This is a genomic window from Burkholderia plantarii, assembly GCF_001411805.1.
Lineage (GTDB): Bacteria > Pseudomonadota > Gammaproteobacteria > Burkholderiales > Burkholderiaceae > Burkholderia > Burkholderia plantarii.
This window is the reverse complement of record NZ_CP007212.1, coordinates 1,655,825-1,713,495: the sequence shown is the minus strand read 5'-3', so window position 1 is coordinate 1,713,495 and position 57,671 is coordinate 1,655,825. Positions and strand designations below refer to the sequence as shown.

The 57,671-nt window shown below is 66.0% G+C and carries 47 protein-coding genes and 4 pseudogenes (2 of these 51 running past the window's edge); 15 read left to right on the top strand and 36 right to left on the bottom strand.

The window, feature by feature from the left end; all coding sequences use genetic code 11:
- The 3 genes in view from bpln_RS07360 to bpln_RS07350 are tightly spaced (at most 30 nt apart) and all read right to left on the bottom strand, a layout consistent with a single transcriptional unit that may run on beyond the window.
- Positions 1–1,035, bottom strand: partial view of a serine hydrolase domain-containing protein gene (locus bpln_RS07360; RefSeq protein ID WP_052498283.1) — the 5' portion only. 465 nt of this gene lie to the left of the window's left edge; only the first 1,035 of its 1,500 coding nucleotides appear in the window; the start codon lies at positions 1,033–1,035; its stop codon lies beyond the left edge, outside the window.
- The gene (locus tag bpln_RS07355; RefSeq protein WP_055138470.1) at positions 1,032–2,135 is read right to left on the bottom strand and encodes an ornithine cyclodeaminase; all 1,104 of its coding nucleotides are present in this window, start codon (positions 2,133–2,135) and stop codon (positions 1,032–1,034) included. The genes bpln_RS07360 and bpln_RS07355 overlap by 4 nt, the downstream gene beginning before the upstream one ends.
- 30 nt (positions 2,136–2,165) lie before the next feature.
- Entirely contained in the window at positions 2,166–3,287 is a 1,122-nt protein-coding gene (locus bpln_RS07350; protein WP_055138469.1) for a succinylglutamate desuccinylase/aspartoacylase family protein, read from the bottom strand.
- A 458-nt stretch (positions 3,288–3,745) separates the two neighbouring features.
- Here bpln_RS07350 and bpln_RS35180 point away from each other — a divergent pair, with 458 nt between their 5' ends.
- Entirely contained in the window at positions 3,746–4,372 is a 627-nt protein-coding gene (locus bpln_RS35180) for an NUDIX hydrolase (RefSeq protein ID WP_148653959.1), read from the top strand.
- A gap of 99 nt (positions 4,373–4,471) precedes the next feature.
- Here the strand turns inward: bpln_RS35180 and bpln_RS07340 are convergent, their stop codons facing one another.
- Complete coding sequence (locus tag bpln_RS07340) at positions 4,472–5,461, bottom strand: LysR substrate-binding domain-containing protein (protein WP_063891205.1); 990 nt, start codon at positions 5,459–5,461, stop codon at positions 4,472–4,474.
- 247 nt (positions 5,462–5,708) lie between these two features.
- On the opposite strand from bpln_RS07340, the gene bpln_RS07335 reads away from it, so the two are divergent.
- A complete protein-coding gene (locus bpln_RS07335) occupies positions 5,709–6,908 on the top strand; it encodes a porin (RefSeq protein ID WP_055138467.1) in 1,200 nt (399 codons plus the stop codon).
- 129 nt (positions 6,909–7,037) lie between these two features.
- Here the strand turns inward: bpln_RS07335 and bpln_RS07330 are convergent, their stop codons facing one another.
- The 5 genes from bpln_RS07330 to bpln_RS07310 form a co-directional block, all read right to left on the bottom strand.
- The gene (locus bpln_RS07330) at positions 7,038–8,903 is read right to left on the bottom strand and encodes a dipeptide ABC transporter ATP-binding protein (protein WP_244131893.1); all 1,866 of its coding nucleotides are present in this window, start codon (positions 8,901–8,903) and stop codon (positions 7,038–7,040) included.
- Positions 8,900–9,730 carry an ABC transporter permease gene (locus bpln_RS07325; protein WP_055138466.1) on the bottom strand — a complete coding sequence of 277 codons (831 nt, stop codon included), beginning with the start codon at positions 9,728–9,730 and terminating at the stop codon, positions 8,900–8,902. Before bpln_RS07325 ends, bpln_RS07330 begins: the two co-directional genes overlap by 4 nt.
- Positions 9,731–10,669 carry an ABC transporter permease gene (locus bpln_RS07320; protein WP_055138465.1) on the bottom strand — a complete coding sequence of 313 codons (939 nt, stop codon included), beginning with the start codon at positions 10,667–10,669 and terminating at the stop codon, positions 9,731–9,733.
- A 19-nt stretch (positions 10,670–10,688) separates the two neighbouring features.
- Complete coding sequence (locus bpln_RS07315; RefSeq protein WP_148653958.1) at positions 10,689–12,389, bottom strand: ABC transporter substrate-binding protein; 1,701 nt, start codon at positions 12,387–12,389, stop codon at positions 10,689–10,691.
- Between the two features lie 368 nt (positions 12,390–12,757).
- Positions 12,758–13,453, bottom strand: a complete 696-nt coding sequence (locus bpln_RS07310; protein WP_055138464.1) for a class I SAM-dependent methyltransferase — start codon at positions 13,451–13,453, stop codon at positions 12,758–12,760.
- 138 nt (positions 13,454–13,591) lie between these two features.
- On the opposite strand from bpln_RS07310, the gene bpln_RS35175 reads away from it, so the two are divergent.
- Together bpln_RS35175 and bpln_RS07305 are read left to right on the top strand one after the other, a co-directional pair.
- Positions 13,592–13,942 (top strand): hypothetical protein, encoded by a 351-nt coding sequence (locus bpln_RS35175; protein WP_148653957.1) that lies wholly within the window; start codon positions 13,592–13,594, stop codon positions 13,940–13,942.
- A 301-nt stretch (positions 13,943–14,243) separates the two neighbouring features.
- Positions 14,244–14,771: pseudogene (locus bpln_RS07305) on the top strand (transposase); the annotation flags it as partial.
- 40 nt (positions 14,772–14,811) lie between these two features.
- Here the strand turns inward: bpln_RS07305 and bpln_RS07300 are convergent.
- From bpln_RS07300 to bpln_RS07255, 10 genes and pseudogenes are all read right to left on the bottom strand, one after another.
- Positions 14,812–15,822: a helix-turn-helix domain-containing protein gene (locus bpln_RS07300; RefSeq protein WP_244486970.1), complete on the bottom strand. Its 1,011-nt coding sequence runs from the start codon at positions 15,820–15,822 to the stop codon at positions 14,812–14,814.
- A 253-nt stretch (positions 15,823–16,075) separates the two neighbouring features.
- On the bottom strand, positions 16,076–16,507 hold the full coding sequence (locus bpln_RS07295) for a hypothetical protein (protein ID WP_055138462.1): 432 nt from the start codon (positions 16,505–16,507) through the stop codon (positions 16,076–16,078).
- Positions 16,508–16,642: 135 nt separating this feature from the next.
- Positions 16,643–18,160, bottom strand: coding sequence for a hypothetical protein (locus bpln_RS07290; protein ID WP_055138461.1), 1,518 nt, complete (start codon positions 18,158–18,160; stop codon positions 16,643–16,645).
- Positions 18,161–18,485: 325 nt separating this feature from the next.
- Positions 18,486–19,631, bottom strand: coding sequence for a helix-turn-helix transcriptional regulator (locus bpln_RS07285; RefSeq protein ID WP_055138460.1), 1,146 nt, complete (start codon positions 19,629–19,631; stop codon positions 18,486–18,488).
- Between the two features lie 811 nt (positions 19,632–20,442).
- Positions 20,443–21,755: pseudogene (gene dctA, locus bpln_RS07280) on the bottom strand (C4-dicarboxylate transporter DctA).
- An 88-nt stretch (positions 21,756–21,843) separates the two neighbouring features.
- Positions 21,844–24,123 (bottom strand): xanthine dehydrogenase family protein molybdopterin-binding subunit, encoded by a 2,280-nt coding sequence (locus tag bpln_RS07275; protein WP_244131895.1) that lies wholly within the window; start codon positions 24,121–24,123, stop codon positions 21,844–21,846.
- A gap of 20 nt (positions 24,124–24,143) precedes the next feature.
- Positions 24,144–24,611: a (2Fe-2S)-binding protein gene (locus bpln_RS07270; protein WP_055138457.1), complete on the bottom strand. Its 468-nt coding sequence runs from the start codon at positions 24,609–24,611 to the stop codon at positions 24,144–24,146.
- Positions 24,608–25,972 carry a c-type cytochrome gene (locus bpln_RS07265; RefSeq protein ID WP_244131896.1) on the bottom strand — a complete coding sequence of 455 codons (1,365 nt, stop codon included), beginning with the start codon at positions 25,970–25,972 and terminating at the stop codon, positions 24,608–24,610. The genes bpln_RS07270 and bpln_RS07265 overlap by 4 nt, the downstream gene beginning before the upstream one ends.
- A gap of 223 nt (positions 25,973–26,195) precedes the next feature.
- Positions 26,196–27,065, bottom strand: coding sequence for a type 1 glutamine amidotransferase domain-containing protein (locus bpln_RS07260; protein ID WP_244131898.1), 870 nt, complete (start codon positions 27,063–27,065; stop codon positions 26,196–26,198).
- Between the two features lie 31 nt (positions 27,066–27,096).
- Entirely contained in the window at positions 27,097–27,906 is an 810-nt protein-coding gene (locus tag bpln_RS07255; RefSeq protein WP_055138455.1) for an SDR family NAD(P)-dependent oxidoreductase, read from the bottom strand.
- 255 nt (positions 27,907–28,161) lie between these two features.
- Here bpln_RS07255 and bpln_RS07250 point away from each other — a divergent pair.
- Positions 28,162–29,229 (top strand): annotated as a pseudogene (locus bpln_RS07250) (NAD(P) transhydrogenase subunit alpha); the annotation flags it as partial.
- 362 nt (positions 29,230–29,591) lie between these two features.
- A complete protein-coding gene (locus bpln_RS07245; RefSeq protein WP_055138454.1) occupies positions 29,592–30,539 on the top strand; it encodes a GlxA family transcriptional regulator in 948 nt (315 codons plus the stop codon).
- Here the strand turns inward: bpln_RS07245 and bpln_RS07240 are convergent.
- From bpln_RS07240 to bpln_RS07230, 3 genes are all read right to left on the bottom strand, one after another.
- Complete coding sequence (locus bpln_RS07240; RefSeq protein WP_063891201.1) at positions 30,536–31,405, bottom strand: NAD(P)-dependent oxidoreductase; 870 nt, start codon at positions 31,403–31,405, stop codon at positions 30,536–30,538. The two genes, bpln_RS07245 and bpln_RS07240, sit on opposite strands and share 4 nt — an antisense overlap.
- A gap of 59 nt (positions 31,406–31,464) precedes the next feature.
- Entirely contained in the window at positions 31,465–31,860 is a 396-nt protein-coding gene (locus tag bpln_RS07235) for a hypothetical protein (protein WP_055138452.1), read from the bottom strand.
- A 150-nt stretch (positions 31,861–32,010) separates the two neighbouring features.
- Entirely contained in the window at positions 32,011–32,544 is a 534-nt protein-coding gene (locus tag bpln_RS07230; protein WP_055138451.1) for a MarR family winged helix-turn-helix transcriptional regulator, read from the bottom strand.
- Between the two features lie 156 nt (positions 32,545–32,700).
- On the opposite strand from bpln_RS07230, the gene bpln_RS07225 reads away from it, so the two are divergent.
- Positions 32,701–33,447 (top strand): SDR family NAD(P)-dependent oxidoreductase, encoded by a 747-nt coding sequence (locus bpln_RS07225; RefSeq protein ID WP_055138450.1) that lies wholly within the window; start codon positions 32,701–32,703, stop codon positions 33,445–33,447.
- 64 nt (positions 33,448–33,511) lie between these two features.
- Positions 33,512–33,952, top strand: coding sequence for a nuclear transport factor 2 family protein (locus bpln_RS07220; protein ID WP_055138449.1), 441 nt, complete (start codon positions 33,512–33,514; stop codon positions 33,950–33,952).
- A gap of 15 nt (positions 33,953–33,967) precedes the next feature.
- Here the strand turns inward: bpln_RS07220 and bpln_RS07215 are convergent, their stop codons facing one another.
- Positions 33,968–34,894, bottom strand: coding sequence for a LysR family transcriptional regulator (locus bpln_RS07215; protein WP_063891198.1), 927 nt, complete (start codon positions 34,892–34,894; stop codon positions 33,968–33,970).
- 98 nt (positions 34,895–34,992) lie between these two features.
- On the opposite strand from bpln_RS07215, the gene bpln_RS07210 reads away from it, so the two are divergent.
- The 3 genes and pseudogenes from bpln_RS07210 to istA form a co-directional block, all read left to right on the top strand.
- Positions 34,993–35,385 (top strand): tautomerase family protein, encoded by a 393-nt coding sequence (locus tag bpln_RS07210; RefSeq protein ID WP_055138448.1) that lies wholly within the window; start codon positions 34,993–34,995, stop codon positions 35,383–35,385.
- A 47-nt stretch (positions 35,386–35,432) separates the two neighbouring features.
- Complete coding sequence (locus tag bpln_RS07205) at positions 35,433–36,317, top strand: fumarylacetoacetate hydrolase family protein (protein ID WP_055138447.1); 885 nt, start codon at positions 35,433–35,435, stop codon at positions 36,315–36,317.
- Positions 36,318–36,435: 118 nt separating this feature from the next.
- Positions 36,436–37,056: pseudogene (gene istA / locus bpln_RS33730) on the top strand (IS21 family transposase); the annotation flags it as partial.
- Between the two features lie 46 nt (positions 37,057–37,102).
- Here the strand turns inward: istA and bpln_RS37300 are convergent.
- Positions 37,103–37,423 (bottom strand): hypothetical protein, encoded by a 321-nt coding sequence (locus bpln_RS37300; RefSeq protein ID WP_055138445.1) that lies wholly within the window; start codon positions 37,421–37,423, stop codon positions 37,103–37,105.
- 74 nt (positions 37,424–37,497) lie between these two features.
- Positions 37,498–39,066, bottom strand: a complete 1,569-nt coding sequence (locus bpln_RS07190) for a hypothetical protein (protein WP_055138444.1) — start codon at positions 39,064–39,066, stop codon at positions 37,498–37,500.
- A 416-nt stretch (positions 39,067–39,482) separates the two neighbouring features.
- Here bpln_RS07190 and bpln_RS36635 point away from each other — a divergent pair, with 416 nt between their 5' ends.
- Positions 39,483–39,647 (top strand): hypothetical protein, encoded by a 165-nt coding sequence (locus bpln_RS36635; protein ID WP_158336045.1) that lies wholly within the window; start codon positions 39,483–39,485, stop codon positions 39,645–39,647.
- A gap of 112 nt (positions 39,648–39,759) precedes the next feature.
- On the opposite strand, the gene bpln_RS07185 is transcribed toward bpln_RS36635, so the two are convergent.
- The 7 genes from bpln_RS07185 to bpln_RS07155 form a co-directional block, all read right to left on the bottom strand.
- Positions 39,760–40,371: an ankyrin repeat domain-containing protein gene (locus bpln_RS07185; RefSeq protein WP_055139471.1), complete on the bottom strand. Its 612-nt coding sequence runs from the start codon at positions 40,369–40,371 to the stop codon at positions 39,760–39,762.
- 159 nt (positions 40,372–40,530) lie between these two features.
- Positions 40,531–42,012, bottom strand: coding sequence for a catalase (locus tag bpln_RS07180; protein WP_171907344.1), 1,482 nt, complete (start codon positions 42,010–42,012; stop codon positions 40,531–40,533).
- Between the two features lie 543 nt (positions 42,013–42,555).
- Entirely contained in the window at positions 42,556–43,779 is a 1,224-nt protein-coding gene (locus tag bpln_RS07175) for a heme-binding protein (protein WP_055138443.1), read from the bottom strand.
- 568 nt (positions 43,780–44,347) lie between these two features.
- The gene (locus bpln_RS35170; RefSeq protein WP_148653955.1) at positions 44,348–45,541 is read right to left on the bottom strand and encodes a hypothetical protein; all 1,194 of its coding nucleotides are present in this window, start codon (positions 45,539–45,541) and stop codon (positions 44,348–44,350) included.
- 953 nt (positions 45,542–46,494) lie between these two features.
- On the bottom strand, positions 46,495–47,091 hold the full coding sequence (locus bpln_RS07165) for an anthranilate synthase component II (protein WP_055138442.1): 597 nt from the start codon (positions 47,089–47,091) through the stop codon (positions 46,495–46,497).
- Positions 47,092–47,151: 60 nt separating this feature from the next.
- Positions 47,152–48,432 carry an aminotransferase-like domain-containing protein gene (locus bpln_RS07160; protein WP_055138441.1) on the bottom strand — a complete coding sequence of 427 codons (1,281 nt, stop codon included), beginning with the start codon at positions 48,430–48,432 and terminating at the stop codon, positions 47,152–47,154.
- Between the two features lie 63 nt (positions 48,433–48,495).
- Positions 48,496–49,068 (bottom strand): VOC family protein, encoded by a 573-nt coding sequence (locus bpln_RS07155; protein ID WP_042624592.1) that lies wholly within the window; start codon positions 49,066–49,068, stop codon positions 48,496–48,498.
- A 431-nt stretch (positions 49,069–49,499) separates the two neighbouring features.
- Between bpln_RS07155 and bpln_RS07150 the strand changes: the two genes are divergently transcribed.
- Positions 49,500–50,654 carry an alpha-hydroxy-acid oxidizing protein gene (locus bpln_RS07150; protein ID WP_055138440.1) on the top strand — a complete coding sequence of 385 codons (1,155 nt, stop codon included), beginning with the start codon at positions 49,500–49,502 and terminating at the stop codon, positions 50,652–50,654.
- Positions 50,655–50,715: 61 nt separating this feature from the next.
- On the opposite strand, the gene bpln_RS07145 is transcribed toward bpln_RS07150, so the two are convergent.
- The 3 genes from bpln_RS07145 to bpln_RS07135 form a co-directional block, all read right to left on the bottom strand.
- On the bottom strand, positions 50,716–51,486 hold the full coding sequence (locus bpln_RS07145) for a response regulator transcription factor (RefSeq protein ID WP_055138439.1): 771 nt from the start codon (positions 51,484–51,486) through the stop codon (positions 50,716–50,718).
- An 86-nt stretch (positions 51,487–51,572) separates the two neighbouring features.
- Positions 51,573–51,884 carry a DUF4148 domain-containing protein gene (locus bpln_RS07140; protein ID WP_055138438.1) on the bottom strand — a complete coding sequence of 104 codons (312 nt, stop codon included), beginning with the start codon at positions 51,882–51,884 and terminating at the stop codon, positions 51,573–51,575.
- Positions 51,885–52,385: 501 nt separating this feature from the next.
- Positions 52,386–53,276 carry a LysR family transcriptional regulator gene (locus bpln_RS07135; RefSeq protein ID WP_055138437.1) on the bottom strand — a complete coding sequence of 297 codons (891 nt, stop codon included), beginning with the start codon at positions 53,274–53,276 and terminating at the stop codon, positions 52,386–52,388.
- 233 nt (positions 53,277–53,509) lie between these two features.
- Between bpln_RS07135 and bpln_RS07130 the strand changes: the two genes are divergently transcribed.
- On the top strand, positions 53,510–54,649 hold the full coding sequence (locus bpln_RS07130) for a TDT family transporter (protein ID WP_055138436.1): 1,140 nt from the start codon (positions 53,510–53,512) through the stop codon (positions 54,647–54,649).
- Between the two features lie 139 nt (positions 54,650–54,788).
- Here bpln_RS07130 and bpln_RS07125 read toward each other — a convergent pair whose 3' ends face one another.
- Positions 54,789–57,176 carry a penicillin acylase family protein gene (locus bpln_RS07125; RefSeq protein WP_055138435.1) on the bottom strand — a complete coding sequence of 796 codons (2,388 nt, stop codon included), beginning with the start codon at positions 57,174–57,176 and terminating at the stop codon, positions 54,789–54,791.
- 339 nt (positions 57,177–57,515) lie between these two features.
- On the opposite strand from bpln_RS07125, the gene bpln_RS07120 reads away from it, so the two are divergent.
- A protein-coding gene (locus bpln_RS07120) for a BufA1 family periplasmic bufferin-type metallophore (RefSeq protein ID WP_042624587.1) crosses the window boundary here: on the top strand, positions 57,516–57,671 show its start. It continues 156 nt past the right edge of the window; 156 of the gene's 312 nt are visible here — the first part of the coding sequence; its start codon is at positions 57,516–57,518; its stop codon lies beyond the right edge, outside the window.

Below are 57,671 nucleotides of genomic sequence, written 5' to 3'. Positions count from 1 at the left end.
GTCCGCGTTGGGCGACCGCCAGCGCGCGAGCGCCGCGTCGAGGCGTGCGTCGGCCTCGGCGCCGTCGAACGGCGCGGCGCGAAACGCCGACGGGAAATGCCATTCGATCAGCGGCATCAGCCGCTTGCTGCCCTTGATCGCGCCCGTCACGGCCAGCGTCGCGCCGGCCTCGGGGAACACGCGCGCGAGCTGCGTGAACACGCCGATCGCGCTGTAGCTGCCGCCGTCGTGGACCCACCAGTGATAACCGTAGCGGTTCGACGCCTCCTGCGCCCGCGTGGCCGCCTCGATCCACGCCCGCGGCAACACTTGCCGGCCCGCCCAGACACCACGCTGCGCATGCAGGATACCGAGCTTGAGCAGGTCGGCCGTGCGCGCCCACAGGCCGTTGCCGCCCGGGTTGATGCCGTCGGTGCCGAGGTCCCAGGTCTCGCCGTGGATGCCGAGCGGCGCGAACAGGCGCGGCTTCAGGTAAGCGTGCAGCGTCTGCCCGCTCACGCGGCTGATGATGGCCGACAGCATGTAGCTGGCCGCGCTCGTGTAGACAAAACTGGACCCCGGCGGCGTGGCGACCGGAATCGCGAAGAACGCGTCGATCCAGCTCGTCGTCAGCTGCCGCCACAGCGCGCCCGAGGTCTCGCCGGCGTGGCCGGTGCGCATCGTCAGCAGGTCGGCCACCGTCATCGCCGCGCCCGGATGCGGGGCGGCCGGCGCGTTGGGGAAGAAATCGGCCACGCGGTCGTCCAGCCGCAGCCGCCCTTCCTCGATCGCGAAGCCGATCGCGCAGGCCGTGAAGCTCTTCGCCACCGAATGCAGGTTGCGCCGGCGCCCGGCGTGGTACGGCCAGCGCCAGCCCTCGGCCACCACCTTGCCGTGCCGGTGCAGCATGAACGCGTGGACGTCCAGCCCGGCGCGCTCGACGTCGTCGAGCCAGGCGACGATCGCGCCGGCATCGACGCCCACCGCCGACGGCCGCGCGCGAGCGAGCCCGTCGTCGAATCGCGCGACCACGCCGTCGCTTGTTGCGGCGCTCATCTGCCGCCTCCGGCGAACAGCGCGGCCGCGTTCATCGCGGCCTGCGCGCGCGACGCGCTGGCGTCGAACAGCGCCGGCACCGACGGCGAGGCCACGTACTGGTAGAGATCCTTCGGGTCTCCCGGCATCGGGATCAGGTCGATGTCCTCGCCCACCTCGAGCCGCGTCGCGACGTCGTGCAGGTAGCGCAGCGCCGAGAAATCCTCGAGCGCGAAGCCGACCGAATCGAACACCGTCACCTGTGCCGCGCTCTCGCGGCCCGGCACGCGGCCGGCCAGCACTTCCCACAGATGCACCACCGGAAACCCGGCCGGCAGCTGCTGGATGTCGCCCTCGATGCGCGTCTGCGGCTCGAACTCCACCACCACGCGCGCGCCCGCGAGCACGTCCGCGTGCAGCTCGGTCTTGCCCGGGCAATCGCCGCCCACCGCGTTCAGGTGCATGCCCGGCTCGATCATGGCCGGCGTGACGATGGTGGCGTTGGTCTTGTCGGCCGTGATGGTGGTGACGATGTCGGCGCCGCGCACCGCCTCGGCCGCGCTCGCCGCGCGGACCAGCGTGAGCCCCGGCGTGCCGCCGAGGTTGCGGACCAGCTTGTCGGTGGCCGCCTCGTCCACGTCGAACAGGCGTACCTCGTGGATGCCGAGCATCGCGCGGAACGCGAGGATCTGGAATTCGCTCTGCGCGCCGTTGCCGATCAGCGCCATCGTGCGCGCATCGGCGCGCGCCATGGCACGCGCGGCGAGCGCCGAGGTGGCCGCGGTGCGCAGCGCCGTCATGATCGTGAACTCGCTGAACAGCAGCGGGTAGCCGGTATCGACGCGGGCCAGCACGCCGAACGCCATCACCGTCAGCAGGTTGATGCGCGTGTTCTTCGGGTGGCCGTTCACGTACTTGAAGCCGTACAGGTCGGCGTCGGAGGTCGGCATCAGCTCGATCACGCCGCCGGGCACGTGGTTGGCCACGCGCGCGGACTTGTCGAATTCGTTCCAGCGCAGGTAGTCGTCGCGGATGTAGCCGGCGAGCGTGGCGATGAAGCGCTCCGCGCCGGTCGCGGCGACCAGCTTGCGAATGTCGCCGACGTCGAGGTATCTCGTCATGATGATCAGGTTCCTTGGTGAAAGTTCGGCTCAGGCCCCGAGCAGGTAGCCGGTGCGCACGGAGCGCTCCCCCGTCACGCGCCCGAGCGGGTCGCCGGCGCGCACGTAGCGCACGTCGCGGCGCATGTAGAACATGCCGGCCGTGCGGCTGTGCAGCCTGGTGCGCGTCCCCTCGACCGGGTCGACGATCTCGAACATCTCGGTGCCGGCCTCGACGCGCGTGCCCTCCGGCACGCGGTGCAGCAGGATGCCCGACACCGGCGCGTAGAACTGCTCGCTGCCGGCCAGCGGCGTGGCCGGGAACGGCAGCGGCGGCGGCGGCTCGACGGGGGCGTCGATCATGCCGGCGAGCGAGAGGTAGGCGACGATCGCGTCGGCGTCGCGGCCGGCCAGCGCGTCGCTGACGTCGCGCTGGCCGCGATGCTCGACCGTCACCGAGATCGCGCCGCGCGGGATCGGGAAGCGCTCGCCGAAGCGCTGCTGCAGCTGCCACCAGGTCAGGCTGTGCGCCTCGTCGAACGACTGGCCGCCCGAGTCCACCGCGAGCAGCGAGGCCTGCGCGCCGAGATAGCGCGCGAGCGGCTCGACCTCGTCCCAGATCGCGGCGCCCGTGTAGACGTGCATGGCCGCCTCGCGCGAGCAGTGCAGGTCGAGCACGATGTCGGCATCGACCGACAGCTGCATCAGGCGGCGCTGCAGATCGTCGAAGGTCTGGCGCGGCGTCATCGCGTCGAGCAGCGCCTTCCATGCCTCGCGGATCACCGTGCGGTTATGGTCGATGTCGTCGGTCAGGCGCGCCTCGACCGCCTCGGCGATGCGCTCGCCCAGCACCGGGAAGCCGCGATTGAAGTTGCGCCCGCTCGCCAGATCGAAACGGCCGACCGGCGTGCCGAGCACGAACTGCGCGAGGCCGACCGGGTTCGCGGCCGTCAGCAGCACCACCTCGCAGCGCAGCCGGTCCGCCGCCTCGAGCGCCTGCAGGCGCTCCCTCAGGCACACGGCCACCAGCATCGCCGGCACTTCGTCCGCGTGCAGGCCCGCCTGCACGTAGACCTTGCGGCGCGCCACCGGCGCGCCGAAACGCTCGGCGCAAAGCTGGTGGGCGGTGCCGTCGGCGACGGGCAGCAGGGAGTGGATCTCGCGGACGGACATGACGTGGCGTTCCTCGGTTGCGTTGGACCGTCGATGGACGGGGTTCATGGACACCGATGCTAACCACACACGGCCGGCCGAGGAAGCCGGTTCCGGCCTATCGTGATCGCAATTTTCGATCACGGCGCGCGTGCGAGCGGCCCGCGCGGACTCGCGGGGACCTGGATCCGCCAGCTCAACCTGAACCCGAGATGGGAATGCCGTATCGTCGGCGGCAAATAGCGAAGAAGATCGTTTCGATCGGTGAAATTACAGAAACACTGCACGCGAATTCGAAACAGCCTTCCTGGACAAAAATTACATAGCAACTTGTTCAATCGACTCAGAATTGTAAATTTACCCCCATGAAATTCACCTTTACAACCGCTTCACACGAATCGCAAAATCGCGTAGCGTAGGAGCCGGCGGCCTTTCTCGTTCATAAAATCGCCGCCAGCCAATCAACCACGGAGACTATCATGGCCTCAGCTTATGCCGTTTTATACAACCAGGATGGCTGGTTTCTCATCGCCAAAAAACGCAAAAAAGGGTATTACTTTGGCGACGGCAAGACGGGAGACGTCTACTCCGCGGGTCAGGATATCAAGAATGGCCCGGGGCTATACGCACTACCGGGGGGCGGAACGGAAGGCCAAGCTGTTGACGTGGCCGCCGCGCGCGAGTTTTCTGAAGAGACAGGGCTCGCCTTACCCTCTTACTCGAAAAAAGAAATTAAAAATTTCAACATCCCAAAAGTCGGCGCCTGGGGAGCCGCATACTTTTGCGCAGCAAACGGTGAAGACGTCATCTCTACCAGCTCAAAAATACATTCCACCTCCATGCCGAACTCGGTGAAAATCATAAACGAGATCATAAAAAACAAATGGAAAATCAACGAATACAATAAAGTCATTGAATTTACGGAAAAGAATAAAATATCTCCGTGGCCACACGACAACGAACTTGAAAGCGTAGGCTGCTGGAACGTCAAAAAACCCGAGAACTGGAAAACCATCACGTCCTGGAAAACCGCAGGAAATGGCACCGACTGGTACTACTACACGCTCGAACATTTGCGCAATAATATTTTGCAAGTTCCTCAATAGCCGCAAATTAGCGTCCGCATCAATTTTCATCTTGATGCGGACAGGATTCGAACCGCTGACGCAAGCCATCAACGAATCGGGAGCCGATGACGGCGGTTCCTAGAGCGTGGCGCTGCCGCCGTCGTCATCCTCGCCCTCATCCTCGTCATCGCTCTCGCCGTGCGGGCTGCCGGCGCCCGTCACGCCGCGCCGCAGCCGCGCGTACGAGGCCAGCATGCTGGCCAGCGCCTGCGCGACCGCGGTGGGCGGTGAGGTGCTGCGCCGCACCAGGCAGATGTCGCGCGAGCTGAAGGTCTCGCGCACGGGAATCCGGATCAGCGCGCCCGAGAACAGCTTCAGGTCGGCCAGCACGCCGGGGTCCACCGTCAGGTAGTCGGTCTCGCTGACGAAGTAGAGCGATTCGAGCAGCGTGTCGGCCGTCAGCACGATCTTCGGCATGCCGAGGCCGCGCTCGCCGAACATCTTGACGAGCCGGTTCGCCGCGAAGCCGGCGATGCCCTCGCGGCGAAAGCCCACCCACTCGCAGTCCACCAGCTCGTCGATGCTGGTCGCGCCCGCCTTCGGGTGACCCGCGCGCGCGAGCACGGCGGCCGTCGAGCGGTACAGCCGGTCGATCTCGAGATCCGCGTCGGCGAGGTTCGGCGCGAGCGGGCACAGCGCGAAATCGAGCCGCCCGTCGCGGATCCGCTCGGTCAGCATCTTCGACGAGCCGCTCGACACATGCACGAGCACGTTCGGATAGTCGGCCATGAAGCGCTTGAGCACCGGCATCAGCAGCTCGGCGAGCGGCTCGGACGTGACGCCGAGCGCGATCCGTCCGCTCGGCTGGCCCTGCAGCTCGCGCATGTCCTGGTCGATCCGCTCGCAGTCGCGCAGGATCGCGCCGGCGCGGACCAGCAGCCGCTCGCCGAACGGCGTCAGGCTGATGCCGAGGTGCGAGCGCGTGAGCAGCGGCGCCGCGAGTTCCGCCTCCAGGCTCTGGATCGCGTGGGTCAGCGCGCTCTGCGCGATGTTCAGCGTGCGCGAGGCGGCGCGGAAGCTGCCCTGCTCCACCACCACGCAGAAGGCCCGCAACTGGCTCAGGGTCATCGCGTCCTCCCGGCTTGGCCCGGACCGAAAAACGCGGCGCCGTCGCGCCGCCCGCACGCGCGAAAACCGCGCTCCGCCCCGCGCTTTGCGGGTGATCGCCCAATCAGATCACGATGCATACGATCGGTCTTCCTGACAAAAAATTGCCTGCTTAGCATTCCTCTCGACCAATCAGGTCGGGGGCGGGGACACGTTCGGCAACACCCGCATCACACCACACCCATCGGCTCGGCCGAGGACCACGAAGATGAAAAAAAGCCTTCCCGCCATCGCGGCGCTGCTCGCCCTCTCGGGCGCCGCGCACGCGCAAAGCACCGTCACGCTGTACGGCTTGATCGATACCGGCTTCGCGTTCAACTCCAACGCGAAGGGCGGCCGCCAGTACTCGGCCTCCTCCGGCAACCTGCAGGGCGACCGCTGGGGCGTGCGCGGCGTCGAGGATCTCGGCGGCGGCTACGCGGCGATCTTCCGCCTCGAGGGCGGCTACAGCGTCAACACCGGCGCGCTCGGCCAGGGCGGCGACCTGTTCGGCCGCAAGGCCTACGTCGGCCTGCAAACGCCCTACGGCACCGTCACGCTCGGCCGCCAGTACGATTCGCTCGGCGATTACGTCGGCGATTTCGAATCGGCCAACTTCGAGAAGTTCGTCCCCGGCACCGAGTGGGGCAGCATCTACGGCGCGCATCCCGGCGACATCGACAACCTCGACAACAGCTACCGCATCAACAACACCATCAAGTACGCGAGCCGCAGCTACAACGGCCTGAAGTTCGGTGGCATGTACAGCCTGGGCGGCCAGGCCGGCGACGTCACGCGCAACCAGCTCTACAGCCTCGGCGCCGGCTACGACAACGGCCCCGTGGCGCTCGGCGTCGCGTTCGAACGCGCCAAGAACCCGAACTACTCGGTGTTCGGCACCAACCCGAACGCCAACTCGGCCACCGCCGCGAACGCCGCCAACGTCACCAACCCGGTGTTCAGCGGCTTCGCCTCGGCCGGCGCGTGGCAGGTGATCTCGGCCGGCGCCGCGTACCACCTCGGCCGCGCCACCATCGGCGGCGTCTACAGCAACGTCGAATTCCAGCACCTCGGCGCCACCAGCGGCGCGGGCCTGAACCCGCTGCACCTCGCCGGCACCGCGAAGTTCAACATCGGCGAACTGAGCGCGTCGTACCTCGTCACGCCGGCGCTGCAACTGGGCGCCGCGTACACCTACACGGCCGGCAGCTCGGTGGGCTCGGTCTCGGGCGCCACCTACAACCAGGTCAACCTCGGCGCCGACTACTTCCTGTCGCGCCGCACCGACCTCTACCTGGTCGGCCTCTACCAGCACGCGAGCGGCGTCGATTCGACGGGCAAGAAGGCCGTGGCCGCGATCGCGAACCTGTCCAGCTCGTCGAGCGACCGGCAGGCCGCCGTGGTGTTCGGCATCCGCCACAAGTTCTGATCGCGCGACGATGCATGAAACGGGCGCTCGCCGATGGCGGGCGCCCGTTTTTCATCGTCCGTCGGCGGCGGAGGGGTTCGCGGGATGCCCGCTTGCCCTCCTCCCTTCAACTCGCGGCGGCGCCTCCCGTCAATAACGCGCAACCCAATGCCCGTCGCGACCCTCCACGCGATGCAGCGTCGGCAGCCGGCCCGCCGCGCCGTCCGGGTCGAAATAGTCGGCCGCCTCGCCGCGCGCCGGCGGCACCTCGCGCACCATCACGCGAAAGCCGTTGGCGCCGTCGCCATGCAATTCGGGCACCGCGCGCAGCAGCCGGCGCGTGTACGGATGGCACGGATCGTCGAACACGGCCGCGCGCGTGCCGAGTTCGACCAGATGGCCGCGCAGCATCACCAGCACGCGCGAGGCGATCTGCTCCACCACGCCCAGGTCGTGCGAGATCAGCAGGCAGGCGAAACCGTAGCGCGCCTGCAGCGACGTGAACAAATCGAGCACCTGCTTCTGCACCGTCACGTCGAGCGCCGACACCGGCTCGTCGGCGATGATCACGGCCGGCCGGCTCACCAGCGCACGCGCGATCGCCACGCGCTGGCGCTGGCCGCCCGACAACTCGTGAACGAAGCGCCGCGCGTGCTCGCCGAGGCCGACGTCGGCCAGCACCGTGGCCACGCGCGCGGCACGCCCGGCCGCGTCGAGATCGCGGTTCAGCCGCAGCCCCTCGGCCACCAGCTCGCCCACCCGCATGCGCGGATCGAGCGCCGAGTACGGATCCTGGAACACGATCTGCACCGCGCGGCGCGCGGCCTGCAGGCGCTTCGCGCCGCCGTCCAGATAGGTCGCGCCGTCGAGCAGCACCTGCCCCTCGGCCGCCGCGACGAGGCCCAGCGCGACCTTGGCGAGCGTGGTCTTGCCGCTGCCCGATTCGCCGACGATCGCGAGCGTCTCGCCCGCATGCAGCCGGAACGAGGTCGGAAACACGGTGCGCACCATGCCGCGCCGGGCGCTGGCCGTGCTTGCGCCTCCGCTTGAACCCGACGCCCTGCGCTTGAACCAATCGGCGAGCCGCCCGCCGCGCGGCTGCGCGTAGTCCACCGCCACCTCGCGCATCTCCAGCACCGCGCGGCGCTCGTCGATCGCGGCCGGTGGCGTGTCGGGCCGCTTCGGCAGCGCCTCCAGCAGCGCGCGCGTATACGGATGCGCGGGCCGCGACAGCACGCGCTCGGCCGTGCCCGCCTCCACCGCCGTGCCCGCGCGCATCACCAGCACGCGCTCGGTATAGGCGGCCACCAGCGCGAGGTTGTGGCTGATGAAAATCAGCGCCGTGCCTTCGTCGCGCGTGAGCTCCATCATCACGTCGAGCACCTCCTTCTGCACCACGCAGTCGAGCGCGGTGGTGGGCTCGTCGGCGATCAGCAGCTTCGGGCGCAGCAGCATCGCCGAGGCCAGCACGATGCGCTGGCGCATGCCGCCCGAGAACTCGTGCGGATACCGCTTCATGCAGTCGCGCGGATTGCGCACGTAGACGCGTTCGAGCATCGCCAGCGCACGCTGCGTGGCTTCCTCGCGCGCGAGGCCACGGCGGCGCATCAGCGCCTCGGTCAGCTGCACGCCGATCCGGAACGCCGGGTTCAGCGACACCATCGGCTCCTGGAACACCATGCCGATGCCGGTGCCGCGCGTGGCGCGCCATTGCGCGGCGCCTTGCGCGAGCAGCGGCGCGCCGCCGAAGCTCACGCCGCCGCCGAGCACGCGCGCCGAATCGGGCAGCAGGCCCAGCAGCGTCTTGCCGATCAGCGTCTTGCCGCTGCCCGACTCGCCCACCACCGCCAGCGACTGGCCGGCCGCCAGCTCGAAGCTCACGCCGTCCACCACGCGCTTGACGTCGCCGCCCGGCACGTTGAAGCCGAGCGCGAGCGAATCGACGCGCAGCAGCGGCGCGTCCGGCGTCGCTGCGTTTGCCGCCGCCGACGCGGTGCCTTTCATCTGCGAGGTCATCGCATCACTCCTTTCATGCGCGGATCGAGCAGGTCGCGCAGCGCGTCGCCGAGCAGGTTGATGCCGAGCAGCGCCAGCGAAATCGAAACACCGGGGAACACCGCCAGCCAGATCGCGCGATCGATCGCGTCGCGGCTGTCGGCCAGCATCCCGCCCCAGGTGGGCGCTGGCGGCGGCACGCCGAGGCCGAGGAAACTCAGCGCGCTTTCGGCCAGCAGCGCCGAGCCGAACAGCGAGGTGGCGAACACCAGGAGCGGCGTGACGATGTTCGGCAGCACATGGCGCCACAAGGTCCAGGCGCCGCCGTTGCCCATCGCCTGCGAGGCCACCACGAAGTCGCGCGCGCGCAGCGTGAGCGTGCCGCCGTGCGCGAGCCGCGTGACCGACGGCGTGTAGGCCAGCCCCAGCGCCAGCACCACCGCGCCCCTCGAGCCGCCCACCACGGTCATGATGCCGAGCGCGAGCAGCAGGCCCGGGAACGCCATCAACGAATCGGTGATCACCAGCACCACGCGGTCGATCACGCCGCCCGCGTAGGCCGACACCGTGCCCAGCGCGGTGCCCGCCAGCAGCGCGAACAGCACCGAGCCGAGGCTGACCGTGAGGCTGACCGAGGCGCCCGCCATGATGCGCGAGAGCACGTCGCGGCCGAACTCGTCGGTGCCGAGCCAGTGCTGCGCGCCCGGCGCCGCGAAGCGCGCCACCAGGTCCACCGCGCTCGGATCGTAGGGCGTCCAGACCAGGCCGACCGCGGCCGTCAGCACCAGCCACGCCACCAGCAGCGAGCCGGCCGCGAGATTGAAGCGTTTGAACAGGGAGCGTTTCATTCAGATTTTCATGCGTGGATCGAAGACCGGCCGCAGCAGGTCCACGACGAGATTGACGAGCACGTAGAGCAGCGCGATCACGAGCAGGCAGCCCTGCACCACCGGATAGTCGCGCGCGTAGATGCTGTCCACCAGCAGGCGCCCCATGCCGGGCAGCGTGAACACCGTCTCGATCACCGCGCCGCCCGCCAGCAGGTGGCCCAGCACGAGGCCCACCACCGTCAGCGTCGGGCCGAACGCGTTGGGCAGCGCGTGCAGCATCACGCGCGGCTCCGACAGCCCCTTGGCGCGCGCATGCGCGATGTATTCGAGGCGCAGCACCTCGATGCTGCTCGCGCGCATCACGCGCATCAGCACCGCGATCTCGCCGAGCGCGACCGCCACCACCGGCAGCAGCAGGTAGCGCAGCGAGCCCCAGCCGGCCTCGGCGAAGCTCTGGTAGCCGAAGGTGGGCAGCCATTGCAGCTTCACGCCGAACACCCACATCAACAGGATGCCGATCCAGAAGCTCGGCAGCGAGACGAACAGGATGCCCGTGAAGACGATCGCCGAATCGGTCCGGCGGTTCTGCAGCCAGGCCGCCACCAGCCCTGCCGGGATCGCCACCAGCGCCGCGATGCAGGTGGCGGCCAGCACGATCTGCGCCGTGACCGGAAACGTGGTGCGGATCAGCTCGCCCACCGGCTGGTGGCGCACGATCGACATGCCGAGGTCGCCGTGCAGCAGGTGCGCGAGCCAGAGCAGGAACTGCTCGGGCAGCGGGCGGTCGAGGCCGAAGCCGTGGCGCATCTGTGCCAGCAGCGCCGGGTCGTTAATGTCGCCGAGCATCAGCAGCGCCGGGTCGCCGGGGATCGCGCGGATCATCGCGAACACCAGCACCGTGACGATCGCCACCGACGGCACCGCCATCACGATCCGTTTCAATACGTAGTTCAACATGCGGAAGTCTCGCTGCGGGTCAGTGCTTGGTCACGTTGAACACGCGCGTGCGCCGCATCGGCCACGACGCGACGCCGTCCAGCCGGCTGCTCGCGATCTGCAGGTCCGGCACGTAGTACATCATCAGCATCGGCACGTCGGCGAGCATCAGGTCGTGCAACTGGTCGAACACGCGGCGCCGTTCGGCCTCGTCGGTCACGCCCTGCAGGCCGCGCAGCAGTGCCCGCGCCCGCGGGTTCTCCCACTGCGCCATCGGCCGCCTGTCCTTGTCGCCGAGCACGTCGCCGTACATCAGTTCCGGATCGATGCGCGCCGAGTAGGCGAACGACATCAACTGGAAGCGGCCCGAGCGGAAATCGGCCAGCTGCTTGCCCCACTCCACGATGTCCAGCCGCGTGGCGATGCCCGCCTGCGCCAGCAGCGACTGCAGGTAGATCGCCATCGTATACATGTGCGGGAAGCGCCGGCTCGTCTCCAGGCTCAGCGTCTGGCCGTGGTAGCCGGCTTCGGTGAGCAGGCGGCGCATTTCGGGCAGGTTGCGGGTGTAGCCCTTGGCGTCGTCCGGGGTGAACTGGCGCGTGGCGTTCGGAACCAGCGACGGATCGTAGGGGGCGCGGCCGTCCGTGACCGCGTTGACGATGCCCGGCAGGTCCACCGCGAGCGAGATCGCGCGGCGCAGGCGCAGGTCCGACAGCAGCGGATCGCGCGTCTGCATCAGCAGCATCGCCGAGTCGGTGCTGGGGCCGGAAATGACGTGCCAGCGCGGGTCGGGCGGAAGTACGCCGTTCTCGCCCACCGACATCAGGTCGATCTGGCCGGCGACCAACGCGGATTTCTGCGCGGCTTCGTCGGGGATCACGACGAAGCGCACGTCGCCGTAGGCGTGCTTCGCGCCGGCCAGGCCGCTCGGCGGTTCGGGGCGCGGGCGGTAGCCGGGAAACGGGCGCAGCAGCACGTACTGGCCGCGCTTCCATTCGGCGAACTCGAACGGGCCGGTGGCGACCGGCTTCAGCCATTGGCCGGCCGCGTCCACGCTGGACGGGCTCAGCACCGCGAGCGGGCAACGCGGGTCGACCATGCGCGTGAGGAACAGCGCGTTCGGGCGATCGAGATCGAAGATCACCGTCATCGGGTCGGGCGTGCGCACGTCCAGCACGCGCGCGCCGCGACTGCCGTCGTAGACGTTGCGGCACTCGAAGCCCGAACTGCGCTTCATCAGGTAGGCGTAGCTCCAGCGCACCTCGCGCGAGGTCATCGGGGTGCCGTCGTGGAAACGCACGCCGGGGCGCAGGTGGAAGGTGTAGGTCTTGCCGTCCGGGGAGATGTCCCAGCTGTCGGCCAGCATCGGGCCGACGCTCAGGTCGGCGCGCAGGGCGACCAATGATTCGACGACGTTGCCGAGGATGTTGTCGGTGGCCGTGTTGCGCGCGATGTTGCCGGGCATCGAGGTGGGCGTGTCGGCGCCTTCGGCGACGCGGATTTCGGGTTGCCGTGGTGGTGGAGGCGCGGGTTGTGCCGCGGTGGCCGAAGGCGGCATGGGTGCCGCTTCTGCCGCCACCAGGCGTGGCAGCAGCATCGCGCTGGCGGCGAGCAGCAGCGCGGACAGACCGGCGCGAAGCGCGGCACGCCCGGCCGCGTTGCCGGGTTGCGCCGCGCGGCGCGCCGTCGTGGCGGTTGGCTTGCGCCCCGGGGGCTCGGCGCAGGCAATGAGGGGATGCATCCAGTCTCCAGATCGGTATCAGCCAGTGTGCTTCGACCGGATGCTCGCTCCGGCCGCGCGGCGCTCGATGCGTGCCACCGTAGCGTGACGACGATGCTAGGCATCGCCCGATGCGGGAGGAAGCCTCGCCAAATTATCATGATCTGAATTTTAGATCAGGGGGATGGGATGGCGCGTCGGGGGGCTGACCTCCACCGCCTGCAACCTCCCGCCCCAACTCCGCGAGACACCAGTTTTGACTTCAACTCAAGGTGCGGCACGGTGAGACCATGAACGGCCGTGGCGCAACGTTCCGGAAATCACGATTTCGACAGATTTATTTTTCAATATTCGAAACCGGCCTTGCCCCACTCGCAATGAGCGGCGGGTCATGACTTCATCGCCGAGAAAAAAATAAATCGCGGCTTCGTACTCAGGCTTTCGTATGCGTGCGGGAAATGAGTGCGGGCGCGGGGATCGGGCTGTGGCTCTCTCAGCGTCTGGATATGAAACCCGGCCACCGCCAATGAGTCGACCATGGCATGGAGTGGCCGATGCCAGAACCGCATCGCGATGTCCTTTCCGCCACGCTGCCATGTGTCCGTAAAGCTATATGTTTCGAAGTAATTTTCGCGACCTGCCAGTTCATGATCCATGAACGGATGGTGGGTGGAAAAGATCAGTCGACCTCCTCTTGATAACACTCGATTGAACTCCGAAAGCGGCAGCGACCAGTCCGGTAGATAATGCATGACGAGCGACGCCAGAATCAGATCGAAAGCCTCCCCGGCAAACGGTAGCGGCTCGTTCAGGTTCGCCAGGATCAGCGACGCGCGCCCTTTCAGGCGGCTCCGAGCGATGTTCAACAACCCCGCGCTCGAGTCGATGCCGGTGAGGTTCGCGCCTTTTTCAACGAGTGCCGCTGCATGCGCTCCACCGCCGCACCCCGCATCGAGCACGCGAAGATTGGCGACTTCTCCGGCCATCGAAAGGATCGCGGGTCGTTCGTAGAAAGCGTTCCAGGCATTCGCTTCGTTGTCAGCGCCATACGCCGCAGCAAACGAATCATAATCATTTTCAGGCAATGCAACTCCTTATCCGTTGTAATTGAAAATTGCAAACCACGGCCAACCGTCGGCGCAATCGTCACTGTCGATATTTATGTATTAGATGGAAGGCAAACGCGATAACCCAGTAGGTGGGCGCGTATATCGTGATGAACGTTGCGAATTGTCTATCCGGCGTATGAAAAAAGAGGTGAACGGCCACCGCAGCGAGAATCGAAGCTTGAAATCCCAATAAAATGCCGAACAATCGGCGTTGCGTCAGATGGGTATTTTCTGATTTCACAAGGGCTCCCTTCTCAATTCTTCAAAAAACCAGCCAATGCGGGCTTGATCTCGTGCAATTATCGCCTGAATGATCTGAAATTTTTTTCCAAAGAAATTCTGTTTTTGAAAATTATTCCCATTCGGCATCGAAGCGATTTAGACGAAATCTCAATGACGCAAGCGATACTTCTGAAGATGCCCCAGCCGAACCCGCCTGGGCTTACCGGAGAATCGCATTCTTGAGAACATTGAGAGCAGTCTCCCAAAAGGACGCCGGGCACCGTAGGCCGGTTGTGTGTCACTGCGGCGGCCCCGACGTGACGGGGCTACTCGACGCCGACGTGACGGTTTTGCTTCCACCCGGTGCGCGATAAAAACCTCATCTCGCCTTGGTCCGCATCGAATCTGCCATTTAACGTCGGGGCCGGGCCGGTCGGGTTTTCAGCCACCTGATCAGCGCGAATGTAGTGGTCTAACAGATCGTTGAAATACGTCGGTCCGTCCTGCACGATGTAGGCTCCCGGGATCAAGGAAGAGCAGGCGGATGCGAGGCGCGGACGGTTACAACGAATCGTTGTTCAGCACGGTGAGGCTGGAGGAATTTGTTCCGCAGGCGCATCCGCTGCGCCAGATCCGGACTCGGCTGAACAAAGCACGGTCGAAGATGGATGCGAAGTTCTCGGCGATGTGCGAAGTCGACGTGAAGGGGGGCCGACCGAGCATCGCGCCTGAGAAACTGATGCGGGCGATGCGGTTGCAGGTGCTGTACAACAGCGAGCGGCCACTGGTCGAGCAGATCTCGTACAACCTGCTGTTTCGGTGGTTCGTAGGCCTGTCGATCGAGGATGCGGTTTGAAACCACTCGGTGTTCAGCAAGAACCGGGATCGGCTACTGAAATTCGACGCGGTGACGGAGCTGTTCAACGCGACGGTGGAAACGGCGCGGAAACGGGGCCTGCTGTCGGGCGAACATTTCAGCGTCGATGGCACACTGATTCAGGTCGGGGCCAGCCACAAGAGCATCCGTCGCAAAGAGGGTAGCGACGACGACCGGCCACCAGGCAGTTCGGGACCTCACCGCCGCCCCTTCCATTCGATAATCATCGTCAAATTCAAAAACAATGCGACATAGCTTCGTCTGCTTTGAGCCATTGAACAAACGACGGACCCAATATTCGCGACGTCGATTCGCGCGGCTGAAGTCGCGCTGCGCGTCGACGTTCCATGGCTTCCCGTGGCGTGCAGCCAAACGTCGCCCGGAAAATCCGACTGAAGTATTTTTCATCCATGAAACCGTGACAACGGGCTACCTGAGCAATGCGCTGTTTCGGTACATCCGGGTCCGTCAGGGCATCATAGGCACGAGCCAAACGTCTCCTTTGAACCTGGCGCATGACGCCCCCACAACCCTGAAAAAGTCGGTATAGCTTGGCACGCGAGATGCCGATAGCATCGCTGATCTTTTCAGGCGTCAAATCTGCCCGTTGCAGATTTACTTCCATGAATTGTCGGGCACGGCGAATCAGCGCGAGATCGGCCCCGGAAAGGTCGTCCGGCAGCGCCTCGCTGGAACGCATCAACGCCGCATGCAGAAGGGCGTTGGTGGCCCGCGCGATGTACGGGACATCGCCGACACTGAGTTTGTACATGTTGTCCCGGAGGATGAATAGATACTCGGCAAGGATGACGCCCATCGTCGGATCGATAATGTCGTCGCCTTGATGCAGATCCAGCGCCTGGAGTACATCGCGGCGAATCAGCAAACCGATGACATCCCCGGCGGTCACGACGTAGTCGAACGGCAGACTCATATCCAACACGCACAGTGGACCTACTTGGGCCCGAACTTGCCGAGAGCCACACTCCCCCACCACGCTGCCCGTCACTTGAAACATCAGGTGAAAATAGTCCAGTCCGTCGGCCAGGATTTTTCGTGTGCTTCGACTCGCTCGATAAGACACAGGAGGCTCTGGCCGAACCCAACGTTGCGACGTCAGCACGAATGGCCCAAAGCGCATTGCGTAGAATTCGGCATCGAACGGCACCGTGGCGTCGGTCGGCAGATCGTAATCGCACAGCGAGAGCGCCGCGGCCCATGCGTCGAGACGTTCACTTTCTGGCACGCTCAACGTAGTGAATCGATAGGAATACAAGGGAGTGTGCAAGACCATCGCGCTTCACCGCTACTCGATACCGGTCTCGACGCCACGATCATAAAAGCCTGCACAACAAGCACGCCGGATGCGTGCTGTCGATACCTGCCTTGCCGATACTCTCAGCCTGATCATGTCCTGACCGCCTCCCGAAGTTTCATGTCGCCGTACACGCCACAATACTCAACACGTCGCGGCGACCTGTTCGTCCCGAAGGTTCGTTTTACTGTACGTCGCCGAACCAGCTCCTGACCGTGTGGTTGCTGTTGTTGAATTCGAACTGCATCGTCTTGGTTTTTGTCGGCCCCGACGTGGCATCCACCATCTGTCCGGCGTTGGTCGCCTGGGCAAGCATCCCGGCGCCGGGAATCAAGCCAGCGGCCATGCCCGCCATCGACAAAAACCGGCTCCGCTGACCCGACGTATGGAGGTTGGAGTACACCCACATGTCTTTACCCAGTTGCGGGAAGCTCTGCTTCTGGAAGGGTTCGCCGAACATTTGGGCGATGTCGCTTTCAGTGGTCTTGCCTGGAATGACGTGGGACTTGAGATAGGCGCTGTCGAAGGGGGAAGGATGATTGGCATCGTTATCACCCATACCGGCACAGGCGGCCATCCCAACACAGAGGCTGATACATACGGCTTTGCGAAACATGATGTTTTCCTTGAATCGACATACCTTGCGACGCGGCATTCGCGCGCTCGGACGAACACGCGCTAGTCCAGCAGCAACGTACAAACACACCCGCCGCCGTCGCTCCCGCGGACAGCAGCAGGTTCGCGTGGTCGGTTAGTGTCCCGGGGTGTAAAAACTGGTTTGCAGTTGGGGACCGACGTTCAGATTGTCGTTTTGCCAGACGAGCGCCATCGAGCCGGCGGCGTTGACGGCAAGCGCAGGCCACGATGACGACTGTGGGTCCTGACCGAACGTCGTCGCAGTCCACGCCCCATTGCGATAGCTACTCGCGATGACGTCCGATGAATTCGACGTCCCCATGTCCTGCCAGGCGGCGGTAACGTTACCCGCGCCATCGATCACGATCGGCGGAAGCTGTCCCGCCGACGAATTCAGATGCTCCGTGAGCGTCTGCAGCGGGCCCCAATTTCCATCGGTGTCCGCCACGCTCGCTTTCAGAACGGCTCCCCCCTCCGCCCACATGACGCCGGCCGCGCCGTTCTCGCTGACAGCCAACATCGGTTTGGCGATGAAGCCCGACGCTTCCGTGATCTCCGGCGCAACTTGCTTCGCGGTCTGCCATCCCGTGCCCGCCATGTAACGCTGGGACATGGTGGTGGTCATGATCTTCCCGTTGGCGACGTCTATCTGCCCCCACACGAGCGTGAGGTTGCCCTTCGCATCCATGCCGGCTGTTGGTGCATCGATGTCCGTGAACAGGCTCGTGTTCGTCACGGCCGGGTTGACGTTCGTCCAACCGTTGGTTGCGTCATAGGTCGCCGTCCAGATGGCCGATTGTGTGCCGTTGGTTTGTCCCCACGCGAGTACGGCGCGACCAGAGGAGAGGACCGAGATCATGGGCCGCAAGTTGGTGGTATCCCCCGTCACGGCTCCCGGTCCGGTTTGCACTGGCATCTGAATCTGCGTGGTAGGCGACCACGTTCCATCCGGCGTATATCGCACCCACGCGATACGGGAATCGAGAAGGCTGATCGACTGCGGGAACGCGACAAGGGCATTGCCCTGTCCGTCGATACCGGCCGTGTAGGTCGAACTCGTGACGTCCGGCGCCACTTCGTACGGCGTTCCCCATCCGCTACCTGGGCTGAACGGGCGTGCCCACAGCGCGTACATGTTCGGACCGGGCATCCATTCGGTCCAGAACGCGACCGCTTGGCCTGCGGCATTGCCGACCAATTGCGGTTGAATGGTGCCCGGTCCGGTCATCGGGTGCGTTCCATCACCGGTATCGAGCCGCGTTGCGGTGCTCCAGCCTGCGCCGGGTACATACCGCGCGCCCCACATCTCGTTGCCACCCGCGCCCGAGGGACCGTTGGTCATCCACGTCACAAGGGTATCGCCGCTCCCATCGATCGTCGTGCTAGGCTCGAAAGCGAGCGTCTTGCCGTCGAGTGCGACGGCTTGGCTCCAACCCGCCTGTGTCTGAGACGTACTGCCGCCCGTATTTCCACCACCCGTATTCCCACCCGTATTGCCGCCTCCGGCATTTCCACCACCTCCAGGAGATGAGGGGCCGGACGACGAGGCACTGCCTATCGTCGAAGCATCATCGCCGCCACACGCGGTAAGCGAGAGGCAGGCGGCCATCAGCATCCATGTAATTGGTTTCATAAGTATTCCTATTTATTCAATCGTCAATCTGCATTTCCTTGCTCTCTAACACTGGAAACACAATATCCAGCGTCCGGCACCCTTCCCCCTTCACGTCTTTCCGACGGTGTGCCTCACCTCACAAGACACATCAGGTACGCCACGTGTGTGAACGCCGGGTCATTCGATAAGGAATCCTTTTCATATGACTTGAAAATCGGACCGACGTATCGCTTACCAGTGAGTTCATGGACGTTGGAAGCCTTGCACCTGTCGACGGGACACGACGGAAAAGGCTCTTCGTACCGGGCAAAAGATTACCGACGATAAAGACACCTGTCGCCTCTCATTTGGGAGAGACTTTCTCCTCCGGCGACCGGAGCAACGCCACGCTTCGCGCGACGAGCACCGCCACCTCGGCCTGCCGGTTTGTGCCTGTCTTGGCAAGGATTCGCTTCAGATGGGACCGCACCGTGCCCATACCGATACCCTTGCGCTGCGCGATCCCATCGAGCGAAAGCCCCATCCCGAGGTCGGCGGCGATGGCCGATTCGGTCGGAGTTAAGCCGAACAACGCTTGCAGACAGCGTACGTTCGCTGTCGGATATTCCGGATCGCGCAGCATCACGAGGGCAAGCGGTGTAACCGTCTGGATCAGGCCACTCGGTTTTAATGGACTGACGCTCAATGTCAACGGCAACCGACCGGCACATGGAACCTTCAACGTGCGCCCTAGCGGAACAGCCCAGCCCGACGCGGTTGATATCGACGACTGGATCAACTGCACCAGCCGCTCATGCAATGCGTCGTCATCAAGGCAGATGCGTCCTGCGCGAACACGAATCGCTTGCCTCGAACGAAACAGATGCTCCGCCATCGCATTCGCGTACAGCACTTGGCACGATTGATTCGCGACCAGGATGCCCATATCGACGCGATTCAGTGCCTCCTGCGCGACATCGTGCTGGATCGAAGACAGGCGCTGACTTAACTGAAAGGCGCGCCGAAGATGTGGAAGAAGGAATGCGGCGCGCGCGCGGTCTCCGGTACTGAAATGCCGCGCCGCTTTGGGCCGGTGAACACCAAGCACGCCGAGCGCGCCGCCACCGACAGGAAACAGCGTGCCAACGACATGATGGATGTCGAGTTCGCGCAGCCACTCCCGATAGAAACCGCTTTCACGCTGCTCGCGAGGCGTGACGAGATCGCGGTCCGTGAAAATCGTCTCAACGCTGCGGGCCGCCGCGCGATGGACCCAAAGGTCATTCTGGTGCCAGTGGGTTGCCCAGTCCAGGCGCGCCTGTGGTAGATGAAGGTTGTCGGTCATCTCCAGCAGTTGCACGTTCGTGCCGTCATGGAGCTTCAGGACGGCACTATTCCCGTTGAACGCCTTGGCGATCGTGGAGGCCATCCCAGCCCACTGACTGCTATCGAGAGCGGCGTCGTATAGCCGGCCGACCAGATTGGACAGGCCGTTATCGAGGTACGTCATGTCCCTTGCTCATCCCATTGGCTTGCGATCCGTTGCGTCGGGCACTGCGCAGTCCTCGACGAAAGCGAGTGCTGCCATGCCCGCTACGTCCCGGACGGTTCCTTGTCAAATAACCCGTGACGGACTCGTGCGTGTCACGCTTGCCAACCCCTCTAGTAGGGACTACCTTCAATAATTCGTTATATCGGATCCCTCTGTTTTCCATACTTAAAGGCCAACCGGCGGAATTCCGCTCTTCCATAGCCTTTTGCCATGCCATGACGCACGGCACGGCCGCGCTCTCCACCCATGGGCACCGGAGACGGCATGCCGAGATCAACGACAGGGCGGAGATGACAGCCAAGCATCTTAAGCCATACCGCTTTAATGGAGGGCGGAATAGCGTCCATACTAGGTGGACCTGCGTTTTAAGAAAGACAAATTACACGTCATGCGGCACACATTTTGTGTGCCAGCCAACGATTAAAGCCGAGGCGGGAACGAGTTTTACAACGCCGAAAGGTAAACCCTTTCCACGAGGAGTGGCGCCGTTTCTCCTGCCGCACGGCCCAGCGGCACCTGAAAGGCGGTGGCAACACCATTTTCGCGGATATGCGTATTGAAGAATCGTCTCGCTTGACGACGCGGCGCTTCACGACTGGGGGCGCGGCGACGACGCCCCGCAGGTCGAATAGGCCCTGACGCGGTTCAGATACGCCCTCGCCGCGACCGTCGTCTCAGGTGCATTCGATGGGTTCGCCAGGCGACAATATGCGCAACGGCGTCCCGCGGACCGGCAACTTCCATCGTCGGTCCTCCACAGATCCTCCCTTTATTCGGCTTCGTCGGCCCGCACGAACGTCACGTCTTCGTCAGTCACGACGACACTGCGCTCGCCGTGCAGAACGGCGTTCATCTTCGAGCAGTCGAGTTCCCCTTCCCACGCCGATACGACGACAACTGCCACGGCGTTGCCAATGAAGTTGACCAGCGAGCGGCACTCGGCCATGAAGCGGTCGATGCCGAGGATCAGCACCATCGCCGCGACCGGCACCGTCGGGACCACGGCGAGGCTCGCCGCCAGCGCGACGAAGCCCGCGCCGACGACGGCGCTCGAACCCTTGGACGTGAGCATCCTCACGGCGAGCAAGGTCGCCTCCTGCCCTGTCGTCAGATGGATATTCGTCGCCTGCGCAAGGAACAGCACCGCCAGCGTCATGTAAATATTGGCGCCGTCGAGGTTGAACGAGTAGCCCGTCGGGACCACCAGTCCGACCACCGCTTTCGAGCAGCCAAGCCGCTCCAGCTTCTCCATCAGTTGCGGCAGCGCCGCCTCCGACGTGCTCGTACCGAGCACGATGAACAGCTCCTCCTTCAAATACGCGAGGAGGCGAAACACGCTGAAGCCGGACAATCTCGCGACGGCCGCCAGCACGATCGCAACGAACGCAAGCGCGGTCACGTAAAACGTCAGGATCAGCTTGAACAACGGTATCAGCGACGCAATGCCGTATTTCCCGACGGTAAACGAGATCGCCCCGAACGCGCCAGCCGGCGCGGCTTGGGTGATGATCTTGACCAGCGAAAAGAACACCGCGGAAAACTTCTCGATCGTCGCGGTCACCCCTTTGGCGTGATCGCCGGCCGCGGAAACCGCGATGCCGAACATCAACGATACGAACAGGATCGGCAGCGTGTCGCCCTTGGCGAACGCATCGAAAGACGACGTCGGGATGATGCCGAGCACGAACCCGCCGAGTCCATCGAGATGTTCCGACTGGTTGACGAAGCCCGCGACCGCCCGCGAATCGAGCGACGATATCGCGACGTTGAATCCGTCTCCCGGATGAAGCAGCTGGCCGAACAGCAGCCCGATCGCCAGCGCCACGGACGAGACGACCTCGAAATAGATCAGTGCCTTCCCGCCGACCCGCCCGACCTTCTTGAGGTCGCCCATGCTGCTGATGCCGGTCACCACGGTGCAGAAAATGACCGGCCCGATGATCATGCGTATCAGCTTGATGAAGGCATCGCCCAGCGGCTTCATCGCCAACGCGTGATGCGGATACAGATGACCGAGCAGGATGCCCGCGGCAATCGCCGCCAGCACCTGCACATAAGAATCTTGTAGAAGGGTTGTTTCATCGTGTTGTGCTCCTCCACCTCGCGGTCGCAAGCGGGTCGCAAGCAGGTCGCGAAAGGCCGCGACAGGCGCCGCGAGGCAGACGTCACGTCAATGCCGCTCCAGCGCTGCCTTGAGCGCCGCAGCCCGGATCGGCAGGTGGCGCATCCGCACGCCGACCGCCGCGAAAATCGCATTGCCGATCGCGGGCGCCACCACGGTCGTCGGCGGCTCGCCCAGTCCGACGGGCGCTTGCGCGCTGTCGACGAACGCGATGTCGATCTCCGGCACGTCGATCATGCGCAGCGGTGTGTAGGTGTCCAGATTCAGGTCTTTCACATTCCCTTTCTCGAATTCGGTGCCTTCGTAAAGGGCCATGCTCAATCCCCACAGCGTGCCGCCCTGAGCCTGGGCCAGTGCGCCGTCAGGGTCGACGATCGAGCCCGCGTCGATTTCCATCCATAGCTTCTGAACCGTCACGCGGCCCGTGCGCCGGTCCACCTTGACCTCCGCGACGCATGCGCACCATGTCGGCATCGCGCGCTCCTGGCCGAATGAACTGGCAATGCCGAGGCCCGTGTCGGCCGGCATCGCGCGTCCCCAGCCGGCGCGCGCCGCCACCCGCCGGATCACGTTGGCCTGCCGCAGCGCGCCGCCCACCGAACTCGGCGCGACGCCCGCGTTGCGGCCGGCGCCCGTGAGATGCGCGACGCGCAGCGCGACAGGATCGACCCTCCGGGCGTGCGCCACCTCGTCCATGAACGATTCGAGCGCCCAGTTCGTCCAGCCAGGCGCGACCGCGCGCAACCACCCCGGCCGAAAGCTCTTTTGCGCGAGATCGTTGTTCACGGCGCGCACCCGCAGCGCGTCGACGTCGTACCAGTGGTCCGCGCCCGAGATCGAGAACGGGTCATAGGACGCGCCGTTGGTGCCCTTCCGCATGTTTCCCGGAAACACCGTCAGGCTCGGCCAGCCCGCGACGGCCACGTGTTCCATCGCGACGAGCTTGCCGGCATCGTTCCATCCGAGCCGCAACCGCTGCAAGGTCGGCGAGCGCAGCGAATCGAGCCGCGTGTCGTCTTCCCGCGTCAACACCATCTTGAACGGACGGCCGAGCAGCTTTGTCGTCAACGCGGCCGGCACGGCGTAGTCGCCGTTCAGCCGGCGGCCGAAACCACCGCCGATCAGATAGGTCCGCATGACGATGCGCTCGACCGGCACCTGAAGCGCCTTCGCGAGGACCGGCAGAATGAAGCCCTGCGCCTGATTGCCGGTGTGAATTTCGAACACGCCGTTCTTCTCGAACGCAACGGCATTGACTGGTTCAAGCTGAAAATGCAGCACGCCGGCCGTGGTGTAGGTGCCTTCGAGCGTCTTGTGCGCGCTCGCGAGGCCGCCGTCCACGTCGCCGCCGCCGGTGTCGAGCAGCGCACCCTGGTTGCGATCGGCAACGAGCGCGGCCGCGTGATCGAGCAGGTCCTGCTCCGACACCGTCGACGTGTCGCCGCTCTGCCACTGCACCTTGACGAGGTCGGTTGCGCGCAGCGCCGCGTAGTAGCTTTCCGCGACCACCATTACCCAGCCGGGCACCGTGTCCGATGGATCGTTCAGCGCAATGCTGCGCAGATAGCCCTTGACGGCGCGCGCCGCGTTGTCGTCGATGGCGACCACCTTCGAGCCGTAACGCGTGGGCGGCAACTTCGGACGCCCATAGACCATCCCCGGCAAATCGACGTCGATCCCATAGACCGCAGCGCCCGTGGTCTTGTGCGGAACGTCGAGGGCTTTGACCGGTTTGCCGATCAAGGTCCGACTGGCCGCCGGTTTGATCGCCAGCGCGTTCAGTTCGTCGGCCGAGAAGCGGCGAGCGGGATTACCGCGGCGCACGATCTCGCCGTAGCCGATCGACCGGCCGGCGGCGTGAACCGCTCCGCCGCGGGCCACGCAGGCTGCCGCCGGGACGCCCATCAGCTTCGCCCCCGCGTCGATCAACGCGATACGGCCAGCGGCCCCGGCGCGGCTGAACACCGGGAACGTCGCCCATACCGACGTACTGCCGCCCGTCACCATGAAGCCCCACTTCGGGTCCGTATCGACGCCCACGATCCTGACCATGGTCCAGTCGGCTTCGAGCTCGTCGGCCAGGATGCGCGCGATCGCCGTGCCGATGTGCTGGCCCATCTCCGCCTTCGGAACGTTCACGGACACGATCCCCTGATGATCGATGCCGAACCACACGGCAGGCTCGAACAGTGGTCCAGCCGATGCGGCCGGGTCCGCATGCGCGGGGGTGGACGCGTCCAGCGCGAACGCCGTGCGTGCAAAGCCGAACATCGCTCCTGTCGCGGCCGTCGCGACGAGAAAGGAACGCCGGGAAAGATTGACGGTCATGCCGCCTCGTTCGGCCCGGCTCATGCGTCGTTCCCCGCCATGTCCCGCGCCGCCTGTTTGATCGCCTCGCGAATGCGCGTGTACGTCATGCAACGGCAAAGGTTGCCGGACATCACCGCATCGATGTCCGCATCGGTCGGCGCGGGGAAGTCCTTGAGCAGCGCGGCTGCCTGCATGATCTGACCGGACTGGCAGTACCCGCACTGCGGCACCTGGAGGTCTCGCCAGACACGCTGGACCGGATGCTGCCCCTGCGGATCCAGTCCTTCGATCGTGGTGATCTCGGCCCCGTCGACCGCGCCGAGTTGCGTCACGCACGAGCGCGTCGGGCGGCCGCCCACATGGACCGTGCATGCGCCGCACATGCCGATGCCGCAGCCGAACTTGGTCCCCTTGAGCCCGACCTCGTCGCGGATCACCCACAACAGCGGCGTTTGCTCGTCCGTCTCGACGGTCATCGGACGGCCGTTGATATGAAAACGTGTCATCGGGTCTCTCCTGGTCCTGCATGACGGATCGCGGCGACCTGCTTCGCCAGATTCGGCCACGGCGCCTTGTCGGTGCGCGTGCTGCGCAAATAGGCGGCGATCTGCGCCACGTCCTGGTCCGACATGCCGCGCGCGAAGCCCGGCATCACGATGCCGCCGGCCCCGTCCTTCGCATTGATGCCGTACAGAATCACGCGAATCAGATTCGAAGGGTCGTCCAGGTACACCGCACTGTTGAGGCCGAGTTCCGGCCGGTTGGCCTGGACGTCGGGGGCGCGGTTGTAGTGGCATGACGCGCACGCCGAGACGAACAGACGGCCGCCCGCGTCGCCGATCCGCTCGCGGTCGTGGGCATCGGCATCCAGTGCCGCGCCCACCGCCGAAGCAACGTGGCCGGCCATCGCGCCGCCGTTGCCCAGCGACTCGACGTAGGTCACCAGCGCCTGCCGGTCGTCCGGATCGAGCGCGGCCAGTTCCTGCGTCACCGATGCCATCGGCCCAGCCGCCGTGCCGTGATAAAGGCTCGCGCCAGTCGTCAGGTAGTCGAGCAACTCCGCGGACGTCCACGGCACCGGCGCAGGATTCGCCGCAGTCAAGGCCGGCGCGAACCATCCGTCGACCGCCGCGCCCTGATACAAGCGGTTCGTCAATTCCTCGCCGAGCGGCCCTCGCGGCGTATGACACGCCGAACAATGGCTCAGGCTCTCCGCCAGGTAAGCGCCGCGATTCCAGCGCGCGGATTGATCGGCTTGCGGCTCGAACCGCCCCGGATGGAAGAACAACAATTTCCAGCCGGCCTGGAGGGAGCGGATCCCGAACGGAAAAGGCATCTCGTTCGGATGGTTCTCCGCATGCACCGGCTCGCGCGTCATCACGAACGCATAGAGTGCATGCACGTCGGCATCCGACAGTTTGGTGAAGTGGTCATACGGGAAAGCCGGAAACAGATGGGAGCCGTCGCGCGCCACGCCTTCACGCATGGCGCGGCGAAACGCTTCTTCGGACCAGCTGCCGATGCCGGTTTCGCGGTCTGGCGAGATGTTGGTCGAGTAGATGGTGCCGAAACCGGTATTCATCGCGTAGCCTCCGGCAAACGGCTTTGCGCGCGCCACGGAGTGACAGCTCGCACAGAACCCGGCGGCGGCCAGTTTGGCGCCCTGCTGGATCAGCACGGGCGAAAAGCTCGACGGGTCAGGCGTGACCACTTCGCGAATGGCCGGTCGCCATGCGAACGCGGCGAATCCGACGACGCCGACGACGAGGAGCGCAATGCACCCCGCGACGACGCGTCTGAAGCGACCCGCCATGCGGCGCGACGACACCGGCCCCGCTTGCGGCAGCGTATTTTTGTCTCTGGACATGGGCTCTCTTTCCAGCCGTGAATAGGTCCGCCGAGGGACGCGCCGGCAGACGAACAAAACAGGACTGACCACCGCTTCGCGCGGCGTCGGATACTTGTCCGCGCCTACGTTAAAGGCCGGCCATTGCCCGGTCCATGTCGAATAGGCATGGTTTTCCGGTCATCGGCAGTGAAATCGGCGCGGCCGGACGCCACGCGCCAGGCCGCGCCCATCGCAGACGAACTCAGTTCGTGCGGGCCTTCAGTTTCGCCACGAGGACGTCGCCGAATTCCGGTGCCGACATCGGCTGCTGCCCCGTGATCAGTTCGCGATCGACGACGACATTGCTGTGCCAGTTCGCCACCGTGTCGACGTGAGCGCCGGCCTCGGCCAGCGCGTTCACCGGATAGAACTGCACGTTGCCGCCGAGCCCGTTCGGACCTTCGAGCTGCTGCTCTTCGCCCGTCGAGAAGACGGTCAGCCGGTAACCGGCATAGGGCCAGCCCGCCGCGAACGAATTCGCCTTGCCGTCGTTGGCGACCATCGATGCGACGAAGGCATCCGGATCGTGCAGCGCGGACAGCAACACGATCGGCCCGTGACAGATGATCCCGGTCGGACGGCCGCTGTCGTGGAAGCTGACCAGGATCTTGCCGAGATTCCGGTCCTTGAGCAGGTCGACCATCGGCGCATGGCCGCCGGGGATAAAGAGACCGACATAACCGCCGGTTCCCTCGGAGACGACCGACGCCAGCGTCTTCGGATGCTTCAGTTGCGCGATGCCCTGCGCGTATTTCAGTGCGTCCGCGCGCGCGGCATCGTCGCCGCCGAAAAACAGCTTGTTGTTCGAGTTCGCGTCCATCACCGGCATGTCGCCGGCCGGATTGGCGATCACCGGCTCGTAGCCCGCCTCGACCAGCTTGCGGTACGGCACCACGAATTCGTTCAGGTAATAACCCGTCGAGTACTTCTTGCCGTCGCGCAGATCGAGCTCGTGCGCGCTCGACATGACAACCAGCACCTTGCCGCGCGACTGCGCCGACGCGCCCGCCGGCACTGCAAACGCGGTGGCCGTCGCGAGTATGGCCGCACCGATCTTGAGGATGTTCATCATCAATACCTTCCGAAAAAATGAGTGAGCCGATTCATGCGCCGGTCTTGGCATCCGCCATGTAGCGGGGAGCCGCCTTGGCGTTGGCGAAATGAGGCGTGAGCGCGCGGCGAGCCGCTTCCCATTGGGTCCAACCCTCGCCGTCGTGCAGCGTCGGGATCGTCACGAGCTCGCCCTGGTCGAGGCCCACGAGCGCGGCATCCACGAGGTCGGCGGCCGTCATCGTGCTGGCGGCTTCCTTCTGCTTCGCATAGCCGGCCACGTCCCAGAACTCGGTTGCCGTCGCCGCGGGCAGCACGGTCTGCACGCGCACGCCCTTGTCCGCGAGGTCGCGCTGAAGCGTGTGGCCGAAGCTCAACACATACGACTTCGATGCGCTGTACACACCGTTGAGCAGCTCGACCGCGATCCCGACGACCGAGCTGATGTTGATGATCGTGCCCGCACCCTTGCTGGCGAACACCGGTGCGACGGCATACGTCAGGCGCGTGAGCGCGGTGATGTTCAGGTTGATCATCGACTCCATCGTGTCGACGTCGCCGTTCAGAATCGACGCGACCGAGCCGATCCCCGCGTTGTTCACCAGCATCGTGATGCTGCCGTTATCGCGCAGGATGCCTTCGATCTTCGCGAGCGCGGCCTTGTCGTTCAGATCGGCGGCAACGGTCTCGACCGAGCGGCCGGTTTCGGCCGCGAGGCGGCGTGCCAGCGCGGTCAGACGGTCCTGGTTACGCGCCACCAGGATGAGGTCGTAGCCGCGTTTTGCGAGGCGGTCTGCGTAGATGGCGCCGATGCCAGCCGAGGCGCCGGTGATCAGCGCGGTGCCTTTCGTAGAGGTAGTCATGTCTTGTCCTTTCCGTGGGATTTGAGCCGACCGGGTGTCGGTTCGTGGGACGAATTCTGGCTTCCGCCGCGCTCATCCTCAATGTCATATATGCAAGGATTTCTGCCATTCGCACATTGACCGGAAACCTTGCAGATTCGTCCTTTGGAAGCGGCCCCCGAATACCCAAAATCGGCCCTGTAGTTGGTTCCGCACGGCGCCTTGCCTCCCGAAGGCGACCGGCGGAAAGAACCCGGACAAGACAGAGCGAAGCCGATGAATATAGGAATCCCTACTGAAACAAGGCCGCGCGAAACGCGTGTCGCCGCGACGCCCGAAACGATCAAGCGGTACGTTGCGCAAGGCCATCGAGTCACCGTGCAGTACGGTGCGGGCCTCGCGGCGAGTTATACGGACGATGCGTACGTGGCGGCCGGCGCCGAACTCGGCGACGCGGCGGCCGCGCTCGGCGCCGAACTCGTTCTCAAGGTGCGGACGCCGACCGACGTCGAGCTGCCGCTGCTCAAGCGCGGCGCGGTGCTGGTCGGCATGCTGGAACCCTTCGATCGCGACGCCGCGTCGAGGCTGGCCGCCGCCGGCGTCACCGCGTTCGCGCTCGAAGCCGCGCCGTGCACCACGCGCGCGCAAAGCCTCGACGTGCCGAGCTCGCCGGCGAACCTCGCCGGCTACAAGGCGGTGCTGCTCGCGGCGCATCTTTATCCGCGCTTCATGCCGATGCTGATGACCGCCGCCGGCACCGTGAAGGCAGCGCGTCTGCTGGTGCTCGGCGCGGGCGTGGCGGGCCTGCAGGCCATCGCGACGGCCAAACGCCTCGGCGCGGTGATCGAGGCGTCGGATGTGCGTGCGGCCGTGCGCGAGCAGATCGAATCGCTCGGCGCGAAATGCCTCGATGTGCCGTACGAAACCGACGAGGAGCGCGAGGCCGCCGAAGGGGTGGGCGGTTACGCGCGGCCGATGCCGCCGTCGTGGCTCGCGCGCCAGGCCACGCTCGTGGATGAGCGCGCGCGCCAGGCGGACATCGTGATCACGACCGCGCTGATTCCGGGTCGCGACGCGCCGACGCTACTGCCCGCCGACACCGTGCGGGCGATGAAGCCCGGCTCGGTCGTCATCGACCTGGCCGCAGGACGCAGACCGGTCGTGGACGAGGCCAGCGGCCGGCGCGGCGGCAACTGCCCGTTGGGCGAAGCCGACCAGGTGGTCACCCGCCATGGCGTACTGATCGGCGGCCACACGAACCTGGCGGCGATGGTGCCCGCGGACACATGTTCAATCCCGGTGGGCAATGCGCACTTCGTCGTGTCGGGCTTGATCGCACGGGAGCTCGCGCTGGCCGGCACGGGGCTCGCCCTCCTTCCCGAACTGGCGGTTTTCGCCGATCTGGCGCGGGGCAGCCTGGTGCGGGTCGGATCGGCCGATGCGTTGAACCTCGGGGAAATTTCCCTCGGCGTCCAGTACCAGCGATTCGCTTCGCTCCCCCGCCGCGTGCGCACCTTCGTCGACGCCGGCCTGTCGTACTGTCGGGCAGTCGGCGCGGCGCGCGACATGGATGCGCGCGGCGGCGAAAGCGCGGCGGCGTCGAATCCGGCCGCGCATAACGCCATGGATAACCCTCGCCCCCAGTCCGTGATGATGTCCGTTTTATGCTAGATTCAAACAATCAGGACATTCACCTGGCGGACGTCATGCACACCGTGGGACTCGTCGTTTATCCAAATTTCCAGTCGCTCGCGCTCGCGGTGGCGAGCGTGTTCGAGTACGCGAATCTGCTCCGCGGCGAGGAGGTGTACCACTTCCAGATCGTGTCCGAGCACGGTGGCGCGATCATGTCGTCGCAGGGCTTTTCGGTCAACACCGAACCGCTTGCCAAGGAGGGCTACGACACGCTGATCGTCTCCGGCGACAACGAATGCCGGCTTCCGTCGGCGACGCTGGTGGACTTTCTGCGCCGCGCGCCGTTCCACTCGCGGCGCATTGCGTCGATCTGCACGGGCGCGTTCGTCCTCGCGGCCGCCGGACTCCTCGACGGGAAACGGGCCACGACGCACTGGTATCACGCGCGGGATTTCAAGAAGCAGTATCCGAGCGTGCAGCTCGACGAGGACCGCATCTTCGTCGTGGATGGCCAGATCTGGACCTCGGCCGGAATGAGCGCGGGGGTGGATCTTTCCCTCGCGATCGTCGAAAGCGATTTCGGTATGGAAACGGCGCGCATGGTCGCGCGCAAGTTCGTGCTCTACCAACGTCGCGGCGGCGGGCAATCGCAATTCTCGACCCTGCTGGAACTGGACGCGCGCTCGGACCGCGTGCAAATGGCGCTGACCTACGCGAGCGAAAACCTGGCGAGCGATCTGTCGGTGGAACGTCTGGCGGAGGCGGCACGGTTGAGCCCGCGCCAGTTTAGCCGCGTGTTCCGCGAGGAGACGGGGCAATCCCCCGCCAAGGCGGTCGAGCGGCTGCGTGTCGAAGCCGCCCGCCTGATGATGGAAACGACCCGCCACCCGATCGAAATCATTGCGAGAGAGACCGGATTCGGCGATCGCGAGCGCATGCGCCAGGCGTTTCTACGCGCCTTCGGGCAACCCCCGCAGACCATACAGCGAGCCTCGGGAGTCGCGCCGCTCGTGAACTAGGACTTGTTGAACCAGTAGGCGGGCAGGTACGCGCAGTCCTGTTTGCCCAAACCGTGAGCGCTCGCTTCGTCCATCGCGACGAGCGCCTGCTCGGCCGTTGGCAACGCGATGCCGCGCGCCTGCCCTTCGTCGAGCATCGAGCGCAAGTCCTTGCGCATCGAATCGATGTCGAAGGTCGCCGCGACCGTCTCGTCGCCGCCAAGAATCGCCGCGACTGGTCCCGAGCGTGCCTTGAGCACGTTCGCCGCGCCGGCCGTGTCGGCAAAGAACTGCACCAGCCACGCCGGATCCTTCCCCAGATGACGGACGAGCGCCAGCGCTTCGCCAAAGCTCTGCCAGAACACGACCAGCGGCAGATTGATCGCAAGCTTCGCCGCGGCCCCGGCGCCCACCGGACCCATGTGCTCGATCCGGCGACACAGCTTTTCCAGCACGGGACGCGCGGCTTCGCAATCGGCCGCGTCGCCGCCCACCAGCCCGAGCAGCTGGCCGGCGCGCGCCGGTCCGGTCGTGCCGCCGACCGGGCACTCGACGAACGTCCCGCCCGCCTGCCTGACGTCCTTTGCCAGCGCCTCCTGCTCGTGCGGACGCACCGTACTCATGTCGATGAAGAGCTTGCCGCCGGCCGCGGCCAGCAGGCCGTCCGGGCCCTGGTACGCGGCCTGTACCGCGGTCGCATCGAACAGGATCGACACGACCGCGTCGCTTCGTTCGGCCAGCTCGCGAGGCGTATCCACCACCGGCAAGCCGGTCGCCTCCGCCTTTGCGCGTGAGCGATTCCAGACGACGACCTCCGCGCCCGTGTCCTTCAGACGCGCCGCGATCGCGGCGCCCATTTTGCCGGTTCCGGCAATACCTATACGCATGATGAGGGGACTCCGTCAATGAAGTGTCTGGTCGGGCAAGCCGCTGCTCGCCCGGCGATCTACTGCTCGCCGGGCGTCCACTCCGGGCTGTAGCCGCCAAGCGCCGGGTGATACATTTCATCGCCGGAATGTTGTGTGAATTCGACGTTGAGCCGGTCCTCGCGCAAGCCGAGAATCACCACGCAATGCGCGCAAAGCGCCTGCGCCACTTCCATGCGCTGCTCGGGCGGGCGGCCCTTTCGAATATCCAGCATCATCACGGCAACCGGGACAGGCAGTTCGCCCGCCTCGGCAATGCGCCAGACCCCGCCTTGCCCCAGCTCCCGGATCGCGACGCTGATACGCCGAATATCGACCGACATCATCCGCGCATAGGTCTCGCTCATTTTGCTGGCGAGCAGCAGCTTTGTTTCCACCGAATAGTGGTCGTTCACGTCCAGTTGCAGATAGGGCATGGTATTCAGAATTCCGGGGGGTTGATCGAACTCGGTGCGGCATCGGCCTGTTCAGAGGCCGCCGGCCGATTCTGGCACCCGGCTCGCCGCCCTCACAATGTCGGATAAGCAATGATTCCAGACACTGCGCGTCGATCTGCGGCCTGCCGTCTACGAACCCTTCCGGTTTGCGGCGTGGGTGCCGTGATACGCCGCAAGGAAATCGTCGGATGCGATGTGGTCGGCGAGCGCCCGCAAAGCCGCGGCCGAGTCCGGTCCCAAGACCTGTTCGACACGCTGGTTCACGGCCACCCAGCGCACGTAAGCGTCCTCCAGACAGGCATGGCCGGCGGGCGTCAGCGCGACCCGCTTCGTGCGTCCGTCCTGCTCGTCCTGCCGCAACTCGACCAGACCGTCGCGAACCGGCGGCCTGAGCGCGTGCGTGACGGCGGAAATCTGGATCGCGAGCTTCGCGGCCAGATCCTGCAACGTCGGCGGCACGCCATCGTTGCCGCTCGTCAGCCGATGGATCTCGGCCAATAGCCCCACCTGCGTCGCCTTCAGCCCGAGGGGGCCGAACGCGTCGTCGTACAGCGTCCCCAGCCGGCGGGCCGCGCGGCGCAGCGCCGTGTTCGTGCATGCCACGACGTCGGCAAGATCCTTCTTGTCCGCTTTCGCCTTGCCTCGCTTGCGCACTGTAGTCATTTCATCAAGTTCCGATCCCAAAACGAAAGAATGGTTGAGTACAGCACTATTGACAAGTGCCGGCGACGCCGCCTTATACTTGAGCACTCAAGTATAAAGTTGAGCACTCAAGTCAAAAACGGATAGCCCGCTATCCACTATCTGAAAGGTCCACGCATGAAACTCAATGGCAAAGTCGCGATCGTGACCGGCGGCAGTTCGGGAATCGGCCTGGCAACCGCGCGAGCGTTGATCGCAGAAGGCGCACACGTGTATGTCACCGGCCGCCGCGAGGACGAACTGAAAGCGGCTGCCGCTCGACTCGGCGAACGCGCGACGCCCGTTCAGGGCGACGTGGCGAATCCGGCGCAGGTCGACGCGCTCTACGAGCGGGTCCGCGCGCAACACGGACGGGTCGACATCGTATTCGCGAATGCAGGGTTTGCCGCGCCGGCCCCCGTCGACAGCCTGAGCGACGAGCATGTCGACGCGCTGCTGAACACCAACGTCAAAGGCGTGATCTGGACGGTACAGAAGGCGCTGCCGCTGATGCAGGCCGGCGGCTCGATCATCCTCAGCGGATCGATCGTCGCGAGCAAAGGCTTCGGCAACTGGAGCGTGTACAGCGCGACCAAGGCCGCCGTCCGCTCGTTTGCCCGCACGTGGTCGTCGGACCTCAAGGGCCGCGATATCCGCGTCAACGTCGTGAGCCCCGGCGTCATCGAAACACCCGCGTACGACAGCATGTACGCGACGAAAGACGAAGTCGGCAGCTTCTTCGACTTCGCCGCCAGCCTCACCCCGCTCGCGCGCACCGGTCGCGACGACGAGGTCGCGAAGGTCGTCGCGTTCCTCGCGTCCGACGACAGCAGCTTCATGACGGGAAGCGAGGTCTTCGTCGACGGCGGCATAGCCCAAGTCTGAAACACCCTCGACCTTAACGCGAAATCCCGGACAGGGGACTTCGCCCAGCCACAGGAGCGCGCTCATGTCGACCGCCCGGGAATTGATCGCCGAATTCTTCGATTGCCTGAGAAACCTCGACACGTCGGTCGATCGCTGCGCCGATCTGTTCGCCGACGACGGAGTATTCGAACTCCCCTATTTTCCAAGCATCGGGATCAATCCCCGGTTCGAGGGAAAGGACGCGATTCGCGGCGCGTTCGAGTTGATCCGCTCGCATTTCTCGTCGTTCGTGTTGTCGAACATCGAGATCCACGAGCTCAAGAACGGCGATGGCCTGTTCGCGGAGTACCATTCGGACGGCTTCATCGATGGCACGCAGCGGGTGTACGCGCAGGACTATGCCAGCCGGCTCGTCGTGGAAAACGGCAAGATCAAGCTGCTGCGCGAATATCTGAACATCATCGCCACCGCACGCATGCTGCTGCCCAACGGGCTCGCGGATGTCCCCGAAGCCGCGACGTAAGCGGGCAGCGCCGGGTTACGCGAGATCGGCACCGGCATCCGCGCGGGTCGGCTGCTGGAAGGAAGCCGCAACCGACTCCGCAAGCACGTCGACCGCGCGCCGAAAGTTGCCCGGATAGCGCGGAAACACGAGCCACACGTCCAGCGCCAGCGAGAAGTCGCTGACTTCGACGATGCTTAGCTGCGAGCGCCACGGGCTCGCGTGCAACACGTCCGTCGGCACGAGGCCGAGCCCGAGGCCGCTGGCCACCAGACGGAGCTGCATGTCCGTCCCATAGGTATCGATGCTCAACCGAAAGCGCTGCCCCCGATTGGCCATCGCGCGCTCGAGCGCGGCCCGATAACCGCAGCCGTCCGGGTTCAGTATCCACCCGTGCGCGGACAGCGCTTCCACCGTCGCATGGGCATCGACCACGGGCCTGCCCGCGCTCTGCACCACCTTCACGTCGAAGCTGGTCACCAGACTGCTGCCGAACTCCCCCGACAGCGAGGCTCCCGCCGGCAGCATCAGCAACGCGGCGTCGAGCGATCCGTTTTCGACCATGCGCTGCAAACCGACGCTCCAGTCGGTAAGCAACCTCACGTCGAGCGCAGGAAAGCGCGCCTTCATGGTCGTGACGGCATCGAACAGCACGATGTCCGCGACGGCCTGCGGCAAGCCGAAGCGCAGCGTCCCCGACGGCGGCGAATCTTCGCGGGCAATGTCCTGAAGCTGGTTCAGCGCGCGCAGCACCGGCACCGCCTGTTCGTAGACCCGGCTCGCCAGCGCCGTCGGTCGCGGCGGCTTCGCGTTCCGATCGAACAGCGTGGCGCCGAGCACCTCTTCGAGCCGCTGTATGCGCTTCGATATCGTCGATTGCGACACGCACAGCAGATCGGCCGCGCGCGTCAGCGAAGTCTCGTCGACTACCGCGATGAACGATTTCAGTTCGTCAATCATCATGCCAACTCGTCATCATTTCAATGAAAATCATTCGCTTGTAGAAACTTACTCGCCAGCCTACTCTTGATCGCAGTCGCACACCAGTTCACGGAGAAAAAATGCCCCTCGTACGAATCAATCTGTCGAAAGATGCCTCGCCCGAAGTCGTCAAGGCTGTCAGCGATACGGTCTACGAAGCGATGACCACGGTCGCCAACGTACCGGCGAACGACAAGTTCCAGATCATTTCGCGCCATGCGCCGGACGAACTCGTCTATCCGCCCGACGGCTATCTGGGCGTGACTTACACGCCGGGCATCGTGTTTATCCAGGTCACCTGGAACGCCGGGCGCACGATCGACGTGAAAAAAGCCTTCTACCGCGCGATTGCTGACGGCATCCACGCGAAGGTCGGCGTGCGCAAGGAAGACGTGTGGATCAGCCTCGTGGACGTGGCGCGCGAAGACTGGTCCTTCGGCAACGGCGAAATGCAATACGCGCCGAAAGCGTAATCCGGCCTCCCCTTGCGTCGCTTGTTCCATCAGACGGGATTTTCACCATGCGCTTTGCCAACATCACGCTGAACGGCCAGCCGACTGTGTCGCTGGTATCAGCCGACGAGACTGCCTTCTGGCCGGTGCAAGACCTGGTGCCCGGCTTTGCCGGAGACATGGTCGAGCTGGTTCGGCAATACGACGCCATCAAGGGCGAGTTGGTCCCGTCCTCGACGGGCCAGCCGCTACGGCAGGCACACCTGCTCGCGCCGCTGGACCGGCCGCGACGCAATATCTTCTGCGTGGGAAAGAACTATCACGAACACGCGGCGGAGTTTCAGCGTTCGGGCTTCGATCACAGCGCAAAGGATGGGGAACACGCGCCCGAGGCGCCGGTGATTTTCACCAAGCCGTCGTCGACCATCATCGGTCCGGGCGCGATCATTCCGCGGCACGCCAACGTCACCTCGCAGCTCGACTACGAGGCCGAACTGGGCGTGATTATCGGCCGGGCCGGCGCGGGCATTGCGAAGGCCGACGCGATGAAGCATGTGTTCGGCTACACGGTCATCAACGACTTCACCGCGCGCGATCTTCAGAAGCGGCACCGGCAGTGGTTTATCGGCAAATCGCTCGACGGTTTTTGTCCGATGGGGCCGTACCTCGTCACCGCCGACGAGGTGGACGGCCAGAACGTGGACGTGAAGTGCTGGGTGAACGGCGAGTTGCGCCAGAACGCCAACACGCAGCAGCTGATTTTCGATATTCCAACGTTGATCGAGACGCTCTCGGCGGGCATCGAACTCCAGCCTGGAGATATCATCGCGACCGGTACGCCGGCCGGAGTCGGTATTGGATTCAATCCACCGAAATTCCTGCAATCTGGCGACATTATCCGCATTGAAATCAAGAACGTTGGAATACTCGAGAACCAAGTCGGTGACTACTGAACTGTGTTGATGTCCACGCAGAACTGACCCACTAGGGGCCGTAATTTTCATCGAATTTTGACCCGCGTGATTGAATGCCCTGCTCAATCCTTGAGCAGGGGATACAAAGGTGATCACGGTGGGCATATTGGCCAGGATCAGGCGGATGTATTTCCGCGAGAAGGTCCCGCTGCGCGAGATTGCGAGGCGTACGGGCCTGTCCCGAAACACGGTGCGCAACTGGCTACGGCAGACCGATGCCGTCGAGCCGAAGTATCCGAAGCGCGTCAGCCCGAGCGTCGTCGACGACCGGGCCGCACAATTGACCGGATGGTTACGGGCGGACCGTCATCGGCCAAAGCGTGACCGGCGCACCGCGCGGTTCATGTTCGAGGCGATCCGCGGCGAGGGTTATGCCGGCGGCTACGGCCGCGTCAGCGCGTTTGTTCGGCGCTGGCACGAGGAGCAGGCCGCCGCGCCGCGCGGAAAGGCCTACGTGCCACTCGCCTTCGAATCCGGCGAAGCCTTCCAGTTTGACCGGAGCTGCGAATACGCTGTTATTGGCGGCCTGCGGCGACGCCTGGAGGTCGCTCACGTCAAACTCAATTCCAGCCGCGCGTTCTGGCTCGTTGCCTATCCCACGCAGAGTCACGAGATGCTGTTCGATGCGCATGCCCGTGCATTCGCCGCGTTCGGCGGTGTGCCCCGGCGCGCCATCTACGACAATATGAAGAAACGCCTCGTCGTCGGTCGCGGGCGTCGCGACGAATTGGTAGGCGTGCGCCCGGCACCGCGGGCGGTGTCGATCAACTTTCATGGGTCCCGCCCTGACGATCGGCGTCGGCGCTGGTACGGGCCAACTCGTCGGCTGCAACCCGGGCCGAGGCGCTGGCCTCGAGCGCGTACAGTCTCCAGTAGTCGTCCATGAACGACGCTCGCCGGTAGGGATCAAAATGCGCTGCCACCCGCGCGTGCCACATGGAGTACACGGCGCTTGCTGCGGCCAGTTCCGCGCGCTCGCCGCTGGCTTCGCCGGCTGCCCGACACGTGGCCGCGTGGGCCAGATGTCGGGTCATATTCTGCCCGACGTGGCGAGTCAGTTGCACGTCGCTCAGGCTTTTGCTCATCGGCCTCACGCTCCGGTTGCGCCGCCGCGGAGGAAATCGCGGCGTCCCGGGCACCGCGATTCAGGCTGAGGCGGTCATCGTGGCGCGTTCGGAGCCGGGGCGACATCGCCCATCTCGACGTCACCGGGCGGCTGCTCGTCGATGCGCGCGGCGCCCGGTACCGTGGCGCGCGCCTGATGGAGGAATGCCTGGTACAGCGTATTGCCGATGCCGGACAGGACCTCCTTCATCTGCGTGGAGTCGAGTTGGGACAGCCGGTGCATCCCCGCCTCCAGCCCGCGCGCCGACGCGTCGCCGACGAGTCCCGGCAGCGTCGCGTTCATCGCCATCAACGTCAGCGAGCCGATCAACAGGCCGCTTACCCCTTTTTCCATGAAACCGTCGGCGAACTTGTTGGCGGTCAGCATGGCCAGCATGACAACGCTGAGCCCCGCGAAGGTCTTGAATTCGTCGAGCGAGTCCTTGCGGCTCATGTTCGGATCGCCGACGAAGCTGCTCATCAGCGCGGTCGTGAAAACGGCGTCCGAGCCAAGATCGACGACGCCGATCATGTCCGGAATCATCAGCGCCGCTGTGGTGCCCGTGACGAGGCCGGTGAACACCGCCAGCGCGGCTTTCGCCTTGCGGTCGGGATTACTGCCGCCACCGTCGCTCTCGCCGAGCGCATGCATCGCATCCTCGGCGAGAGCGCCGTAAGCGCCGAGCGCGAGTTGCACCTGCTTCGATACCAGCGGGCTCAGGGCCTTGACGTCGCCGGCAGTGAACGCATCGCGCGTGTCGCGCAGCGCGTCGGTCTCCGCGAGAACGAGCTTGCGCACCTCGGCAAGCGCGTCGTGCATAGTGGAGCTCATCTTCTCGCCGGCGGCCTTCAATTCCGGCTCCGGCGATTTCCTGAACCATTGGGAAAGCTTCTGGCGCGACTCCTTGGGCAAGAAACCGAGGAACAGCATGGCGGTCGAGACGAGCGCGGCGGCGCCATCGACGCCGAGATTCGAACTCAAATGCTTCGACGGCTTCAGGAACGTCGGTAGCACGAACTCGCAGGCCTGCATCACGTTCGCGTAGTTGCGCGCCATGGCCCGATCGATCATCAAGCCCTTGCCGGCCGTCGGCGTACGGAGCATCCCGATGCTTTCCAGCACGGTCTTCGTCGACAGCGCGAACAGCTCGGCCGCGAACTGCTGCTGCCGCGGCGAACCGATCAGCGGCACGATGAACGGCACGACGCCGAGCGCCAGGTTTCCGGCCACGAACGCGGCGCGCGTGCCGAGGCTCCTGGTGCTGTTCAGCTCCTGGAGCGCGGCTCTGGCGCCCACGAGCTTCGAGCGCATGCCGGCGACGATCTCGGCCGGCAGGCCGTCGCGACCGGGGACGCTCTCGAGTCGCGCGAGCCGCGCCTCGATCGCATCGAGGTTGCGAAGCAGGCGCGGCAAGTTCGCGCCCTCGCTGGACGGGTCGCGCAGTTGCGCGATGAACTGCTGATCGTCCTGCGTCTTTCGCAGCGCGAGCAACGAGGTGGCGTCGATCATGCGCAGTGCCTTCACGCCGCGGCTTGGCGGCGATGCACCGTCGCCCGGGCGAATTGGTTCGCCGTGAGCTTCGAGCGCGGGCAGCGCGATTTCAAGGTCGGCGCCGTGCGCCATGACGGGCGGCGCGCTCTGGGCGCGGCGCGGCGATCGGGTCGGCAGCGCGTCAAGCGCGGCGGGCCGTTCCGAGGTCGTGCGGCCGCGTGAAGCGAGGTTCTCGGGAGCCGGCGTCGGCGACGCAACGTCGTCGGTAACGGCGGCGGCGAGGGAGGCGGTGGAATGACGATTGACTTGACTGGGCATGGTTGTTGGGACAACGGGACGCGATCGATTGCAATGCGCCGTGCCCGTCGCGTCCGTCCGGGCGGTAGCTTGATAGAGGGGACGCTATTGTCCGTAGATGGCCGGCGCGCGGTAGATCCGAGATACGAAGCACGCGGCGGCGCCGCGAACCGACGATATCTGCGGGCGGCTGAAAAATCGGGCCTATCCGCGATTTCGTGGGCGAGGCATGATTCGAACCGCCGCAGCGAGTGAAAATCGAAGTGACCGCAGGCCGCCTGATCCTGACACCGATCCCCGAGGAAGAACGCGACCATCTTGGCCGGGACGGATTCCCGATCACCGATTCCCTGCCGGGATCGAGGCGTCGCCACCGATATCAAGGCCGGCGCAAGGCAAGCGAATCCACCGATTGATCCAGCAATCGACCTCGAAATGCACCCCTGAAAACACAAAGCGCGCGATGGCCAGCCGGGCCACGCGCGCCATCGGCGCACTCCAGGAAAATCGCCCAACCTCAAGCCAAATTCACCGCGTCGCCCCCACCGTCAACAACGCCCGATACGCCTCCTGGTTCCCCTGCTGCTGCGCGAGCCGCAACGCCGTGGTCCCCCGCGCATCCGCATGATCGGGATCCGCCCCACGCTTGACGAGTTCAGGCAGCAAATCCAGCCGCCCGAACAACGCGGCAAACGACAGCGCCGTCTCCCCTGCGTTATTCACCTGATCGATGGGACAGGAAGCCGTCATCAACCGCCGCGCGATATCGAGTTCGCCTTTGAAAATCGCCCCCATCAGCGCGGTATTCCCGTTCTTGTCGCCGGCACACGCATTCGCCCCATGCGCAAGCAAGAACGCCATCGCCTCCGGCTGCGCGTCATACGCCGTGAGAATCAACGCCGTATACCCACGCGAGGTCACCGCATCGACCGGATACCCCGCCTGCAGCAGCGCGTCGAGAATATCCGTGCGCCCGAGTCGCGCCGCCGCGAACCAGTCGTCGTCGTAATGGTGGATATCCTGCACGGTCGCGCCCGCCTCGGGCTTGTGCAATTCGGGCGCGGCGCAAGCACCGAGCGAAACCAGCAGTGCGGGCAGCACGGCCTTGACGAGCGCGGATGAGAACCTGCGGAACGGCATGACATAACGCTCCATCGAGAAACGAAAGAATCGATCCAGGGCAGCAAAGCGCGAGCACTCCAACCGCAACACGCCCGCTGCCCGCAACGAGCCGTCAAGCAGGCCGCCGCCAGGCACCCTTCGCACCGAGCACCCCAGCGGCCCGCATCAAGCTCACGCTCACATATCGCCGAGCGTCGCGGCCTTCGCCTGCACCCGCGAAAGATCCGCATGCGTGGCCGCCGCCAGCCGCTTGCCGTAATCCGCATCGGCCTTGTAGAAGTACGACAGCATCGTGATCTTGTTGTCGTCGTTCGTCACATGGTTCAGGTCCGCCGACAGCGCCGTCACGAGATCCGCCTTGTCCTGCTTCGACAGCGTCCGGTAGTACTCCCCGGCCTGGCGGAAATTCAGCGTCTTGTGGATCGCCTCCTGCTGCGTCGTGCCATGCAGCGGCGTGCGCACGTACTTGTACTTCGGGTCCTGCGGGATCTCGCCGAGCGTGGACGGCTCGTAGTTCACCTCGCCCTTGCGGTCGCCGGCGTTCATCAGGCCGTCCTGGTTGTTGTTGACCACCGGCACGCGCGGCCGGTTGATCGGCAGCGAGTTGAAGTTCGGCCCGAGGCGGTACATCTGCGTGTCGGCATACGAGAACATCCGGCCCTGCAGCATGCGGTCCTCCGACGGCTCGATGCCGGGCACCATCCGCGACGGCGCGAACGCCGATTCCTCGGTGCTCTCGAAGTAGTTGTCAGGAATCCGGTTCAGCGTCATGGTGCCGATCTTGCGCTCGGGCACGTCGCTCCACACCTTGGTATCGTCGAGCGCGTCGTAGTCGAACCTGTCGAGATCCTCGGGCTTCAGCACCTGGATGTAGAGATCCCACTTCGGATCGTCGCCGGCCTTCAGCGCGCCATACAGGTCGTTCGACATCAGGTTCCAGTCGCGGCCGATCGAGGCGGGGATGTCCTGCGGGCGAATGCCGTGCATGCCCTGCTCGCTCTTCCAGTGGAACTTCACGTAATGCACCTCGCCCTGCGCGTTCACCAGCTTGAACGCGTGAACGCCGAAGCCGTCCATGTTGCGGTACGAGTTCGGCATGCCGGCGTCGGAATACAGGCGCGTGAGCATGTGGGTGGCTTCGGGCGCGTGCGCGAAGAAGTCGAACGCGAGGTTGGCGTCCTGCACGCCGGTCACGGCGCTCGGCTTGTTGGCGTGAACGAAGTCGGGGAACTTGATCGCGTCGCGGATGAAGAACACCGGCAGGTTGATGCCCACCAGGTCCCAGTTGCCCTCGCTCGTATAGAACTTGGTGGCGAAGCCGCGCGGGTCGCGTGCCTGCTCGGGCGAGCCGCGGTAGCCCATCACGGTCGAGAAGCGCACGAACACCGGCGTGTGCGTGCCCGGCGTGAACACCTTCGCGACCGACAGGTCGGAGATGTCCGCGTCGGCCACGAACTCGCCGAAGGCGCCCGTGCCGCGCGCGTGGACCACGCGCTCGGGAATCCGCTCGCGGTCGAAGCGCTGCAGCTTCTCCACCAGGTGCGAATCCTGCAATAGCGTCGGGCCGCTCGGGCCGGCCGTCTGCGAGTTCTGGTTGTCGCCAACCGGCGAGCCGTTGTCGCGCGTCATGTTGCCGGCCGCGAACGCCATCGACGACATCATCAGGCTGATCGCGGCCGGAATGGCCCAGCGCGACAGGTTTCTTTGCGTATTCATACCGTCTCCGTGAGGAAGTGACACCACTGTGATTGTTGGTTATCGGGACGGATGAATCGTATTGACGCGAGACGTCGAAAGCCAATTGGCATTCACGATGAATCGAATAGCCATTCTCAATCATATGCCGGATTCGCATGCCGATACGGCGCTTCGCATCGCCATGAAAGCCAATACCTGCAAGGCTTTTCACCACATCCAGCAGTGTCCGGATCGATCAGCAATCCGACATTTACACCACTTTCCTGGTGGCACTTTCAGAAATGTGCTATGGCCTTTTTGAAATCAAGATGTATTGCGATGCGTCAATTTTCAACGCCGGAATATATGCCGATTATTCGGCAAACGAAATGAGAAGGCCGTAGTATCGCGCGCGAACCGAGGCCGCCACCTCATGGCCCGGGGTGGTTCACGGCGTTCGAGGCCCGCAAGAAAACGGGCCGCCGGATCGGCGGCCCGTCGGTAGGCTGCGCTACCGCGCGGGGCTCACGCCCAGGCCGACGCCGGCACCGTTTGCAGATCCTCCGGCACGAGCGTGGCGACCGAGACGTGCGGCCAGCTCAGGCCCGCGAAGTCGAGCAGCACCGTCTGCGCATACTGGATCTGGGTGGACGTCACGGCCAGGGTGACGGACTCGGTCAGCTCGCGCGGCGGCGTGACTTGGAACACGGGCACCGGCAGGCCGGGCAGCGTCGGCGCGGGCGACAGCTTCAGCGCCGGTTGGCCCGGCTGGTACGGCGGCACCACGATCTGGTGCTGCACGGTCTCGATCCAGAACGTCGAGGCCATCAGCACGCTGTTGGCGTTCGGCTGCGCGCGACTCGCGTCACCTTCCAGGAACGCGATGTTGTCGATGCCGCCGCCGAATTCCGGCGGTTGCGGCGCGGTGGTCACGGTGAACGTCACGGTATCGAGCACGGTCTGGCTGGCGAGCACTGCGCGCAACACCTGGGTGGGATCATCGAGGACGGCCTGCGTGATGGTGCCGGCCTCGATGAAGCGCGTCAGGTCCTGCGGGATGCGCGGCGTCTGCGCGTCGCTCGCGGTCTGGCTCGCGAAGTGGATCCGTTCGCCCGGGTTGCCGATGACGAACGGCGTGATGCCCACCGGCGAGATGTCGGGCGGCCCGCTCGTGGCGGCCGCGGGTTCGAGTCCCTGCGCGTTGATGGTGGTGCCGTGCGGGATCGAGGCCATCCGCGCCAGCGACGCGCCGAGCACCGGTTGCGTCTCGGTGGCGGGCACGCGCATCCACAGCCCGGGCTCGAAGTGGATGCCCACCGGCGCGCCGTCGCCGCGCCCGGTATCGGTATTGGTCACGTCGTTGACGGCCTGCGCGTAAGGCACGCCGTTCAGGAAAATATCGGCCTGCGCGCGCAGCCCGCGATTGGGCACGCTGCCCAGCGCCTTGGTGAACGACAGCGTCTCCTGCGTCAGGTTCAGTTCGAGCACGTTGTCGTCGGGAATACCCGGCGGGATCGGGTTGGGAAACGCGGTGCCGCTGTCGGGCACCGAACTCCGCGGGCGGAAGATCGTGTTGAAGCCGGGGCCGCTGAAGGTGCCGGTGAAGCGTGACAGCGCGAGGCCGAGCGGCGGCTCGGGTTCCGCGCCGAGCAGCGCCGCGCCTTCCGGCAGCACCTGGCCGAACTGGAAATCCTGCGGCAGCGATATCAGGGTATCGTCTGCTTTGGGTTGGGTCGGTTGATCGGTCATGATAATAGGCCCCTTAGCGATATAGGCATGTCAGCGTGGGAAAAACATGGCGATCGCGATCCGGCCGGATCTCCGGTTCAAGGAATGCGGGATGGCGTGAAATCGAAAGACTGGCCCCGGCAACGCCTTGAAAAGAGTCGGTCTGGTCGCGTCTCTGGCTTTTTGTTTCTTTTCAGCGAAACCATGCCGATGCGCGCGACCGGAAACCTTGCCGCACTGCCTCCATCACGCCCGGCACGCGTGAATGTAAGGTTCTAAATTCAGGCGGGCAATGAATGGTAAACCCCAGTCATAGCGATTTTCGTGTCGCCCGGTTATTTTGATTGGCGGCTTTTATTTTTACTGCTGTCGGGATTTCCGGTTTGCAGCCACGCAAGAGAGATGGCCAACCGATATCGTGGAGTTCCGGATTCCGGCCGGCTGGCGTATCCGCCCCGCTGATCAACTGCTTTGACGGGCCGGTGGTAGTTGGTCGATCACCGGGCGGCGGGGCGCCGGGCTTGGAAAAACCATGCTGGATAATTGACCCTGGTTACGTTCGCAGTCCGCCACCGCTCATCGCAATGGATCAGGTTTTTGTCACCACCGTGAAGGTCAGCACATCACTGTAGTTACCAGGCTTCAGCTGAGGCATCACGAACGTCTTGAAGGTCGGTGAAAAACACGTGGGGTTCGTTGCATTCAACCGGATTCCCGCTTTTGCCGAATTCGGCAACAACACCGTACTTGAGCCACTGTTCAACGCCAGACTATACGGTACGACTTGCGTCGGGTCATCCAGATTTCTCAACTGATACTGCCCGCCGACCACGCCATTCTGACTATCGGCGTCGATGACGAGGTCGAAGCCCACAAGCTTCGGATCGGTATACCCGAAGCACAGCTGGTCGCTCATCGCCGCAAATCTTTTCTCTCCATGTTGCGGTGGCAGTTCACCCAAATTCCAGTCCGGAACGTTCGCGACCAACGTAAGCGAAGGCCCCGGAGGTTTTGGCGGATGATCCGGCGGGACCACCGGACATCCCCCGCCTTGCACGCCTGGATATAAATACGCCGCCCCCATCTGCTCATACATTCCCCAATACCCTTTCATGACGCCGCCAATAAACATGTCGGCGGCGAGAACACTGACCGCTTGCCTGGCGCTTCCGGAGAACGTCGCAGTCATGTGCAAAGTGGACGCTGCTGCATTTTTCCATGGCCCGTCTACCCCCCAGATCATCACATGGTCCATGGTGGGAATGCCGTATTGATTTCTCCGCTTCACCACGGCCTCTACTCCATCCGCCTGCACACTCACTGGAAACGAAGGGGAGCCGAGCGGATGTGGCATCCCGTCACTATCATATGCCCACAGCATAATCGCGCGGTCCATGAATTCGGGCAAACCTTTTTTATAAAAAATATCGACAGAAACAGTAATGGAATTATCTCCATTCTCTTGCCAAGTGCAACTTCCATAGTCGTAAATCAACGGATATGCAGTGAAATCTCCTTGACTCATGGCCGATTCACAAAAAAACAGGAAAATCAAAATAAAAATCCGGCCCACCACAACCACACCGGATTTCTCGGCACGACAAAAGAGAGTTCTCCACAAATCACGCATCGAGAATCGGAATTTCAGCCGAAATAACAAGCTGGCAACTGGATGTATCAATATCGCGCTCCGCTTGAGGAACCTGGCTTTGATCGCGCGTTGATTTTCGATATGCGGGAGCCGCTGGTTTGGTGGGGCAATACGCATGACAGGCAGCATCACCGTGAGCCGCGGTGGAAGGTGGCCGGCGTGTAGACAGCTCGGTCGACCAGGGGGACGATGCAGGTAACGAACGAGGAATGCGCAGCGACTGGAGCGGGGCAGACGGGACAATTCGCCTGCCTTGCCGGACGAAACGACTGACGCAACAGAATCGAGAGAAACGTAAGGCCTCCGCGCTTTTCGTGCTGATGCCGGCGTCTCGTGCCGGCGTCTCGTGCCGGCGTCTCGTGCCGGCGTCTCGTGCCGGCGTCTCGTGCCGGCGTCTCGTGCCGGCGTCTCGTGCCGGCGTCTCGTGCCGGCGTCTCGTGCCGGCGTCTCGTGCCGGCGTCTCGTGCCGGCGTCTCGTGCCGGCGTCTCGTGCCGGCGTCTCGTGCCGGCGTTAGCTTTCAGTTAGAAACTTTGCCACCCGGACGACCACATGTATTGATTACCCTCATGGTTTCGAGTATCTCTGCCATCTCTTTTAAAATTTCCGTCCGCGACTCTTCCATCTGAAACAAGTCGGCGTTTCAGCGCCGAGGTGAGCCCTCGAAGCTCCGACACAAGGGGATTCGCCGGGCGATATGGCTGTCGTGGCCGATAACCCGCACGCGGGTCTGGCGTCGCCGGCACGACGCATCCACGAATCTCGGACGCATGGCGATGGCGGTCGAAGCGAATACGGAGCTTGCCGAATCCGCCACGAACCGGCGTTCGTGTATCCGGTATCCCGGCGACGCCGTTCGGCGCGGACCCGCTCATCGACCGTGCGCCGCGTCACCTTGGGGGAAAAGCATGCACCCGGAATCGGCGGTTCCCGCGCCCCATCATTTGCGACGGTTTTTTCGCCTTGCCATGCCGCAACGCCATAAAGCGCACAGCCTCACGTGCCGACGCAGGCGGAATGGACAGCAAGGCGGGGGGCAAGCGAACAACCGGCGGCACCGTTGCGGCGCCGCTCGCCGCGTGGCCCCTCAGGCCGCGCGCTGCCGCTTGTGCTCGAGCGCGATGTCGCGGAAGTTGCGGAACAGGTCGATGCCGGCCTCGGTGCTGATCGATTCCGGATGGAACTGCACGCCGTGCAGCGGCCGCGTGCGATGGCGGATGCCGTGGATCACGCCGTCGTCGCCCCACGCGCAGAGTTCGAACGGCTCGCGCACCTGCCGGACCACCAGCGAGTGATAGCGCACCACGGCGAGATCGGCCGGCAGCCCCCGGAACACGCCGCGCCCGTCGTGATGAATCACGTTGACGCGGCCGTGCATCGGCTCGGGCGCGAGCCCCACCTCCATGCCGTGCAGGTGGCCGAGGCACTGGTGGCCGAGGCACACGCCGAGCAGCGGCAGTTCGGTATCGCGGATCACGTCGGCGCTGATGCCGACGTCGCTCGCCACGGCCGGCGTGCCGGGGCCGGGCGAGATCACGATGCAGTCGTAGCGGGAGAAGTCGATGGCGTCGAGCGCGGTCGTGTTCTTCACGACGGTGGGCTCCACGCCGCACACCTGCCCCATCTGCTGGAAGATGTTGTACGTGAACGAATCGAAGTTATCGATGATCAGGGCTTGGCACATCGTGGCGCGAACCTGTGAACGGGGGGAGAAACGCGGCCGGCGGCCGGCCGCGTGCATGGATCAGGCGGCCGCGCCGCGCTTCGCGTCGACGTAGCCCGCGAAGCGCCGCACGCCGTCCTCGATCGCCTCGGGGCCGGCATTGCTGAAGGCGAGCCGCACCTCGTCGCGGCGCGTGCCGTCGAGCGAGAAGAACGTCATCGGCATCACGATCACGCCGTGGTCGCGCGCGCATTCCACGGTCTCGCGCTGGCCGAATTCGAACGGCAGCGTGACGCCGAGGAAGAAGCCGCCGTCGGGCCGGTTCCAGCGCACCGCGCCGCGCCCGCCGTCGAACGCGCGCTCGAGCGCGCCCACCAGCGTGTCGCGGTTGCCGCGATAGAACGCGCGCGGCGCCTCGACCAACCGTGCAAGGCTGCCGGCCTCGCGCAGCAGCACGCCGCCGACCAGCGCCTGCGTGACCTGGCTGGTGTTGACGGTCACGAAGCTCTTGCGCTCGGACAGCTCGGCGCGCAGCCGCCCGGCGGCCGCCTCGCTGCCGAACAGGCGGCGCGGCAGCACCGCCGCGCCCACGCGCACGGCCGGGCACAGCGTCTTCGAATAGGTGGCCAGATAGATCACGCAGCCGGCCGGGTCGAGCGAGAACATCGGCGCGGTGGGCGTGCCGTCGTAGCGGAACATGCCGTAGGGGTTGTCCTCGAGCGCGACGATGCGGTGCTCCAGGCAGCCGGCGATGATCGAGCGGCGCTCGGCCTCGTCGAGCACGGTGCCGGTGGGATTGTCGAACTCGGGCGTGAGATAGAAGCCGCGCGCGGTCTTGCCTTCGCGGCGCAGGCCGGCGGCCACGCGCGCGAGCGCCTGCTCCCAGCTCTCGCCGTCCTCGCATTCGATCGGCAGGATCTCGATGCCGGCGAAATCGGCCACGCCGGTGATGCCGATGTAGGTGGGGTTGCGCGCCAGCATCACGTCGCCGGGCGCGCGGCAGAGCGCCGGCACCAGCAGCGCGAGCGCCTCCTGGCAGCCGGCCGTCACGACCACCTGCGCGGCCTCGCAGGCCACGCCCTCGTCGCGGCCGAGCTGCTCGGCCATCAGCGCGTTGATGATGCCGGCCGTGCGGCCATACTGCGCCAGCAGGCGTCCGGCCTGCGTCACGCTCTGGCCGGCGGCCCGCGCCGCGTGGGCCTGATAGTCGGGCACCGCGGCCAGCCACCCTTCGAGCGAGAAGAACTGCTCGGCGGGGCGACCCGAGGCGAACGAGATCGCCCGCGGGTAGTCGTTGGCCGCCTCGTTCAGGAAGTTCATCACGGAAAGCCGCGATGCCGCGGCCGTTGCTTGCGTCGTCAAGGCGCCCTCTTCTCGTTGCATGTCATGTCGCGCGGCCGGCCTGGCCGCCGCGCCGGCGGTGCTTCAGTAGGCGTCCGATTTTTCCAGTTGATCGAACAGCGACTGGATGTTGTCGTCGACGAAACCGTGCTCGCCGTTGCGCTTGATGATCTCGAAGCTGAGGCCGGTGTTGCGGTCGCGCGAGGTGAACGATTGCGTGAGGCCCGGCCCCTCGATCACCGAGGTGTCGAAGCCCATGCCGCGCCGGCGCAGCTCGTCCACGGTCTGCGCGACGTCGTCCACTTCGAGCGCGATGTGCGCGACGCCGGGGCCAAACTCGCTGACGAGGCGCGAGACCTGCGATTCGGGCTCGGTGCCCTGGCACAGCACGAATTTCAGGCCGCCGCCCGATTCGAGTTCGGCCGAGCGCATGCCCGTTTTCCTGCCCTGGATATGGCGCCGCGCCATCAGCCGGAAGCCGAGCACGTGGGTGAACAGTTGCACCGCGGCCTCCAGATCGACCACCGCCAGCGCGATGTGGTCGATCGCGCGGTAGTCCAGGCCCGGCGCAACCGGCGTCGTTTCGCCGTGGGCCGTCTCGCCCTGCGCCGCCTGCGTGGATGAAGCCGATTGCGCCGCGGGTTGCGACCTTTGCATGACTTGCCCTCTCTCTACGTTCTGCTCGTGCACCACGCGCCGGGCTTTCCGGCAACAGTGCGCTCGATCGTTGCCGGTACGATAGCACCGGCCCTCCCCGGGAAACTATTGGGTGATTTTTCTTGATGAAGCTGGCCGCGTCGTTTCAGCGGCCGCGTTTCATTGGCCAATTTCGTGCCGCCGCGACGGCCATTCTGTTAGCGCCTCGCCCGACGACGCGCCGATGGTTGCACCGACTCGCATCGCGTGCGCCCCGCGATGCGACGCGGCGCCTGTACACGCGAACTAATCATCTACAAAATTCGCCACTGTTTCGCATTGGCGTGCATCGGCGCGTGCGGGTACGTATACACTCGTGCGCTCCTGGCGGCCCGGGTCCGATCCGCTGCCGCGCGTCACCCGAGCCCGATCGTCCCACCGGTATCCACGCCATGCCTCCTCCGATCAACGTCGACGATTTCCGTACGCTGGCGCGCCGCCGGCTGCCGCGCCGCGTGTTCGACTATCTGGACGGCGGCGCCGAGGACGAGAGCGGGCTGCGCCGCAATCGCGCCGCGTTCGAGCGACTCGCGTTCGTGCCGCGGCGGCTCGCCGATGTCAGCACGCGCGAGCTCGCCACCACGCTGCTCGGCACGCGCATCGCGGCGCCGTTCGTGATCGCGCCCACCGGGCTCAACGGCCTGATCCACCCCGACGGCGACCTCGCGCTGGCCCGCGCCGCGCAGCGCGCCGGCATTCCGTTCGCGCTGTCCACGGCCTCGAACGTCTCGCTCGAACGGCTCGCGGGCGAAGCGGGCGGCGAGCTGTGGTTCCAGCTCTACGTGATGCATCGCGAACTGGCCGACAGCCTCGTGCAGCGCGCCGCGCGCGCCGGCTATCGCACGCTGGTGATAACGGTGGACGTGCCGCTCAACGGCAAGCGCGAGCGCGACCTGCGCAACGGCTTCGCGCTGCCGCTGCGCTACACGCCGGGCGTGCTGCTCGACGGGCTCCTGCATCCGCGCTGGTCGTGCGCGCTGTTGCGCGGCGGCGGCGTGCCGACGCTCGCCAACGTGGGCGCCGACGACAACGCGAGCATCGAGGTGAAGACGGCGCTGCTGCGCCGCCAGATGGACGCGAGCTTCAACTGGAACGACCTGCGCAGGCTGCGCGAGCGCTGGCCGCACCGGCTGCTCGTGAAGGGCATCCTCGACGCCGGGGACGCGCTGGCCTGCCTCGAGGTGGGCGCCGACGGCGTGATCCTCTCGAACCACGGCGCGCGCCAGCTCGACGACGCGGTTGCCCCGCTCGACATGCTGGCCGCCGCGCGCCATGCCTGCGGGGCGCACGGCACGCTGCTGGTGGATAGCGGCATCCGCCGCGGCTCCGACGTGGTGAAGGCGCTCGCGCTCGGCGCGAACGCGGTGATGCTCGGGCGCGCGACGCTCTACGGGCTCGCCGCGGCCGGCGAGGCGGGCGTGACGCGCGTGCTCGAGATCCTGCGCGACGAGGTCGATCGCACGCTGGCGATGCTTGGCTGCCGCAACGTGGCCGAGCTGTCGGCCTCGCACCTGGTGCCGGCCGCGCCGGCCGGCGACGGTATCTGAGAACGCTCGGCGCGCGCCGGGTTTCTTCACGCCACCCGCATCGCGGCCAACCTTGTCGCGCTCATCGCGCGGCTACGCCCTGTATCGCCTGTTCAGTATGCAGGCGCGGCGCCTCGTCTTCGCGTGGATCCGGCGCCGCCTCGCCCGAGAAGTAATAGCCGGCGCGGCGCACGGTGCGAATGAAGCGCCTGCCCGCCGGGTCGTGAATCTTCTTGCGCAACTGCTTGACGTGGACTTCGATCAGGTTCGTGCCGGGATCGAAGTGATGCTGCCAGACCGCCTCGAGGATCATCCGCCGCGTGACGACGCGATCAGGATTGAGCATCAGGAATTCGAGCAGGCGGAACTCGGTCGGGCGCAGCATCACGAGCGTCGCGTCGACGCATGCGATGCGGCGAATCCGGTCCAGCATGATGCCCGGCGCCCGCAGTTGCGCGGCGGCCTCGGGCGTGCTCGCGGCCGGCGGCCGGTCGCGACGGCGCAGCAGCGCATGAACGCGCGCGCCCAGTTCGTCGAAGTCGAGCGGGAACGGCTGATAGTCGTCGGCGCCGGCCTTCAGCATGCGCACGCAGCGCTCGATGCTGCCGTCCGGATCGAGCGCGAGGATCGGCAGCGCCACGCCGGTCGCGCGCATCGCCGCGACGAGCGTCGGGCCGTCGATGTCGGCGATGTCATGGGTCACGGTCACGAGCGCGTAGTCGCCGCCCGTCACGTGATGGAGCGCCTCGCGCGCCGTGGCCGCATGCTCGACCGTCAGGGCCTCGCGCGCCAGCGAGGCGGCGATCCGGCGCGCGAGCGGTGCGTCGGGTTCGATCGTGAGGATGCGGGTCATGAGCGGCCTCGCGCGCGGTTCGGGTGGCGGTGTCGGATCCGCGGGCCGGGGCGGCCCGGGGACGGGTTCGACGCGAGCCTCATCGCTCAGCTGCCGAAGTACACGTTGCAGTAGCTGGCCGGACCGACGCAGTCGGCCGCGGGCATCGAGGCCGAACGCTCGCCGTGCGCGGCCGCCGCGCGCTGTGCCTGGTCGGCCGAGACCTTCGCCTCGGCGGCCTGCAGCGCGGCCGGGTAATCGGTGCTCTCGCCGCCGGACGGCACGTAGCCGGCCTGCTCCAGCGCGACGAGTTCGGCGTAGACCTGCGCGCGCGTGACGGGCGCGCTCGATTGCGCGAACGACAGTGCCGGAACCGACAGGGCGCAGAGTGCGATGGCGAGGGTGGTCAGCTTCTTCATGATGGTGCTCCTGGTAGGGGTGGCGCGGGCGGCCGGTAAGTCGTCCGCTCGCGGTGCTGCCCGGTCTTCCGACCGTGATGAAAATCGATTCGACATCCTGATCAATCGCGTGATTTCTCTCCGCTCGACAGGCCGGGAGGCTTCGCCGATCAGGCTGTCAAAAGTGCTAACAAGATCTCGCGGCGAATATTCCGGATCGCATCGAAAACTTTTCGTGGCGCATGCCGCGAGTCGCCTGGCGGCATGGTTGCGAGCCGAGTCATGCGCTGCGGTGATGGATCGACGCGAGGGTTTCGCGACGCGCGCGGCACGAACGGCCGCGCGCGTCCTTCATCGGATCGCGGGCCACGCGGTTTTGGTTACATCGATTGGAAAACGGCGGACGGCGCACGGCGCACGCGGCGGGAGGGCAAACGCAGGAAAGAGAAGCGAAAACGATGATCGACGGCCCGGCGCGGCACGCGCCGCCGGGCCTGCGCCGGCAGGTCTACGCCGGCGGGTCTACGATGCAGGCGCCCCGGCCAGCGCCACCAGATCCACCAGTGCCTGCGCGCTCGGCGACAGCGAGCGGCCCTTCGGCCAGACCAGGTGCAGCGCGCGCGTGATGCGCAGGCCCGCGACCTCGACGGCCACCAGCTCGCCGCGCGCGATCTCGTCACGCACGCTCAGCATCGACAGGTAGGCGAGCGCCGGCTGCGCCACCAGCATCCGCTTGATCGCCTCGGTATCGCTGATCGACATGCGCGGCTCGATGCGCAGCCCGTGTCGCGCGTAGGCGTCCTCGACGATCGCGCGCGTGCCCGAGCCCGGCTCGCGCAGGATCACGGCGCGCGCGGCCAGCTCGGCCGGGTCGAGCCGCCGGCCCGCGAGCGGATGGCGCGCGGAGGCGATCACGGCGATGTCGTCGGCGCCGATCGGCCGCGCGTTCAGCAGCGCGGCGTCGAACGGCCCCTCGACGAAGCCGAGCGCGAGATGCATGTCGCGCAGGCCGGCCTCGACGCGCTCGGTGTTGGCGACGGTCAGGTCCACCGCCACGCGCGGATGCCGCGCGCTGAAGCGCGCGATCAGCTCCGGCAGCAGATAGACGCCGAGCGTGCCGCTCGCGCCGAGCCGCAGGTGCCCGGCCGCGAGGCCGGCCAGTTCGGCCAGCTCGGCCTCGGCCGCGTCGGCGAGCGCGAAGATCCGCGCGGCATGGTCGAACAGCAGGCGCCCCGCCTCGGTCAGCGCGACGCCGCGCGGCAGCCGGTCGAACAGCACGAGGCCGAGCCGCGCCTCCAGCTCGCGGATCTCGCGCGTGACGGCCGGCTGGCTCACGCGCAGCCGCGCGGCGCCGGCGCTCACGCTGCCGGCGCGAGCGACTTCGTGGAAAGCCAACAGGTGCGTGAAATTCATCGGGCCGGTCCGATCGTGACGGTTCGGGGCGGCGTGCCCCGAGCAGGCGAACACGGTTTCGCGCCGCTTATTCCCGCCACGCGAGGGCGGTGTGAGGAAAGCCGTGAAAAGCCGGCGTGGGCGCCGGTTCGCGAAGCATACCAATAAAGCATGCCTGCAATCTCAATTATGTATTTTTCCTATCGCACGGCGCTTCGTAGACTGCCTTCATCCCGAACCAGACGGAGACCGTCATGACCTCCCCCACCCTCGCCCGCTCCCGCCGTCGCCGCCGGCCGGCCTGGCTCGAAAACGTCCGCCAGTTCACGCCGAACTGGTTCGCGGTCACGATGGGCACCGGCGTCGTCTGCCTGGTGCTCAACGCGCTGCCCGGTGCGTCACCGCTCAAGACGCTGCTGGCCGGCTGGCTCTGGCGCCTCGACATCGTGCTCTACGCGCTGTTCGCGGCGATGTTCGTCGGCCGCCTCGTGCTGTTCGGCGACACGGTGCGGCCGCTGCTGCACCACCCGCTGCAGTCGATGTTCCTCGGCGCGATCCCGATGGGACTCGCGCCGATCGTCAACGGCATCGTGCTGTTCGCCGGCGCGCACGACGGCAACGCGGCGACGTCGGTCGCGCTCGCGCTGTGGGCGTTCGATGCGCTGCTGTCGATCATGGTCGCGATCGGCGTGCCGTATCTGGCATTCACGGTGCAGGAACACAGTGTCGAGCGCCTGACCGCCGCGCTGCTGCTGCCGATCGTGGCGCCCGAGGTGGCCGCGGCCAGCGCCGCGCTGCTCGCCCCGCATCTGCCGGCGGCCAGCGCACAGGTGGTGGTCGGTGTCGGCTATCTGCTGTGGGCGATCTCGGTGCCGCTCGCGTTCTCGATCCTGACGATCGTGCTGTTCCGGCTGGTGATCCACAAGCTGCCGCATCGCGAACTCGGCGTGACGAGCTGGCTCACGCTCGGCCCGATCGGCACCGGCGCGCTCGGCCTGATCACGCTCGGCGAGGCCGCCGCGCGCGCGTTCGCCGGCACCGCGCTGCAGCCGGCCGCGCTGCTCGCCCGCGATTTCGGCGTGTTCGGCGCGCTGCTGCTGTGGGGCGCGGGCCTCTGGTGGCTCGCCTGCGCGGCGCTGTTCATGTGGCGCTATCGCCGCGAGGGGCTGCCGTTCAATCTCGGCTGGTGGGGCTTCACGTTTCCGATCGGCGTCTACACGCTGGCCACGTTCAACCTCGCGCGCGTGACGGGGTTCGGCACGTTCACCGAGGCCGGCGTCGTGTTCGCGAGCCTGCTCGGCATGCTCTGGCTGCTGGTGCTGGGCCGCACGCTGCACGGCTTCACGGTCGGGCGCATGTTCCAGGCGCCGTGCCTCGCCACGCGGCACGGTTGAACGTAACGCGGCCGGCGTGCGCAGATGGCATCGCTCGCTGGCTCGATCGTCGTGCATGAACCCGACTTCGACGGCGCGGGTCCGGGCGAACGGCAGCGGAGCCGGCACGCCGCGCCACTCCCGCCGCCCATCACCTCGTCTACGGCGCGAAGCGCAGCGTATGCCGCGTCTGGCCGGGCAGGAACGGCCGCGCCTCGCCCCTTACCCAGGCCTCGTGCCCGGCCAGGAAGAACGGGCTCAACGGATGCCCGCTCTGGCCGCCCGGCATGTTGAAGATCCCCTGCGCCTCGTGCCCCGGCGCCACCACCATCCGCTCGGACTGGCCGAAATTCGGCCCTGCCACGCGCGGCATGCCGACGTCGCCGGGCACCTCGTCGGCGGGCGCCTCCAGCCAGCGGCCAAGCAGCGGCACGCTGGCCGCGAACGGATGCACGATGCGCAGCGTGTTGCGCCGGCCCCAGGTGGCCTGGTCGAGCGGCGTGCCATCGCGCGTGACGTCGGCGATGGTCCGGTCGATCGCGGCGAGTTGCACGTCGCGCCAGTTCGCGGCGCCGGCCGGCAGCCAGCCGGCCGGCTGCGCGTCGAGCAGCCGCTCCAGCACCACGGCCCAGCGCGGATTGGCGAGCTGGTAGGCGGCCTCGGCGTCGTCGCGCCTGATCCGGGCGTTCAGCCCGCCGAACACGTCGTCGGCCAGCGTGTAGAGGAAGCCGCGCGCGAGCCGGTAGCCGACCGAATCCACGCTGGCCCGCCCGTCCCAGCTCTGCGTCAGCAGCCGGCGAAACGCGGCGCGCTGCGGGTGGCCGGCCAGCGCCGCGTCGTCGAGCACGCGCAGCGCGCGCTCGCGCCACGGCGCGATGAAGCGCGCGCGATCGTCGAGATCGACGCGGTAGGCGGCCTGTTCGTCGGTGTGGCCAAGCGCGGCGAGATCGTCGCGCAGCTGGCCCGCGCGCGCGCCGTTGTCCGCGCCGCCGTCGCCGATCAGCCGGTAGGCCGCGCCGGCCAGCTGCCGGTTGTTGGCGGTCCAGAGCTGCCCGGCCGCCGGATCGACCACGCGCGGCACGGCCTCGGGCGGCAGCGCCGCCCGCCAGGCGCCGGCATCGGCCGCACCGGTGATCGCGCGGCGGTCCGGCAGCGGGCCGGCGATCGACCAGCCGATATGGCCCGCGCGGTCGCCCACCACCACGTTCTCGGCCGGGATGCCCGATTCGTTCGCCACGCGCAGCGCCTGGTCGAGATTCGCGGCGTCGGCCATCCGCGTGAGTTCGAGGTTCACCGCGCCGGGCGCCTGCGCGATCCAGTGGATCGCATAGGGCCGCCCGTCGAGTTCGCGCACCGGCCCGAGCGAGGTCTCGGTCACCGGCAGCGTGACGGACGCGGCGCCGTGGACGCGGATCACTTCGTCGTAGCGCCGCGCCGTCTCGGCCCGGCCGCCGACGCGAAACGCGAGCGGATCGCCGCCGTCGTGCTCGACCGGCACCAGGTCGAGGCCGTCGACATAGCCGTCGGTGAAGCCCCAGGCCACCTCGCCGTTGCTGCCCACCACCACCGCGGGCACCCCGGCCAGCGTCACGCCCACCACGCGCCGCGCCGGCTGCCTGCCGTCGTCCGTCACCAGCGCCGCGCGATACCAGGTGTTCGGCAGCGCGATGCCGAGATGCATGTCGTTGCCGACGATCGCCGCGCCGTTCGCGCTGCGCGCGCCCGCGATCACCCAATTGTTGCTGCCGATCGACGAGCGGACATCGAGCTCGGCAAGCTGCTTTGCCGTGTCGGCACCGGTCGCGGCCGGCGCGCGGAAGCCGTCCGGCGCGCTGGCCGGCAGCGGCGGCGCGGGCAGGCTGATGGCGGGTGCATCGAGCGGCGCGTCGAGCGCCGAGGCGGCCGGCAGCAGGAAGGCAGCCTGCGCCGCGCTCGCGTGGGTGGCGAGCCAGTTGCGCGCGATCGCGCGCGGCAGCAGGTTGCCCTGCAGATCGAAGTACATCGCCCAGATCGCCAGCAGCGAATCCTCGGGCCGCCAGCGCATCGGCCGCGCGCCGAGCAGCACGTATTCGAACGGCCGCGCGCCCAGCGCGGCGAGCCCGTCGTTGACGCCCCGCGTGTAGCGCTCGAGCAGCCGGCGCTGGTCGGGCGGCAGTTGCGCGAGCGTGGCCTCGGCGCGCGCGCGCAGCCGGAACAGCCGGTGCGAGCGATCGAAATCGAGCGCGACCGGCCCCACCAGCTCGGCCAGCTCGCCGGCACCGCTGCGGCGCAGGTAGTCCATCTGGAAGAAGCGGTCTTGCGCGTGCAGATAGCCGACGCCGTAGGCGAGATCGAAGCGGTCGCGCGCGGTCACGGTCGGCACGCCGAGCGCGTCGCGGGTGGCCGTGACCGGCGCGCCCAGGCCCGGCGCGTGGATCTCGCCGTCCAGTTGCGGCAGGCTCGCGCGCAGGAACAGGAACGCGCCGGCGGCCGCCAGCACGACGACGAGCACGACGAGGCTCGCCAGCATCTTGAGCCACCACATCGGGCGGCGCGTTCGGAAAGTCATGGGATCGCGAATGGATGACACGGAAAGACGGGACACGCCGGCATCGCGAACGCCGTCGGCATCGCGCGGCGGCGAGCGTCCGGTGCCCGCGCCGGCCACCCCGCCCGGCACGCGGCCGGGCGGCACCCGGACCAGGCATTCGACTGATCATAGCGCGATCGACGCGCGCGCCGCCAGCCGGGCCGAACTGTCGTGCCGCCACGCGCAGCGGCCACCTCGGCCGCATCGGCCACCCTTCGACGAAAAAAAACGACCGGCTGTAACCGGCATCGAAAGGCCGGCGAACTAACCAGCGTACCCACCATGGGTACCGTCCAGTCCACTTACAGGAGAATCTCCATGTCCGCAAAGAAATCGGTCAATTCCGCCCTCATCGTCGGCGCCGTCGCCAGCCTGCTCGCGTCGGTCGCGCACGCCGCGCCGCTGACGCAAGCCGAGGCGAGCGCAGCGCTGGCCGCCCACAAGGAGAAGTGCTACGGCGTCGCGCTGAAAGGC

Coding starts and splice junctions, on each gene's coding strand:
- bpln_RS07355 (WP_055138470.1), bottom strand. CDS start 2,135: ATGACGAGATACCTCGACGTCGGCGACATTCGCAAGCTGGTCGCCGCG.
- bpln_RS07350 (WP_055138469.1), bottom strand. CDS start 3,287: ATGTCCGTCCGCGAGATCCACTCCCTGCTGCCCGTCGCCGACGGCACC.
- bpln_RS35180 (WP_148653959.1), top strand. CDS start 3,746: ATGGCCTCAGCTTATGCCGTTTTATACAACCAGGATGGCTGGTTTCTC.
- bpln_RS07340 (WP_063891205.1), bottom strand. CDS start 5,461: ATGACCCTGAGCCAGTTGCGGGCCTTCTGCGTGGTGGTGGAGCAGGGC.
- bpln_RS07335 (WP_055138467.1), top strand. CDS start 5,709: ATGAAAAAAAGCCTTCCCGCCATCGCGGCGCTGCTCGCCCTCTCGGGC.
- bpln_RS07330 (WP_244131893.1), bottom strand. CDS start 8,903: ATGACCTCGCAGATGAAAGGCACCGCGTCGGCGGCGGCAAACGCAGCG.
- bpln_RS07325 (WP_055138466.1), bottom strand. CDS start 9,730: ATGAAACGCTCCCTGTTCAAACGCTTCAATCTCGCGGCCGGCTCGCTG.
- bpln_RS07320 (WP_055138465.1), bottom strand. CDS start 10,669: ATGTTGAACTACGTATTGAAACGGATCGTGATGGCGGTGCCGTCGGTG.
- bpln_RS07315 (WP_148653958.1), bottom strand. CDS start 12,389: ATGCATCCCCTCATTGCCTGCGCCGAGCCCCCGGGGCGCAAGCCAACC.
- bpln_RS07295 (WP_055138462.1), bottom strand. CDS start 16,507: ATGTTTCGCAAAGCCGTATGTATCAGCCTCTGTGTTGGGATGGCCGCC.
- bpln_RS07290 (WP_055138461.1), bottom strand. CDS start 18,160: ATGAAACCAATTACATGGATGCTGATGGCCGCCTGCCTCTCGCTTACC.
- bpln_RS07285 (WP_055138460.1), bottom strand. CDS start 19,631: ATGACGTACCTCGATAACGGCCTGTCCAATCTGGTCGGCCGGCTATAC.
- bpln_RS07275 (WP_244131895.1), bottom strand. CDS start 24,123: ATGACCGTCAATCTTTCCCGGCGTTCCTTTCTCGTCGCGACGGCCGCG.
- bpln_RS07270 (WP_055138457.1), bottom strand. CDS start 24,611: ATGACACGTTTTCATATCAACGGCCGTCCGATGACCGTCGAGACGGAC.
- bpln_RS07265 (WP_244131896.1), bottom strand. CDS start 25,972: ATGTCCAGAGACAAAAATACGCTGCCGCAAGCGGGGCCGGTGTCGTCG.
- bpln_RS07260 (WP_244131898.1), bottom strand. CDS start 27,065: ATGATGAACATCCTCAAGATCGGTGCGGCCATACTCGCGACGGCCACC.
- bpln_RS07255 (WP_055138455.1), bottom strand. CDS start 27,906: ATGACTACCTCTACGAAAGGCACCGCGCTGATCACCGGCGCCTCGGCT.
- bpln_RS07245 (WP_055138454.1), top strand. CDS start 29,592: ATGCACACCGTGGGACTCGTCGTTTATCCAAATTTCCAGTCGCTCGCG.
- bpln_RS07240 (WP_063891201.1), bottom strand. CDS start 31,405: ATGCGTATAGGTATTGCCGGAACCGGCAAAATGGGCGCCGCGATCGCG.
- bpln_RS07235 (WP_055138452.1), bottom strand. CDS start 31,860: ATGCCCTATCTGCAACTGGACGTGAACGACCACTATTCGGTGGAAACA.
- bpln_RS07230 (WP_055138451.1), bottom strand. CDS start 32,544: ATGACTACAGTGCGCAAGCGAGGCAAGGCGAAAGCGGACAAGAAGGAT.
- bpln_RS07225 (WP_055138450.1), top strand. CDS start 32,701: ATGAAACTCAATGGCAAAGTCGCGATCGTGACCGGCGGCAGTTCGGGA.
- bpln_RS07220 (WP_055138449.1), top strand. CDS start 33,512: ATGTCGACCGCCCGGGAATTGATCGCCGAATTCTTCGATTGCCTGAGA.
- bpln_RS07215 (WP_063891198.1), bottom strand. CDS start 34,894: ATGATGATTGACGAACTGAAATCGTTCATCGCGGTAGTCGACGAGACT.
- bpln_RS07210 (WP_055138448.1), top strand. CDS start 34,993: ATGCCCCTCGTACGAATCAATCTGTCGAAAGATGCCTCGCCCGAAGTC.
- bpln_RS07205 (WP_055138447.1), top strand. CDS start 35,433: ATGCGCTTTGCCAACATCACGCTGAACGGCCAGCCGACTGTGTCGCTG.
- bpln_RS37300 (WP_055138445.1), bottom strand. CDS start 37,423: ATGAGCAAAAGCCTGAGCGACGTGCAACTGACTCGCCACGTCGGGCAG.
- bpln_RS07190 (WP_055138444.1), bottom strand. CDS start 39,066: ATGGCGCACGGCGCCGACCTTGAAATCGCGCTGCCCGCGCTCGAAGCT.
- bpln_RS07185 (WP_055139471.1), bottom strand. CDS start 40,371: ATGCCGTTCCGCAGGTTCTCATCCGCGCTCGTCAAGGCCGTGCTGCCC.
- bpln_RS07180 (WP_171907344.1), bottom strand. CDS start 42,012: ATGTCGTCGATGGCGTTCGCGGCCGGCAACATGACGCGCGACAACGGC.
- bpln_RS07175 (WP_055138443.1), bottom strand. CDS start 43,779: ATGACCGATCAACCGACCCAACCCAAAGCAGACGATACCCTGATATCG.
- bpln_RS07165 (WP_055138442.1), bottom strand. CDS start 47,091: ATGTGCCAAGCCCTGATCATCGATAACTTCGATTCGTTCACGTACAAC.
- bpln_RS07155 (WP_042624592.1), bottom strand. CDS start 49,068: ATGCAAAGGTCGCAACCCGCGGCGCAATCGGCTTCATCCACGCAGGCG.
- bpln_RS07150 (WP_055138440.1), top strand. CDS start 49,500: ATGCCTCCTCCGATCAACGTCGACGATTTCCGTACGCTGGCGCGCCGC.
- bpln_RS07145 (WP_055138439.1), bottom strand. CDS start 51,486: ATGACCCGCATCCTCACGATCGAACCCGACGCACCGCTCGCGCGCCGG.
- bpln_RS07140 (WP_055138438.1), bottom strand. CDS start 51,884: ATGAAGAAGCTGACCACCCTCGCCATCGCACTCTGCGCCCTGTCGGTT.
- bpln_RS07135 (WP_055138437.1), bottom strand. CDS start 53,276: ATGAATTTCACGCACCTGTTGGCTTTCCACGAAGTCGCTCGCGCCGGC.
- bpln_RS07130 (WP_055138436.1), top strand. CDS start 53,510: ATGACCTCCCCCACCCTCGCCCGCTCCCGCCGTCGCCGCCGGCCGGCC.
- bpln_RS07125 (WP_055138435.1), bottom strand. CDS start 57,176: ATGACTTTCCGAACGCGCCGCCCGATGTGGTGGCTCAAGATGCTGGCG.